This is a genomic window from Streptacidiphilus rugosus AM-16, assembly GCF_000744655.1.
In the GTDB taxonomy this organism is placed as follows: domain Bacteria; phylum Actinomycetota; class Actinomycetes; order Streptomycetales; family Streptomycetaceae; genus Streptacidiphilus; species Streptacidiphilus rugosus.
The window spans coordinates 168938-223879 of record NZ_JQMJ01000004.1; the positions used below are offsets into that span (position 1 = coordinate 168938).

Here is a 54942-nt window from a genome sequence, read left to right on the forward strand (position 1 = left end):
CGGACGGGCTCGGTGCGGGCAGGCTCGGTGCGGGCAGGCGGGTTCACGGGCTCTCTCATTTTCCGCCGACCCCCATCAGCCCCTGGATCAGGGCGCGGCGGGCGAACAGGTAGACGACGAGGACGGGCAGCATCGACAGGACCACGGCACTGAGCAGGCCGGGGGCGTCGACGCCGTGCTCGGTCTGGAAGTTGTACAGACCGAGGGTGATGACCTTGGTGGAGTCGGACTGGGTGAGCACGAGCGGGAAGAGGAAGCCGTTCCAGGCCTGGAGGGCGGAGAAGACGACGACGGTGGAGAGCCCGCTGCGGGAGAGCGGCAGCACCAGCTGCCAGAAGACCCGCCAGGGGCTCGCGCCGTCGACGGCCATCGCCTCGTACAGCTCGGGGGTGATGTCGCGCATCGCGCCGGTGAGCACGAGCGTGCAGATGGGCAGCGAGAAGGCGGCGGTGGGCAGGATCACGCCGAGCAGGTTGTCGTAGAGGCCGGCCTTGCTGATGACGTAGAACATCGGCACGATCACGGCCTGCGCCGGGACCGCGAGGCCCAGCAGGAAGGTACGGAACACCGTTCCCGTGGCGCGGCTGCGGCTTCTGACGATGGCGTAGGCGAGCGGCGGCACCAGCAGCAGCACCAGGGCGACCACGCTCGCGGTCACCACCAGCGTGTTGACGAAGTCCTGGCCGAAGCCGCCGGAGAAGGCGTCCAGGTAGTTCTGCAGGGTGAGGTGGGAGGGGAAGCTGAGCGGTCCTGCGTTCGCGTAGTCGGACTGGGTGCGCAGCGTCGTCAGCAGCAGGACGTAGAGCGGCACCCCGACCAGCAGCAGCCAGACCATCGAGCCGAGCCCGGCGAGGTAGTTGGGGCGTCGGGCGGTGGCGTGTCGGCGGATCACAGGCCCTCCACCGTGCTGCGCATCCGGTCGTAGCCGGAGAGCCGTACCACGGCCAGCGAGATGACCGTCGCGACGACGACCAGGACCAGGGCGACGGCCGAGGCGCCGCCGAAGTCGAAGCTCTTGAAGCCCTGTTGGTACATGTAGTAGGCGCTGATCGTGGTGTCGGTGCCGGGCCCGCCCTGGGTGAGGATGAGCACGGTGTCGAAGGTGGTGAGCCCGCCGACGACCATCAGCACCATCGAGGTGATGATCGTGTTGCGCAGCTGCGGCAGCGTGATGTGGAAGAACTGCCGCACCCGTCCGGCGCCGTCGATGGCGGCCGCCTGGTAGAGCACCTGCGGCACGGCCCGCGCGCCGCCCTGGTAGATGAGCGTGTGCAGCGGGGTCCACTGCCAGGCGCCGACGAAGGCGAGGACGCCGATCGAGCCGGCCTGGCTGCCGAGCAGGTTGCCGTCGCCGAAGAGCCAGCTCGCCTGGGCGGGGATGCCGAAGTTGGGGTCGAGCAGGGCGCGCCAGAGGACCGAGACGGCGGTGGCGGAGAGCAGCAGCGGTACGAAGTAGATCGCGGACAGGATCGCCCGGTTGCGCTGGTGTCCGGCCGCCCAGACCCCGAGCAGCAGGCTGATCGGGGTCTGGACGACGACGCCGAGCGTGGTGAGCAGGGCGCTGAGCCAGAGGCTCTTGATCATGACGGGGTCGTGCCAGAGGGCGGTCCAGTTCGCCAGTCCGGCCGGCTGCGGCGAGCCGATGCCGTTCCAGGTGGTGAAGGAGAGCACCGCGACGAGCACGAGCGGGACGATCGCGAAGAGGGCGAAGAAGGCGGTGGCCGGTGCCGCCCAGGCCAGGCCGGGGCGGGTGACCCCGGCCCCGCCCCGGGCCCGGCGGCGGCCCGCCGCCGCGGCGGGGGCGGGCGGCGCCGGAGCGGGGGCCGGGGCGGCGGAGATGCTGGTCATGGGTCCCACGGCTCCTTGTCTACGAGGTGGGCAGGGCCTGCATGGCCTTGACGAAGCCGTCGGTGTCGAGCTTCCCGTCGAAGAACTCCTGGACGGCCTGGTGGATCGGGGTGATCGCGGACGGCGGGTAGGCCTGGTCCCAGGAGAGCTGGAACGAGGGCGCCTGCTTGACCAGGTTGTACTGGTACTGCGAGTAGGCCGGGTCGGCGGAGCCGCTGAGGAACTGCGGGGTGTTCGTGGTGGTGGGCAGGTTGCCGATGCCGAGCTGCGCCTTCACGAACTCGTCGGAGTACATGAGCTTGAGGAACTGGGCGACGGCGTCCGGGTGCTTGGTGGTCTTCAGCACCGAGTAGAAGTTGTTGGTGTTGCCGACGACGTCGTTCGGGTCGCCCGCACCGCCGGTGACGGTCGGGAAGGCGCTGTAGCCGAGACCGTTCTTGGCGAAGTCCGGGTCGTTGGACTGCTGGGTGGAGTACTCCCAGGAGCCCATCAGCTCGAAGGCGGCCTTGCCCTTGGCGAGCAGCGCGGGGGAACCGCCGTCGGTGTACTTGACCGAGTCGTAGTTGCTGCCGAAGGCGCCCGCGTCGATGAGCTGCTTGAGCATCCCGAGGGCCTTGCGGCTCTCCGGGCTCGCCCAGGCGGTGGCGTCACCGCCGAGCGCCTTCTGGAAGAGGCCGGGTCCGGCGACGCGGTCGTAGGCGTACTCGAACCACATCAGGGTGGGCCACTGGTCGCCGCCGCCCAGGGCGATCGGCGTGACGCCCTTGGCCTTCAGGGCGTGCACGTCGGCGAGCAGGTCGTCCCAGGTGGCGGGCGGGGTGAGGCCGGCGTCGGCGAGGGTCTTCTTGTTGTCGAAGAGCAGCACCGGCTGGGTGCCGCGCATCGGGACGCCGTAGGACTTGCCGTCGATGACGGCGGTGTTGAAGACCGAGGGCAGGAAGTTCGCCTTCAGCCCGGGGTCCTTGGCGATCATGTCGTCCAGGGGCAGCAGCAGTCCGGCCTTGACGAAGGGGGCGATGCTGCCGCCGCCCCAGTTGAAGAAGACGTCCGGTGCCTGGGACGTGGTGATGACCGTCTGGAGCTTGGTCTGGTAGTCCGCGCCGGGGATGGTGTCGAGCACGGCCTTGACCTTGGAGGTCTTGTTGAAGGTGTCCACGAGCTGCTTCTCGACGGTGTTGCCGGCGTCGCCGTAGACCAGCACGTGGATCACGCCCGCTCCCCCGCCCGAGGCTCCGGCGGAGCTGCCGCCCGAGCCGCAGCCCGCGGTCAGACCGATCACGAGAGCGGAGGCCGCCGCGGTCATCGCGGCCCGGTTGAATCCTCTGGTCGTTCCGCCGCGGGTGGCGCCTCTGAAAGGTCCCATCGCCTGACCGTCCTTCGATTGTTTCGGAGTCATTGCCGAATGTTGTGGGGAAACCTAGGCCCGGCTTCCGGGGCCGTCAAGGGTCCGTACGCGCCCGCCTCGTTGCGCACCGGCCTCACCCAGGGGCTACCATCCGTGCCGTGAGCTCTTCCGTGGCACGGAATTCGCAGGCACGAACGACCGAGGAGGGGCCCGTGACGGGGACGGCGACATTGGCGGAGATCGCCCGGGAGGCGGGCGTCTCGGCTCCGACTGTTTCGAAAGTCCTCAACGGGCGCGCCGACGTGGCCCCGGCCACCCGCGAGCGCGTCGAGGAACTGCTGCGGGTGCACGGCTACCGGCGCCGCCGCAGTGCGACGCAGGCCGCGCCGCTGCTCGAACTCGTCTTCCACGAGCTGGAGAGCGCCTGGGCCATGGAGGTCATCAGGGGCGTGGAGAACGTGGTCCGCGAGGAGGGCCTCAGCGTCGTGCTGTCCGAGTCCTCCGGGCGGCTCAGCCTCGGGCAGTCCTGGGTGGACGGGGTGCTGGCCCGGCGTCCGACCGGCGTGGTGCTGGTGCTGTCCGGCCTGGACCGGGCCCTGCAGGAGCAGCTGACCAGCCGGGACATCCCCTTCGTGGTGATGGACCCGGCCGGCGACCCCGGCCAGGAGGTGCCCGCGGTGGGCGCGACCAACTGGCACGGCGGCCTGGCCGCCACCCGGCACCTGCTGGAGCTCGGCCACCGGCGGATCGGCGTCATCGGCGGGCCCACGGGAATGATGTGCAGCCGCGCCAGGATCGACGGCTACCGCGCGGCGCTGGAGACCGCGGGCGTCGCCTTCGATCCCGGCCTGGTCCGCGACGGCGACTTCCACCACGAGGCGGGCTACGCGGCGGGGCTCGACCTGCTCCGGCTCGCCGACCGGCCGACCGCCGTCTTCACCGGCAACGACCTGCAGGCGCTGGGCCTGTACGAGGCGGCGCGGGAGCTCGGCCTGCGGATTCCCGAGGACCTGAGCGTGGTCGGCTTCGACGACCTGCCGCTGGCCCGCTGGGTCGGGCCGCCGCTGACCACGGTCCGTCAGCCGCTGACCGAGATGGCGGAGGTGGCCACCCGGATGGTGCTGGACCTGGCCCGGGGCGTGCAGCCGAGCACGGTGCGCGTGGAACTTGCGACCAGTCTGGTGGAGCGCAGCAGCACCGCCGCGCCCGCCGGAGCAGCAGGAACCGCAGGCCGCCGCTGACGCGCACTGCCGCACGCCGCGCGGGGCGGCCTGCGTCGTGACGGGGGCCGCCCCGCGCACCGTTGACGGGTCGACGACCTGGCCCTAGGGTCTGCGCTTGCATTCGGCAATTCTGTCGAAAGTTTCGACGCGTCGAAAGGACCCGCCGTGTCCACCCGCACACGCACTCCTCAGCGCGACTTACCGCCGGACGACGGACGCCCGCACCCCCGCGGCCGGGGCCGACGTCCGTTCCTGGCCGTCGCGGTCGCCGGTCTCGCCGCCGGGGCGCTGCTGGTCACCGGACTCGCCGCCGAGGCCGGCTCCGCCAGCGCGGCCGGCAGCGCCGGACTGAAGACCCTGGCCGAGGCGAAGGGCCGCTACTTCGGGACCGCCCTGACCCAGTCCAACCTGTCCGTTCCCGCGCTCACCGCCGTCGCGGCCGCCCAGTTCGACATGGTGACCCCCGGCAACGAGATGAAGTGGGACACCACCGAACCCTCGAACGGCAGCTACAACTTCGCGCCCGGGGACCAGATCGTCTCCTACGCCCAGTCGATCGGCGCCAAGGTGCGCGGTCACAACCTGGTCTGGCACAGCCAGCTGCCCTCCTGGGTCAGCAGCCTGCCGACCGCCCAGGTGCAGGCCGCCATGGAGGCCCACATCACCACGGAGGCGACGCACTACAAGGGCAAGGTCTACTCCTGGGACGTCGTCAACGAGCCGTTCAACGAGGACGGCACGCTGCGGCAGGACGCCTTCTACGCCGCCATGGGCAGCGGCTACATCGCGGACGCGCTGCGCACCGCGCATGCGGCCGACCCCGGGGCCAAGCTCTACCTGAACGACTACAACATCGAGGGCGAGAACGCGAAGAGCGACGCGATGTACAACCTGGTCTCCTCGCTCAAGGCCCAGGGCGTGCCCATCGACGGCGTGGGCCTGGAGAGCCACTTCATCCTCGGCCAGGTCCCCTCCACGCTGCAGGCCAACATGCAGCGGTTCGCCGCGCTCGGCGTGAACGTCGCGGTCACCGAGCTCGACGACCGGATCCAGTTGCCCGCGAGCAGCGCCAACCTGTCCCAGCAGGCCTCCGACTACGCGGCCGTGGTCAACGCCTGCCTGACGGTGACCGGCTGCGTGGGCGTCTCGCAGTGGGGCGTGGGCGACGCGGACTCGTGGATCCCCGGCACCTTCTCCGGCTACGGCGCGGCGACCATGTACGACAACAACTACCAGCCGAAGCCCGCGTACTCGGCCGTGGTCACGGCCCTGGGCGGATCGACGTCGAGCCCGTCGGCGTCGGCCTCCGCGTCGGCCTCGCCCTCGCCGTCCGCGAGCGCGACGGGGTCGGCCGGCGCGTGCAAGGTGGCCGACGTCGTGAACGCGTGGAACACCGGACTGACCGAGAACATCACCCTCACCAACACGGGCAGCACCACGATCTCCGGCTGGTCGCTCGGCTTCACCCTGCCGGCCGGGCAGACGGTCACCTCCGCGTGGAACACCACGATCACCCCGGCGAGCGGAACCGTCACCGGGGTGAACCTGAGCTACAACGGGACCCTCGCTCCCGGCGCCGCCACCACGATCGGATTCCAGGCGACGCACACCGGGAACGCGGCCGCGCCCGCGGCCTTCACCCTCAACGGGAGGTCCTGCACCGCGGGCTGACCGGTCGGGCTTCCCCGTCCGTCTCCCTGTCCGTCCCCCACTCGTCCGGCGGCGGCCTCCGGGCCGCCGCCGCCCCCCACGACCTCGTCGAGGAGCACACGTGCCCGCCACCCCGCCCGCCACCACCGTGATGCTGACCTTCGACGACGGCCCCGATCCGCGTTCGACCGACGCCCTGCTCGACGCGCTGCTCGCCGCCGGGCAGCGGGCCACCTTCTTCGTCCTCGGCGAGCACGCCGCCCGCCATCCCGGACTGCTGCTGCGCCTGCACGCCGCCGGGATGTGGCTGGGCAACCACACCTACACCCACCCCCACCTCACCCGGCTTCCGCCCGAACGGGTGTGGGCCGAGATCGACCGCACCCAGCGGACGCTGCTGGCCCTGACCGGCGTCGCGCCCACGGTGTTCCGCCCGCCCTACGGCGAGACCAGCCCCCGGATCCGCACGATCGCGCGCTCCCTCGGCCTGACCGAGACGCTGTGGGCCACGGACACCCGCGACTGGGACGGCGCGGACGCGGACGTGATCGTGGGCCGGGCCGCCACGACGGTGGAGCCCGGTGCGATCGTGCTGATGCACGACGGCGGTTACCGGAGCACGGTGCAGGCGCTGCCGCGGGTGCTGCGCGAGCTCGCCGCGCGGGGCCTGGAGACCGGGCCGGTGCCGGGCGCGCTGCCCGGTCCGCCGACGGGGTCGCCGCGGGTGGCCTCGGTCGTGACCGACTGACGGCGCTCGCGGGCGAGGACCGTCAGTCGGACCGGTTCGGTGGCGCTCCGGCGGGCGTTCAGCGGCGGGATCGGGCCGTGCCCATGAGCATCCGGGTGGCGGCCAGGCCAAGGGCGCAGATCACCGCGCCCACGATCACGTTGTTCCAGATCATGCCCCTGCTGGCGGTATGGCCGATGGTGACCACCCAGGGCGAGATGATCATCCAGACGCCGATCGGGGCGCAGGTCCAGCTCAGCCGGGCGGCGCGCTCGTCGCCGAGGCTCAGGCCGAGACCGATCGCCGCGACGGCGAGGCCGATGATGAGGTTGTTCAGGGTCAGTTCGGTGCTGGCGGTGCGGAAGTGCACCACCCACGGGGAGATCGCCGCGTACAGGCCGGCCAGGACCATCAGCCCGTCGACGGCCATCGGGCGCCCGCCCTCCAACATCCGGGCGTAGCGTTCGCGCATCTCGGCAGCGTCGGGGTGCGCGTGTATGTCGTCAGTGCGACGTCCAAGATCAGACATCCGACTCACGTTCCTTCACGCGAGAGATCCGCGCCTCCCCCGCACGTCGCCGTGCGTGCGGAGGCGGGGCCCTGCGAGGGGGCTCGTCGATCTACTAGCCATCCCAGAGGTAGTCAAAACATCACATATCGGGTGTATGTCTCACGGGGCTTCCGGGCCGGACGGCGGCCGACGGCACGACCCGGCTCGGCGGGGCGCAGCGAGGCCGGGCCGGGCGCGCGTGAGCGCTACCGCGCCCGAACGGGTGGCCCCGGCCGCGCCTTGTTCGCCGTGGCGGGGTGCGGGCCTACCGTCAGGACACATGACCTCGGCTGTCGCGTACCAAGGGTTCCTGGGTCGGCTCGGCCGCTTCTGCCACCGGCGCCGCGGGCTGGTGGTCGCACTGTGGGCGGTCGGCACGGTGGTCGTGCTGGCGGTCGGCTTCGGGTTCGCCGCGCCCGCGGACAACGACTTCACCGGCGGGCGCTCGGAGTCGGCGCAGGCCCAGACGCTCATCAAACGCCACTTCCCCGAGGAGAAGGGCAGCTCGCTGACACTGGCGATCCGTGCCCCCGGGGGCGTCGCCGCGCCCGCCACCCGTGCCAGGGTGGAGCGCCTGCTGGCCGACCTGGCGGCGGCCCCGCACATCACCGGCGTCCGATCGCCCTACACCTCCCCCGGCCAGATCTCCCGCGACGGCACGGCGGCTTTCGCCCCGATCCAGAGCGACACCAACCCGCTCCCGGCCTCCGAGGTCAAGGACCTGATCCAGCAGACCCGGTCGGCGTCCGGCGGCGGCGTCGCCTTCGCCCTCGGCGGCGCGGACGTGGTGGGCGCGGAGACGCCGTACGGCGGCGTCGCCGACGGGATCGGCGCGCTCGCGGCGATGGTGGTGATCCTGATCGCCTTCGGTTCGCTGCTGGCGATGGGCCTGACCATGGTCACCGCCCTGGTCGGCATCGGCACGGGCCTGGCGCTGACCTTCCTGCTCGGCTACGTCTTCCCGGCCCCGTCCTTCAGCCCCATCGTGGCCACCCTGCTCGGGCTCGGCGTGGGCATCGACTACGCGCTGTTCATCGTCACCCGCTATCGCGAGGCACTGGCCGACGGGGAGGAGCCCGAGGAGGCGGTGGGCATCGCGATCGCGCGGGCCGGGCGTTCGGTGCTCTTCGCCGGGGCCACGGTCGTCATCGCGATGCTCGGCCTCTTCGTCGTGCAGCAGCGACTGCTGAACGCGACGGCGGTGGCCGCCTCCGTGACGGTGCTGATGACGATGGTGGCGGCGATCACCCTGCTGCCCGCGCTGCTCGGCTTCGCAGGGCGCGGCATCGACCGGTTCAAGCTGCCGTATCTGGGCCGCACCGGATCGCGCAGCCCGATGGCCGAACGCTGGGCCCGGGTGATCCAGCGGCATCCGGTCACCGGGCTGGTCGCCGGGGCGACGCTGATGATCGTGCTCGCCATTCCGTCCCTCTCGATGCGGCTGAGCTTCGAGGACAACAGCACCGAACCACGATCGAGCAGCGGCTACCAGGCGCACCAGATCCTCAGCGACGGTTTCGGTCCCGGCTTCGACGCGCCGTTCGTCATCGTCGCCGAGGTCCCGCCGGGCGACGCGGAGGCGGCCGCGGCGCTGTCGGCGCTGGAGGCCGCCGTGGCCCGCACTCCCGGCATCGTGCAGGTCACCCCGGCGCGGACCAGCCGCGACGGGCAGGCCGCGCTGTTCGTCGCCTACCCGAGCACGGCCCACCAGGACGCCGCCACCCCGAAGACGCTGAACCGCCTGAGAAACGAGGTGATCCCGGCCGCCGTCCGGAACTCCGGCCTGCGCGTGCACGTCGGCGGCCCGAGCGCGGGCGACGCCGACTTCGCGGCGGAGGTCGCGGCGCGGCTGCCGTGGCTGATCGTGACGGTGATCGGGCTGGCGCTGGTGCTGCTGCTGGTCCTGGTGCGGTCGGTGGCCATCGCCCTCAAGGCGGCGCTGATGACGCTGCTCTCGGTCGGCGCGGCGTTCGGCGTGCTCACCGCGATCGTCCAGTGGGGCTGGCTGGGCCCGGCCCTCGGCTTCCCGACCACGGCCCCGGTCACGGCGTGGGTCCCGCTGTTCATCTTCCCGATCCTGTTCGGGCTCTCCACGGACTACGAGGTCTTCCTGGTCTCCCGCATCCGCGAGGAATACGACGCGGGCGCCGACACCCGCGAGGCCGTCGCCCGCGGCCTCGGCCGCACGGCCCGCGTCATCACGGCCGCCGCGGCCATCATGGTCACCGTCTTCCTCTCCGTCCTGGCCACCCCGGACATCGCGGTCAAGGAGTTCGGCCTGGGCCTCGCGGTCGCGGTCGCCCTGGACGCGACCGTGGTCCGCATGGTCCTGGTGCCGGCCATCATGGAACTCCTCGGCGGCGTCAACTGGTGGCTCCCCCGCTGGCTCGACCGCTTCCTCCCCCAAATCGGCTGACCCCGCTCACGCCTCGCCCGGCCCGCGGCCCAGGCGTGCCTCCGGACCGCCCGCAGGCACGCGAGGGGCAGGCGGGAGGCAGCGGCTCCGTGGGAGGGTCCTCACCTGCACACGTCCCCCGGTGCTCCGCCCTGATGCACCGGCCAGGTCGCGCCGCAGACGTCCGTCTCTCCCTGGGCGAAGGCACCGAGAGCTCACGGCAGCGACACGGCGTCGCTCAGGACGGCGGCGGGCTGACGGTCACGGCGACGGACCGGTTGCGCAGCCCTTCGGCCAGGCGGGACATCTCGACGAGCGTGCCGACCAGGCCGGCCTCCGTGAGCTCGGCGGCCATCCGGCGTGCCTCGCCCGGAGACAGGTGCGGCAGCTGCTCGCGCAGAGCCCGCATCACGGGGACCGTGCTCGCCTCCCCGTCGGCCAGGAGCAGCCGAGTGGGACCGTGCGCCGTCAGCAAGGCCTCCCGGATCTCCTGGGGAGCCGGGCCCACGCCCGTCTCGCACCAGGCGTCGGCGCAGTCCCTGCACTGCGCTTCGACGCCCCATCGCAACCGACCTCGCTCGACGAACTGACCGACGTCGCGGACGAGTTGGCCGCCACAGCCGGCGCACGGGGAGGTGAGCTTCGCGCCCTGGGTGGTACTGATCACCGGTCTCTCCTTCTCGGGCGCCGCCGGTACGTTATCGCTGCGCGCGGAGGCCGTCGAGGAGCACGGCCGGCATAAGGCCCCGCCGCCGCGCCGCGCGGAGCGCGGCGAGTCCTGGGGCGGTGGAGGCCGGGGCCGTCGTAGGGTCGGAGCCGTCACCGAGGAGGAGTGCGGATGCGCAGCGTGACCTATTCGATGGGCATGTCGCTGGACGGCTACATCGTCGGGCCGGACGGCGGCTTCAACTGGACGGAGCCGGACGAGGAGATCTTCCGCTACTTCACGGACGAGATCCGAGGGGTCTCCACCCATCTGATGGGCCGCCGGCTGTACGAGACGATGCTGTACTGGGAGACCGCCGACCAGGATCCGACGCTCCCCGCCCACCTGCTGGAGTGGGCCCGGCTGTGGAAGCCGCTGCCCAAGGTGGTCTTCTCCACGACCCTCTCCGAGGTCCAGGGCAACGCCCGCCTGGCCTCCGGCGGGCTGGCCGAGGAGATCGCGCGCCTGCGCGCGGAGCCGACGGAGGGTGAGATCGCCATCGGCGGTGCGACGCTCGCGGCGGAGGCGGCCGCGCTGGACCTGATCGACGAGTACCGGCCCCGGCTCTACCCGGTGCTGGTCGGCGGCGGCATCCCGTTCTTCCCCCAGCGCGAGCGCCGGGTCGATCTCGAACTCCTGGAGACCCGGACGTTCGGCTCCCGTGTCGTCTGCCTCCGCTACCGCGTCGTGCGCGACGAGGCGGCGGCCTGACGGCTACGGGGGCCGGCACCGAGCGGATCACCGCACGTGGCAGCATGGGTGATCCATCGTCGGGCCGCCGACTTTCGTGGTGAGGGAGCAAGATGCAGGCTCTGAGACTCGGCCCTGCGAACCATGAGCGCGTCGTGCTCTTCGCCACTGGGGCGGGTGGTGATCCGGAGCGGTACCGGCCCCTCCTGGAACACCTGGCCGCCCATGACTGCCAGGTCATCGCGCCCCGCTTCGAGCGCTTCGTCGCACGGGAGGCGACCACGGCGGAGCTGCTCGCGCGGCCGGCCGGTCTGGTCGAGGCGCTCGGGCGGTGGGCCTCGCCGGACGCGGAGATGGTGGCGGTCGGCCACTCGATCGGTGGTTGGGCTGCCCTCTGCCTGGCCGGTGCGACGCCCTGGGGCCGGGACGGCGAGCCGATGGACGTGCCACGGGAACCGCGCGTCGGTCGTCTCGCCCTGTACGCGCCCGCGGCCGGCTGGTTCGCCGCACCGGGAGCCCTGGACGCGGTGACAGCGCCGATGCTCGTCTTCGCGGGGGAACTGGACACCATCACGCCCGTCCAGCAGGTCGCCCATCTGAGCAGCGCGCCCGCCGAGGTCGACCTGCGCGTCGTGCCGAAGGCCGGTCACTTCAGCTTCATGGACGCGCCCCCGCCGGGCACGGTCGACGATCCCGCGTTCGACGGTGACCGCTTCCGCCGGGACCTCGCCGAGGCGACACTGGAGTTCGCCACGGCTCCCTGAGGCACGTCGCTCTGCGCTCCCGACTCCGCGGCCGAACCGGGCGACAGGCCCTGGGAACTGCTTCCCGGGACCGACGACCCGACCGAGCTGCGAACCCCGCTGAACCACCTCGTGGACGACGGGGGAGTCGATCCTCGGTCGGCGGGTCCGGAAGCAGTTGCTCCCCCGACCGGCCGGGACGAGCGCTCAGGCGGGCTGCCAGAGCTCGATGCGGTTGCCGGCCGGGTCGGTGACCCAGCCGAAGCGGCCGACGCCCGCCATGTCCTGGGTGTCGGCGGCCACGTCCGCGCCGCTCTCGCGGAGCTGCGCGAGCATCGCGTCCAGGTCGCGGACACGGAAGTTGAGCATGGTCTGCTGGGTGCGGGAGCCGAAGTAGTCGGTGTCGGCCTCGAAGGTCGCGAAGACCGTCGGGCCGGCGTCCGGCTGCCACAGGCCGTGCTCGTCGATGTCCAGACCCAGGCAGTCGCGGTACCACGCGGCCAGCGCCGTCGGGTCGGTGGTGCGGAGGAAGTATCCGCCGATGCCGAGCACACGTTCCATGCCGCCATCCTGCCAGCACGGGACGCCGACCGGCGGCCGCGCCACGCGCTCACTGCCCGGCGGTGCGCGGGCTCCCGGCGAGCCACCGTCCGACGGCGGCGACGTCGCCGCCACCCCCGAGCTGCCGACCGGGCCCGGCGCAGCGGAGCGACAGACCGAGTCCGGTGTCGACACCCAGCCAGTACCCAAGCTCTGACGGATACTCATATATCAGTGCAGCACGCTCTCCCCGCGGCCCGACCCGGTGCGATCCCCCCTCGCAGGCCCCTTACGCACGCCTGCGACGAGGGTCACACTCGAAGGCATGTCCGACTCAAGCGCCGACTCGAGATCCGACTCCCTTCTCACCCCGCCCGCCGCATCCCCCGAGCGGGCACTGCGCCGCACGCTCAACGTCTGGCAGGCGATCGGCCTGTCCATGGCGCTGATGGCGCCCAGCATGGCCGTCAACATCAACCCGCAGGCCGCCGCCCCGAGCGTCGGCCGGGCCGTGCCGCTCGCGTTCCTGATCGCCACCATCGGCGTGCTGCTGGTGGCCTATGTGTTCGTGCGACTGTGCCAGTACTTCCACCACTCCGGTTCGGTCTACGCCTTCGTGGGCGCCACGCTCGGGCCGCGCAGCGGGGTGGTGGCCGGCTGGGGGCTGATCGGCACCTACCTCTTCTACGGCGTCACCACCTCGTCCGTGGTCGGCATCTTCGGCACCTCGTTCCTGCAGCGCACCGGGCTCTGGTCCAGGCCGCCGGTCGACGCGCCGTTCCTGCTGACCGGCTGCGTCCTGCTCCTCGCCTGCTGGCTGACGGTGGCCTCGGTGCGGCGCGGCACGAACGTGCTGCTCACCGTGGAGGGCGCCACCGTCGCCCTGATCCTGGTCATCACCGCGGTGGTGCTGGTCCGGCTGCTGGCCGGGAACGCCCCGGCCGGACACCGCTTCACCCTCTCGGTGTTCTCGGTTCCCCCCGGCACCGCGCCTTCGGCGCTCTTCCTCGGTGTGGTGTTCGGCTTCCTCTCGTTCGCCGGCTTCGAGGCGGCGTCCACCCTCGGGGAGGAGGCGGTGAATCCGCGTCGGGACATCCCGCGCGCGATCCTGGGCACGACCCTGTTCGGCGGCGCGTTCTTCGTCGTGGTCACGGCCGTCGAGATGATGGGCTTCGGCACGAACGCGGCCGGCGTCGGCGCGTTCGGCGGCTCCGCGTCGCTGGTCGGCGATCTGGGCGGCGCGTATCTCAGCCCCTGGGTCGGGAACGTGGTCACGCTGGGCGCCACGGTCAGCGCCTTCGGCTGCTGCCTGGCCTGCACGGTCGGCTCGGCCCGACTGCTGTTCGCGCTGACGCGCGACGGCCTGGGCGACCGGGGCCTCGGACGGGTCTCCCGTCGCGGCACGCCCGCCCACGCGGCCGGCGTCGTCACGGTGGCGATGGCACTGGTGCTCGGCGTGTGCATCGTGGCGTTCTCGGCCGTCCCCGAGGACACCTTCGTGTGGGGCGGCACCATCGGGACGTTGATCCTGTTGGTCGTCTACGGGCTCACCACGATCGGCGCGATCCGGCTGATCTTCGTGCAGCGCCGGATGCCCGTGCCGATGTGGCAGGTCCTGATCCCGCTCGCGGCGCTGGGCCTGCTGGGCTACACCCTCTACCGGAACGTGATTCCCTACCCGGCGTCAGGCCCGGGGCACTGGTTCCCGATCGTGGCCGGGGGCTGGCTGGCGGCGGCCGTCGTGGCGGTGCTCTCGGCACCGGGCGCGGCGCGCAGGCTCGGCCGTCAGCTGACCGAGGCGGAGGGCCTCCACCCGGACGAGGCAGCCCGCTGAGCCGAGGGCCTGGGCCTCCTGACGGCAGGAGGCCCAGGCCCGCCAGGGTGGGCCGCGAGGGGGCGGGGCGCCCGAGCATCCCCGCCGCCTCCGCCCGGTCGTGCCGGGCGGCGCGGGGATCCCTGCGGTGGCAATATCGGCAGGCACATGCCGAATTGGGCGACATCGCCGTCGGTTGATGACAGGTTGCGTGCCCGCCGCGCAGGATGGGAACGCACACTTCCGCTCCCGCCTGCGAGGACGCGCATGAACGCCGCCGCCCTTTCCCCCGCTTGGATCGCCGTCGCCCTTTCCCCCGCTTGGATCGCCGTCGCCCTCGAACGGTGCTGCCCGAGCTGCGGCCGCATCAGGGGCCAGAACTGCGTCACCGCCGGCGGCCACGCGGCCCGCCCGCACGTGCGCCGCCTGCGGCTCGCCGGATGGACCGATCCTGAGCGCCCACGCCGGGTCCCGTCGCCGACTGCCCAGTCGCCCGCCGCCGCGGCCTCATAAAGTCATGCTCATGACATCCGAAACTCCTCGTCCGGGCGTTCCCGCGCGGGTCGGCCACGGCGACCGCGCACGTCGGCGCGGAGCGCCTGCGGGCCGCCTGCGGCGAACCGGCCGCGCCAGGCGGTGACGATCGCCTCGGACTGCCCGACGTCCCTGGCCACCTCGGCCACCGTCGCGCTCTGACAGGCGAGCACGATCCTCGACCGGAGCGCCAGCGCGCCGTCCACCGTGTCGAGCAGCGCCCAGGCCTCGAGCCAGGCGCGCTCCCTGGCGTCCAGGGCGGGGCCGCAGCCGCCCGGATGCGCGCGCCGGCGCGCCGCGGCGTGGAGCCGGTAGGCGGTCCGGACGCAGACCCGGCCGTGCTGGTCCCGCAGTTCGCGCCAGGTCGTGCCGGTCGGGTTCGGCTGCGGGTCGCCCGGCTCGGCGGGGCCGGCGCTGAGGTCGATGCCGGCCCGGCGCGCCCATTCGAGCAGACTGGTCAGCACCGCCCCGATCCGCGGCTCGGGGCCCGACTGCAGCGCCGCCTGAAGGCGGAACAGCTGAGGAACGCGGTCCAGCAGCTCCGGAGCGAAACTGGACCGCGTCCACTGCGCGACCCGGCCCTCCGGGCCGAGCAGGGTCTGCTCGTAGACCAGCCCGGTCCGGCCCGGCGCGACCCCCAGCGCCTCCGCCTCCGCGCGCACCAGCGGCGCCCTGCGCAGCCAGGCTGTGGGCACGCTGGCCTCGTCGATCTCGACGAGCGGCTGCGGAAAGACGTTCTCGTACGCGTCCTCGGACGCGGGCGCGCCGCCGCGCTCGCCGAGCGCGTAGGTGCCGAGCTTGTCGCCGCGCACCAGTCCACGCTCGGTGAGGAGTTCGAGCGCCTCCCGGACGGTCTGCCGGGTCACGCCGTGATGCTCCGCCAGATCCCTTTGCGAGGGCAGGTTGTGACCCGGCGGCACTCCCCCTGCCCTGATCCCACTTTCGATGTCGCGCGCGACCTTCTCGAAGGCGCGCAGCTCGGTTCCCGCAAGCACGGTAGGCATGGCGAAAGAGACCCCCACGATCGCTTCCACGGACGGCCGGTCGGCCGCACGGACCACCCTAGATGATTGGTCTACACCAATCCAACCGTGCGGCGCGCCGGGATCGCCGGGCCGCGCGCGCACCGCTCTGCGAGAATCGCGTCATGCTCGAGTTCCTGCCGGTCAGCCCCGAACGCGGGGGCGATCTGGAGCGCTTCTCCTCCCGGCACGGGAAGTTCCGCTACTGCTCCTGCATGCGGTGGCGGATGACCAGTGCCGAGTTCAAGGCCTCGGACAAGGAGGCCAGGGTCGCCGCGCTCGCGGCCCTGGCCGAGGACGGCGAGCCCGTCGGCGTGCTGGCCTACGACGACGGGGAGCCGGTCGGGTGGTGCGCGGTCGCACCGCGCGAGGGGTTCCGGGGACTGGAGCGCTACCGCGCGCTGGCGAGAGTCGACGAGACGCCGGTCTGGTCCGTGGTCTGCCTCTTCGTGGACGCCTCCGCACGTCGTCAGGGCCTGACCACGGGGCTGCTGCGGGCCGCCGCGCGCTACGCGGTCGCGGCGGGAGCCGGGGTCGTCGAGGGCTACCCCGTCGAGCCCGACGCCCGGCTCTACACGTACATGGGCTCACCGGCCGCGTTCGCCGCTGCCGGGTTCCACGACGTCACGCCGCCCGGGCGGGAGCGCCGGGTCTTCCGCTACGTCCCCTGAGCGATGGCGGCGTGTCGGTCGATGCGGTTCAGGCGGCCAGCGGGCGATCCGTGGCGGTGACCGGTGCGGGCAGGGTCGTCGCCCCGGTCAGGTAGCGGTCCACGGCGGCCGCGGCGGCGCGGCCCTCCGCGACGGCCCAGACGATCAGGGACTGCCCGCGACCCGCGTCACCCGCCACGAAGACGCCGGGCGCACCGCCGGCGAAGTCCGCGGCGCGGGCGAAGGCGCCGCTCGGTGCGAGCCCCAGGCCGAGCTGCTCGGCCAGACCGCTGTCCGGCTCAGGTCCGGTGAAGCCGAGGGCGAGCAGCACCAGGTCGGCACGGACCTCGTACTCCGTGCCCGGCAGGGGACGCCGGGTGCCGGGTTCGGCCTCCATCAGCTCCAGGCAGCGCACCCGGCCCCGGTCGTCGCCCTCGAAGCGCACGGTCGCCGCGGCGAAGACCCGCACGTCGCGCTCGAACTCCGGCACCTGCCGCAGTCGCTCGGGCGCGCCGCCGGCGATCCCACCGTCGGCCACCAGCTCGCGTCCCTCCTCGTGGGCCGGCGAGACGCGGTGGATGCGCGGGTGGACCGGCCAGGGCTCGGCGTCGGTGCGGTCGGGGCCGGGCAGCGGTTTGATGTCCATCTGCACCACCGAGGCCGCCCCCTGCCGCAGCACCGTGCCCAGACAGTCGGCGCCGGTGTCGCCACCGCCGACGATCGCGACGTGCCGCCCCTCGGCGCTCACCGCCGGGGCCGGGAGGTCGTCGCCTTGCTGGACCCGGTTGGCCTGGGTCAGGTACTCCATCGCCTGATGGATGCCGGCCAGCTCGCGCCCCGGCACCGGCAGCTCGCGCGGCAGGGTCGCGCCGACCGCGACGACCAGGGCGTCGTGGCGGCGCAGCAGGTCCCCCGCGTCGACCTGCCGGCCGACGGCCACGCCCGTCCGGAAGACGGTGCCCTCGGCGCGCAGCTGGGCCAGGCGCCGGTCCAGCAGCTGCTTCTCCATCTTGAAGCTGGGGATCCCGTAGCGGAGCAGGCCGCCGGGGCGGTCGTCGCGCTCGTAGACGGCGACCTGGTGACCGGCCCTGGTCAGCTGCTGGGCGGCGGCGAGCCCGGCCGGCCCCGAGCCCACCACGCCGACGCTGAAGCCGCTCAGCCGCGCGGGCGGCAGCGGGCGGATCCAGCCGTTCTCCCAGGCGCGTTCGACGATCGCCAGCTCGATGTTCTTGATCGTCACGGGGTCCGCGTCGATCGACAGCACGCAGCCGCTCTCGCACGGGGCCGGGCACAGGAAGCCGGTGAACTCGGGGAAGTTGTTCGTGGCGTGCAGCAGCTCGCTCGCCGCGGCCCAGTCGCCGAGCGCGACCCTGGCGTTCCAGTCCGGGATGAGGTTCCCCAGCGGACAGGCATGGTGGCAGAACGGGATGCCGCAGTCCATGCAGCGGCCGGCCTGCGGTTCGACGATCGGCAGCAGCGCGCCGGGCCGGTGCACCTCCCGCCAGTCCCCCAGGCGCTCGGCGACGGAGCGCAGCGGCCAGCTGCGGCGCGGGGTGGTGAGAAAGCCCCATGGGTCGGCCATGGCGGGCTCCGTCGGATCGTCCGGGGGTTCGGTGGGGTCGGCTCGGGCCGTTGCCCCTGCGTCCACCATCCGCGCAGGCCACAGGGGTGTCAAACGCGCCACGCCGCGGCGCCGCGGACGGGCGGTGCAGCACGGACGGGGGCGCGACCGGCCTGTCGGGGCGGGGCGACTGCTCCGGTGGGGTGGACCGGGCGGCGACGCGCGGGTGGGCGGCGGGCCGGCGGCTGCGCCCGTGTTGACCTGGAGCCATGCGCTTCTTGACGACTTCGGTGCTCGCGCTCGGACTCGCGGTCGGGTTGGGCCTGGCCGCCCCGGCGGGTGGCGCGGGGCGGCAGGTCGACGCCACCGCGACGCGACCGCTTCCGCTCGCCGGGCGGACCGTGGTGCTGGACCCCGGCCACAACCCGGGCAACGCCGGCCACCGGGCGGAGATCAACGCGTTCGTCGACGTCGGCAACGGCCGCAAGCCGTGCAACACGACCGGCACCGCGACCGCCGACGGCTACCGCGAGGCCGATTTCACCCTGGACCTGGCCAGGCGGGTGCGGACGCTGCTGCTCGCCGAGGGGGCGCGCGTCGTGCTCACCCACGACGGCGACCGGCCGTGGGGCCCGTGCGTGACCGAGCGGGCCGCCATCGGCAACCGGGCCGGCGCCGACGCCCTGGTCGCGCTGCACGCCGACGGCGCGGCGGCGGCCGGGTACGGCTTCCACGTGATCCTTCCCGCCCTGGTCGTCGCGGGCGCGGCCGACACCCGGCCGATCGTGGGGCCCTCGCGCCGTCTCGGGCTGGCCCTGCGCGCCTCCTTCGCGGCGGCGACCGGTGAGCCGTACGCCACCTACCTCGGCGGCGGCAGCGGCCTGATGGTCAGGTCCGACCTGGGCGGTCTCAACCTGTCGAAGGTGCCCGCGGTCTTCGTCGAGTGCGGCAACATGCACAACACCGCCGACGCGGCCCGCCTCTCCGCCGCCGTCTGGCGCGAGGACGCGGCGCACGGCGTGGCGCTCGGCATCACCGCCTTCCTGACCGCAGGGACATGACGCGCCCGGCCGGGCCGCCACGCGGCGGCCCGGCCCCGGATCGTGGAGACTGGACCCATGCGTTCGGCACGGTCACCCCGGCGCCGCGCCGCAGCGGCGGCAGCGGCCGTGGTCGCGGGCGCGCTGATGGCCGTGGGCGGATGCTCCTCCGGCGGCAGCGCCGAGCCCTCGGCCGTGAGCAGCGCACTCAACGTGCAGCCGGGCAGCACGGCCGGAACGGGCGGTCCGGCGGGAACGGGCGGAACCGCAGGCGGCCTGCCGCGGCCCGCCCACGTGGTGGTCGTGGTCGAGGAGAACCACTCCTACGCCGACATCATCGGCAGCGGCGACGCGCCCTACCTCAACGAGCTGGCCCACAGCGGCGCGTCCTTCACCGCCTCGTACGCGGTCACGCACCCCAGCCAGCCGAACTACCTGGCGCTCTTCTCCGGTTCGACGCAGGGCATCACCGACGACTCCTGCCCGCACACCTTCACCGGGCCCTCGCTCGCCTCCGAACTCGTGGCGGCCGGGCACTCCTTCGCGGGTTACTCCGAGTCGCTGCCGTCCCCTCTCTTCCTCGGCTGCACGGCGGGCGACTACGCCCGCAGGCACAACCCCTGGGTGAACTTCTCCAACCTGCCCACCGCCGACAACCGCGCGTTCTCCGACTTCCCCACCGACCCGAGCGGCTACGCCTCGCTGCCGACCCTCTCGTTCGTGATCCCGAACGTGCAGCACGACATGCACGACGGATCGGTGCGTGAGGGCGACGACTGGCTCCGCACCCACCTCGACGCGTACGCCTCATGGGCGCGGACGCACAACAGCCTGCTGGTGGTCACCTGGGACGAGGACGACAACTCCGCCTCGAACCAGATCCCGACCCTGGTCACCGGCGCGAACGTGCGCCCCGGCAGCTACGCCGAACCCGTGGACCACTACCGGCTTCTGCGCACGCTGCTGGCCCTGTACGCGCTGCCGCCGATCGGCCAGAGCGCCGACCGGGCCCCGATCACGGACGTCTGGCAGCACTGACGATACGGCCGGGAGTGATCACGGGGTTCCGGGTCCCGCGGGGGCCCGCTCCCCGCGCGAGGCCGCGCCCGCCGCGAAACGCTCGGTGTCCGCGTTCAGTTCGGCCCTCGTCGACGTGACGACCCGCACCTCACCGCCGTCGCGGGCGTCGAGCGCGGCGCGGATCCGCTCCGCCCGCAGCGGGCCCATGAGCGGGAGCAGGTCCGCCGGCTGCGCCCACACCGCCTCGACGACCTCCTCCGGCTGCAGGGTCACGCCGGTGCCCGCGGGCACGGTGCCCATGTCGAAGACCAGTTGGCTGCCGGGCATCTGCGTCGGCGTCGTACCGTCGCCGGTGATCCAGGAGACCACGAGCAGACGGCCTGCGGGCAGGACCAGACCGACCTCCTCCTGGAGTTCGCGCTCCGCGGCCCGTGCCGGGCTCTCGTCGGCCTCCACGACGCCGCCGGGCGGCCCGTAGTGGGCCCGGTTGTGGCATCTCACCAGCAGGACCCGCCCGGCCGTGTCCGTCACCAGGGCACTCGCGGCGGAGAAGGCGCGGGGCAGGCCGGCCAGGAACGCGGCGTGCTCGTCCGGGGTGTGCTGCTGCATCAGGACTCCTGTCGGGTCGGTACCGGACCTGCTGCGAGTGTGACCGCGGCGGAGCCCCGATGGGGCGGTGATGTCACCGCCGTGCGACCCTGACCCGCATGAGAAGACTGCCGCGCTGGGCGGCCGTGAGCGCGTGGTGGGTGCCGACCTGGTGCGCGGCGGTGGCCGTGGGCCACTTCTGCATACCCCAGACCTGGGGAGACTCCCTCGCCACCGGCATGGCGGAAATCCCGCTCTGGGTGGGCCTCGGGATCGCCGGCCACCGCCGGGCCGAGCGCCGGGCATCGACCCGTTCCGCTCCCGCGGTGGACCCACAGCCGGGCAGCTAGTGGCTTGTCCATGCGTTGCCGAAAGGGCCGGGCCAGGGACGCTCGCCGGCCTCGCAGTGGTAGCAACGCGCCACAGTGCCGTCGTGGTTGTACCACTCGTGGGCTCCACAGTCCTTGCCCCCCTTCTTGGCGAGCCCTCGCTCGACGAGGACCCACGGCAGGTGCCTGCGCAGACGGGTACGCCACCGATACCTACCGGTCCGAGTCATCCCGAGAGGCTAACGCGATCCGGCCCACCCCGGAGATCATTTACCGGGGCAAAGATCTGGACCGAGCCACCGGTGCGCTGTCGACCACATCGCCAGGAAGACGAGTTCAGCGACCACGCCGCACTCGTCTGCCGGAAGTCGTCGCCGATTGAACCGCGGGGTGTCCTGGGTGACGACCTCCGACTTGCCCCATGTGAGCTCCTGGAGCACCAGCGCCTCATCGCCGGGGAGGCCACGGGCAAGGGGGCGGACCCCGTTTCTCCGGGGTTAGCGTGGAGGCATGAGCATCGACCTGTTCGCGGGGATTCGCGTCCGTGACTACGTCGCGGCGAGGACCTGGTACACCCGCGTGCTGGGCGCGGAGCCCGACTTCTGCCCGAACGACACCGAGGCCGTCTGGAGGCTGGACGACCACCGGTTCCTCTACATCCAGGAGGACGTCGAGCATCCCGGCCACGCCCTCCACACCGTCCTCGTGGACGACCTCGACGCCCGCGTCGCCGCGATCGCGGCACAGGGTCCGACGCCGGTGCTGCGCGAGGAGTACCCGAACGGCGCGCGCAAGGTCGTCTACCGCGACGCCGACGGGAACGAGCTGGGCTTCGGCGAGGTCCCGGCGTAGCCGACCGGACGCCCTTTCGCCTGTGCGGGTGAACACGGCGGACGCCGTCGAGGAGGGGACAGGTCCGAGGTCCGGGGCCGGACAGACTGTCCTCACCGTCCCCGCACCCCCCGAGGTCCCGCACCATGCGCAAGCGCACCCCACGCCCGGCCCGTACCGCCCGGACCGCCCTGGCAGCCGCCGTCCTGTGCGCGGCGGGTCTGACGGTCGCCGCCGGGTCCGCCACCGCGCGGGCCCAGGCGCCCGGGATGGTCTGCATGTTCGACGCGCCCTCCGGTGCGGGCAACCTCGGGCACGTCGGCTGGGGCTTCCGCGGGGGCGACGGCGTCGCCTGGACCTTCGGCGCCACCGAAAACCCCGGCGGCGCCTGGACCGTCCCGCCGAGCAGCGACCCGGCCGCCACCGGCAGTTGGATCGGGCACGGCGGCTGGGACCAGATGCTGGCCGCCTTCCGCGCAGGCCGGTCCGACCACGGCCCCGGCTACTACACGCGCTACCGCTGCGACGCGACCGCGGACAGCTCTCCGGACGCCGCCACCCGCCAGGCGGCCACCGAGGCGACCAACGGCTACGTCCTGACCGACAACAACTGCCTCACCAAGTCGGTCGACATCTTCAAGGCCTACAGCACCGCCTTCGCCTCCTACTCCAATGGCGCGTGGCAGGTCCCCAACCGCTACTTCGCCGACCTTCCCTCCACCTGGACCCCCTCCGCCGGCCTGTGAAGCTCGTCGACGCGAAGCGGATACGGGGTCTGCCTGCTCCGGGTCTGGAACGCGCGGTTGAACTCGGACATCGCGGCGGCGACGGGCGCGTTCCGCGCGAGTACGGCGGCCACTCCGTCGGGGACGCGCTCGGGGCGTCTGCCGTCGGCGTAGGAGCGCACCAGCGCGGCGCGGCCCTCGCGGTCCGCCCTCCGGAACCCGAACAGCGCGGTGACCAGCCAGTTCACCAGGTAGGTGGCGGTGTAGCACCGGTCGTACGTCTGGTTCAGTTCGAAGAACTCGGCGTCCTGCGGCGACAGGTCGAACCGCCGGGAGAGGGCGAGGCCGAAGTCGCCGAAGTAGAGGCGGCGGCCGTCGGTCAGGATGTTCTCGAAGTGCGCGTCGAAGTGCAGCAGTCCGCGGCTGTTCATGAATGAGGTGCCGGCGGCCAGTTCCCGCTCGACCATGGCGCAGGCCAGGTCGATGGCTTGGTCGCCCGCCTCGACCTGGGTGCCCAGCCACTGGTGCAGGTTCTGCGGGATGTACTCCAGGAACAGCGCGATACTCGCGGAGGACGAGCCGAGGGCCTCGATCCGGCGGCGCACCGACGGGCTGCCCTCCCAGTAGGCGACGGCCCGGTCGATGTCGGCCAGCTCCTCGGGCAGGGGCGCCGAGTCCGGCAGCACCCGCCAGTGGTACATCAGGGGAAAGCCCTCGTACTCGGCCGAGAGCACCCAGTTCGTCGTCATGGAGTGGGCGGCGAGCTCTCGCCAGGCCCCGAAGCCAGGTCCGCCGAGCAGGCCGACGCCGTACTGGCAGAACAGCGGCACGTCGAACAGGTTCGCCGTGGACCGGACGTGCTCGGGCCGCCGCTCGAGATCGGTGAGCGGCACCCGCTTCACGAAGACCGGCGTGCCGGCCACCTCCAGCAGGGCCGACGTGCCGCCGAGGCCGGATCCGATCGGCGCGGCCGCGTCCAGCAGTTCACCGAGGGCGCGATCGCTGTGCAGGTCGAGGGCGGTGGAGACGGCGGCATGAGCGGCGAGCCGTGAACGGTGTGACATGTCCGGGTAGGTCACTGCGGGCTCCACGGCGGCACAGACCTCTGTTCCTCGACGGCCGTCCAGCGACGGAGTTCCTGAGCATCCCCTGACACGGCACCCTACGTGACGATCACCGCCGCCGCTCCGGTGCGCCGTCCGAGCGGGACGGCGGTGCGCCGCCGTCGCCGGGGACGACCAGGCCGTGCTCGTAGGCCAGCACCACGGCCTGGGCACGGTCGCGCAGGGAGAGCTTGGTGAAGATGCGGGTCACATGGGTCTTGACCGTGGCTTCGCTCAGGGTCAGGGCCGTGGCGAGCTCGGCGTTGGACAGCCCGCGCCCGACCAGGGTCAGGACCTCGACCTCACGCGGCGTCAGTGCGCCGAGCTCCCTCGGGGTCGAGGAGATGGAGTTCCGCGTGCGGTCCTGGGCGGTGAAGCGTTCGACCAGACGGCGGGTGATGGACGGGGCGAGCAACGCGTCGCCGGTGTCGACCAGGCGGACCGCGGCGGCGAGGTGGTCCGCCGTCACGTCCTTGAGCAGGAAGCCGCTGGCGCCGGCGGCGAGGGCGGCGTAGACGTAGCGGTCCAGGTCGAAGGTGGTGAGCATCAGCACCCGGCAGGACGGGTCCGCGGCCAGCACCTGACGGGCGGCCTCCAGGCCGTCCAGGTTGGGCATCCGGATGTCCATCAGGACCACGTCGGGCCTCAGTCGGCGTGCCAGGGCGACGGCTTCGACGCCGTCGGACGCCTCGCCGACCACGTCGATGCCGCGGCTGGTGAGGATGAGCCGGAAGCCGGTGCGGATCAGTTCCTGGTCGTCGGCGATGACCACACGCGGCGCGGCGGGGGCGGCGGAGCTCACGGGCGCTCCAGGGGGATCCGGGCGCGGACCCGGTAACCGCCGCCGAGCCTGCGCCGGGCGTCCAGGTCGCCGCCGTAGACGGCGACCCGTTCGCGCAGGCCGATCAGTCCACGGCCGGCGCCTCGCGTCGGCCGCGGAGGCGGTGCGCCGCCGGACAGCACGCTGGAACCGGTGTTGAGCACCTCCACCCTGAGCGAGTGGTCCGCGTAGCGCACGGTCACCTCCGCCTTGCCGCCGTCGCCGTGGCGCAGGGCGTTGGTCAGCGCTTCCTGGACGATGCGATAGGCGGTCACGTCGACCCCGGCCGGGAGCGGGCGTGGCTCTCCCAGGACGCGGACCTCCACCGGGAGCCCGGCGAAGGAGATCCGGTCGACGAGCGATCCGAGCCGGTCCATCCCCGGCTGTGGTTCGAGCCCCGCCGACGACGCTCCGGCCCCTGAGCCGATCTGCGAGCCGGGCCCGAAGCCGGTCGCGGCCTCGGGCTCGGCGTCGGCTTCCGAGCCGTCCTGGGCCGGGGCCAGCAGGCCCAGCAGGTGGCGCAGTTCGGTCATCGTGGTGCGTCCCGCGCCCTCCACCGCCTGCAGCGCCGTGGCCGCCTCGTCCGGCATCGTGGTCAGCACCTCGCGGGCCGCGGTCGCCGAGACGACCATCAGGCTGACGTTGTGGCTGACGATGTCGTGCAGCTCGCGGGCGATCCTGGCGCGCTCGGCCTCGACGGCGGACTGCGCGGCGATCGCGCGTTCGCGCTCCAGCAGCCAGCCCCGCTCCCCCAGGGTGGCACGGTGCGACCGCCGTTGCCTGCGCAGCGCCAGCGCCAGCCACCCCGCCACGGCGACCGTCGCCGCCAGCGCCGCCGTCAGCGCGGCGTCCTCCGTTCCCCACACCGCTCCACCCTCGCAGAGGAGACCCGCGCGGCGCATCATCCGGCGGGTCTACCCGCTACCTCCCCGGTATGACGCGACCGCGTGGCCGGGGCCGCGTGCTCCGAAGGCGTGGCGTCAGCGTGCGAACTTCGCGAGGGCCTCCGGGGTGACGGGGGTGAAGAAGTTGACGAGGTTGCCGTCGGGGTCGCGGAACAACAGCGACCGGTTGCCCCACGGCATCGTGGTGGGCTCGTTGACGAAATCGGTGACGAAGCCGGTCAGGTTCTGGTGAACGCGGTCGACGTCGTCCACGAGGAACTCGGTGATCACGCTGTGGTTGTCCGCCGGTCGGGCGGAGCCGGCGGCGAACAGCGGGACGGTGCGGGCGCCGGCGATCGCGAGGGTCGCGCCCGCGGTCCTGAGTTCGGCGAAGTCCTCGGTGATCCTGGTCGCCGCCACCCCCGTGGCCCGCTCGTAGAACTCGACGAGGCGTGCGACGTCGCCGGTGATGATGCGGATCGAGACGAACTCCATGGGAATCTCCGTAAGGTTTTAGGCGGCCCAGGAGGGCCGGGTGTGGCTGATGGGGACTTGCCTTCTGTGGCTTCCAAGGAGCGGCCGCTCGGCCCTTCGGGGCACCCTGGCTGCTTATTGAGGTCTGCGATCTTGTCGCTGTTTACGGAGTTGACGGCGGGGTGTTCCTTGGGCCTGACCAGTGGGTTCGGCGTGAGGAGGACACCGTGGAAGCCGCCAAACGGGACGAGTTATGGGTCGGCTTCGATGCCGGCAAGGGCCACCACTGGGGTGCGGCGGTCGACGCGACCGGTGCCACGCGGTGGTCGAGGAAGGTGGTCAACGACGAGGCAGAGATCCTGACCGCGATCGGAGAGATCGTCGAGCTGGCCGACCGGGTCCACTGGGCCGTGGACATCAACGGAACCGCCTCGGCGCTGTTGCTGGCCCTGCTCGCCGCCCACGGCCAGCAGGTCGTCTACGTGCCCGGACGCACCGTCAACCGCATGTCCGGCGCCTACCGGGGCGAGGCCAAGACCGACGCCCGCGACGCCTACGTGATCGCCGAGACGGTCCGCCACCGGCGCGATTTCACCACCATCGACGTCCCGGCCCAGCTGGCCGCCGACCTCGCGCTCCTGACCGCCCACCGCTCCGACCTCGTTGCCGACCGGGTCCGCATGATCAATCGGCTGCGTGACCTGCTCACCGGCATCTGCCCCGCTTTGGAGCGTGCCTTCGACTACAGCGCGAGCAAGGGCGCCCTGGTCCTGCTGACCGGCTACCAGGCCCCGGCCGTGATCCGCCGCCGCGGCCAGGCCCGACTGACCAGCTGGCTGACCACCCGGAAGGTCCGCAGTGCGGCCGTGGTGGCCGCCACCGCACTCGAGGCCGCCCAGACCCAGCAGACCGTACTTCCCGGTGAGAGCGTCGCCGCCCAGCTCGTGGCCGACCTCGCCGCCCAGATCCTGGCCCTGGACGACCGGATCAAGCGGCTGGACCAGCAGATCGGCACGACGTTCCGCACCCACCCGCAAGCCCAGATCATCGAGTCGATGCCCGGCATCGGTCCCATCCTCGGCGCCGAACTGCTGGTTGCCGCAGGTGACCTGGCCAACTACGCCGACAGCGGTCACCTTGCCTCGGCGGCCGGCCTGGTCCCGGTGCCACGTGATTCCGGGCGCCGCACCGGCAACCTGCACCGGCCCAAGCGCTACAGCCGCCGCCTGCGGCGCGTCTTCTACATGTCCGCCCAGACCAGCGTCATCAACGACGGACCCAACCGGGACTTCTACCTCAAGAAGCGCAGCGAGGGCTGCAAGCACGTCCAAGCGCTCATCGCCCTGGCCCGACGCCGCGTCGACGTCCTGTGGGCTCTCCTGCGCGACAACCGGAAATTCACCCCCGACCCGCCGCTCGCGCAGGCAGCTTGACTCAATCATTGAGGCTCCTTGGCTCTGCTGAAGGCGTGCACCACGCAGGCTAGGAGAGATAGTGGACAGAATCGGTCCGGTATTCACGTTAGGCTGCGAACATGTCCCGACCCACCGGCCGCGTCCTCACCCTCCTGGAACTGCTGCAGTCGGGCGGGACCCGGACCGTGGCCGAGCTCGCCGACCGTCTCGGCGTCGAGGGGCGCACCGTGCGGCGGTACGTGGACCAGTTGATCGACCTGGACGTGCCCGTGGAGTCGGTGCGCGGCCGCTACGGCGGGTACAAGTTGGCTCCCGGCTACCGCCTGCCTCCGCTCATGCTCAGCGACGACGAGGCGCTGGCCGTGCTGCTCGGTCTGGTGGCCGGGCGCCGGGCGGGACTGACGCCGACGGAGCGCACAGCCAACGAAACGGCCTCGGCGAAGATCCGGCGGGTGCTGCCCAAGCACATCGCCCGTCGGCTCGACGCGCTCCTGGAGGCCCTCTCCTTCACCGACCGGCCCGGCGAGGCGGACCACCCGGACGCCGGGCTCCTGCTCACCGTCGCCGATGCGGTGCGCCACCGCCGCCCGGTCTCGATCCGCTACACCGACCGCGAGGGACGGCGCAGCCAACGCACCCTGCACGCGTACGGGATCGTCGCCCATGCGGGCCGGTGGTACGTGACGGGCAAGGACGCACAGGTCGGCGAGGACCGAACCTTCCGGCTCGACCGGATCGCGGACGCGCGGGCCCTGCCCGGCTCGTTCGAATCGCCGGAGGGTCCCGATCCGGCCCAGCGCGTGCTGTCGGGTTTCGCCGCGGCCGAGTACCGGCACGAGGTGACCGTGCGGATCCACGGGACCGTGGAGCAGATCCGGGCGCACCTGCCCGCCACCGTCGCACGTGTCGAGGACGACGAGCCCGCCACCGGCCGGGACCCGGCCGCCGAGCGCTGGCTGCGCGTGGAGCTTCGGGTGCAGCGGCTCGACTGGCTGCCGGGGACGCTCGCCGCGCTCGACCGGCCGTTCGTCGTCGAGCGCCCCGACGAACTGCGCGAACTCGTCGTCGCGCTCGCCGACCGCCTCACGGCCTCCGCCCGACGAGCCTGACGGCGTGGCCGGGCGGGCGGTCAGGCGTAGAAGCGGGAGACGCTCCGGAGGACGGCCGCGGGCTTGGGGGCGCCGTCGATCTCCACGGTGCCGTCGACGGTGATCTGCAGGCCGCCGGGGACCTCCTCGACCTCGGCGAGCCGCGCGGACAGGCGGACACGGGAGCCGACGGTGACCGGGGCGGGGAAACGGACCTTGTCGAGGCCGTAGTTGATCTTCGTGGCGACGCCCTCCACCTCCAGCAGCTCGGTGAAGAACGGGATGAACAGGGACAGGGTCAGGTAGCCGTGGGCGATCGGCGCGCCGAACGGGCCTGCGGCGGCACGCTCGGGGTCGGTGTGGATCCACTGGTGGTCGTCGGTTGCGTCGGCGAAGAGGTCCACCCGGTCCTGGGTGATCTCCAGCCAGGAGCTGGTGCCGAGGTCGGCGCCGGCCAGTGCCTTGAGCTCGTCGAGGCCGTTGACGGTGAGGGCCATGGGGTGGTGCTGCCTTTCGGTCGGTCAGCTGTCGTGCTGGGCACGGAGCCGGTGCTTGATGATCTTTCCCGAGGCCGTACGGGGCAACGCTGCGGTCACCACCACGGTCCTGGGGAGCTTGTATCTGGCGAGGGAGCCGGCCAGGTCGGCGAGCAGCCGCTCGGGGTCGAGGTCCGCACCGGGTTCGGGGACGACGTGGGCACGGCCGACCTCGCCCCACTTCTCGTCGGGCACGCCGACGACGGCGCACTCCGCGACGCCGGGCAGGGCCAGCAGCGCGTTCTCGACCTCGGCCGGATAGACGTTCTCGCCGCCGGAGATGTACATGTCCTTGATCCGGTCGGCGACGGTGACGTAGCCGTCCGCGTCGACCCTGGCGGCGTCGCCGCTGCGGAACCAGCCGTCGGTGAAAGCGGCGGCGGACTCCTCGGGCAGGCCCCAGTAGCCGGGGCCGACGTTCGGGCCGCGGACCAGGATCTCCCCCACCTCGCCGACGTCCGCGGCGTGTCCGTCCGGGCGCTGGACCCGCACGTCGGTGAAGAAGTGCGGCACGCCGGCCGAGCCGGCCTTGCTGACGGCGTGTTCGGCGTCGAGGAACAGCGTGCCGGGCGCCGCCTCGGTCATCCCGTAGCCCTGGAGGAAGACCAGGCCGCGGCGCAGGTAGGCGTCGATGAGCGCGGTGGGGACCGGCGCGCCGCCGCAGGTGAGCAGCCGCAGGCTGCTGAGGTCCGCCTCGCCCCACTCGGGCCGGCGGGCCATCAGGTCGAACATGGTGGGGACGCCGAACATGAAGCTGATCCGCTCGCGGGCGATCAGCTCCAGCGTTCCCGCCGGGTCGAAGGACTCGACCAGGACGCAGCTGCCGCCCTTGAGCAGCACCGGCAGCGCGAGCATGTTCAGTCCGGCCGTGTGGAACAGCGGCGCGGAGACCAGGGCGACGTCGTCGGCGAGCAGGTCGACGTCGACGAGGACGTTGAGCGCGTTCCAGGTCAGGTTGCCGTGGGTGAGCACGGCGCCCTTGGGGCGGCCGGTGGTTCCCGAGGTGTACATGATGAGGCAGGTGTCGTCCTGCCTGACCGGTTCGTCGATCACAGTGCTCGGCGCGGCGGCCAGCAACCGCCGGCAGTCCGGACCCACTTCGACGGTGAACGGCGGCGCGGCCGGTCCGACGAGGTCGGCGCAGCCCGGGGCGTGGAGCAGCGCCCTGGCCCCGCTGTCGTGCAGTTGGTGGTCGATCTCCGGTGCGGCGAGCCGGGTGTTCAGCGGGACGAAGACGGCGCCCAGCATGCCGGTGGCGAACAGGGCCTCCAGGAACGCGGGGTGGTTGGGCCCGAGGTAGGCGACGCGGTCGCCGCACCGGACGCCGGCCGCGCGCAGCGCGTGCGCGAGGCGGGTGGCACGCTCGTTCAGCTCCGCGTAGCTGATGCGGCGTCCGTCGTGGACGAGTGCGGTGCGGTGCGGGGTCTTCCTGGCCCGGCGGGCGGGCCAGGAGCCGATTCCCTCGTTGCGCATCGGCGGATGCCCTCTCAGCTGAGCCCGAGCAGCCGGGCGGCGTTGTCCTTGAGGATCTTGGGCCGGACGGTGTCCTTGATCGGCAGCTGGTCGAAGTCGGCGAGCCAGCGGTCCGGGGTCAGTACCGGGTAGTCCGAGCCGAAGAGGACCTTGTCCTGGAGCAGCGAGTTGGCGTACCGCACCAGCTGCGGCGGGAAGTACTTCGGCGACCAGCCGGACAGGTCGATGTGCACGCCGGGCTTGTGCGTGGCGACCGCGAGCGCCTCGTCCTGCCAGGGGAACGAGGGGTGCGCGAGGATGATCTTCAGATGCGGGAAGTCGGCGGCGACGTCGTCGACGTGCATCGGGTTGGAGTACTTGAGCCGGATGCCGCCGCCTCCCGGGACGCCCGCGCCGATGCCGGTCTGCCCGGTGTGGAAGAGCGCGACGGCGCCGGTCTCCTCGATCAACTCGTAGAGCGGGTAGGCGAGCCGGTCGTCGGGGAAGAAGCCCTGGATGCTGGGGTGGAACTTGAAGCCCTTGACTCCGTACTCCTCGACCAGCCGCCGGGCCCGACGGACGCCGGCCCGGCCGCGGAAGGGGTCGACGGAGGCGAAGGGGATCAGCACGTCGGGGTGGGCGGCGGCGGCCTCGGCGACCTCCTCGTTCGGGACGGGCGCGGTGCCGGTGGCGTGCTCGGCGTCGACGGTGAAGACGACGGCGGCCATCCGGCGCTGCCGGTAGTAGGCGGCCATCTCGGGCAGGGTCGGCTTTCGGGCGCCCTCGACCTTGAAGTACCCGCTGGACGCCTCGTGCAGCTCGCCAGGGAGGGAGGCGTGGCCGTGCGCGGAGACCTCGGCGTGCGTGTGCACGTCGATGGCGGTCAGCGCGCCCAGGTCGAAGCGCGGCCGGTCGGTCGGCGACGCCTGGGCGCTCCGCTCCGCCCGCTGCGTCTGCTGCGTCTGCTGGTCCGTCACCGTGCGGCGCCTTCGGGAACGACCGGGGCCGGGATGCCGACGGTCTGCGGTTCACGGCCCACGGACGTGGCCCAGGCCGCGGCGATCGACTGCGGGGTCCAGCCGCCGTCCGCGTAGGCGACGGCGGTCTCCTGCGGGTGGGACCACAGGGCGAGCTTGTCGCCGCCGATGCCGATGCACTGGCCGGTGAGGCCCCGGGCGGCGTCGGAGGCGAGGAAGGGGACGAGGGCGGCGCAGTCCTCGACCGTGCCGAAGCCCTCGCCCTTGCGCAGGAAGTCGGGCAGCGGCCGGCCCTGCTTCATCGCCTCGACGTACGGCGCGAAGGCGGGGACGGTCTCGGTCATCGCGGTCGCGGCGACCGGCACGACGGCGTTCACGGTGATCCCGTCGCGGGCCAGTTCCATCGACCAGGTGCGCACCATGGCGGCGATGCCGGCCTTCGCGGCGGCGTAGTTGGTCTGCCCGAAGTTGCCACGCTGCCCCGCCGGGGAGCCGATCATGACGAGGCTGCCGCCCTCCCCCTGCTCGCGCATCCGGACCGCGGCGGCCCTGGCGCAGGTGAAGGTGCCGCGCAGGTGGGTGGCGACGACGGCGTCGAACTCCTCGTCGGTCATCTTCCACAGCACCCTGTCACGCAGGATGCCCGCGTTGGTGACCATCACGTCCAGCCGTCCGAACGCGGCGACGGCCCGGTCGACCAGCGCCTGCGCGGCCTCGCTCGTGCCGACGGCGACGGCTTCGGCCACGGCGCGACCACCGGCCTCGGTGAGGGACTTCGCGGCCCGCGCGGCGACCTCGGCGTCGAGGTCGTTGACCACGACGGCCGCTCCGGCGCGGGCGAGGGCGGTCGCGTAGGCGAGTCCGAGACCGCGTCCGCTGCCGGTCACGACGGCGACCTTGCCGGTGAGGTCGAGGGAGTCGGGGTGGGGTTCATGGCTCATGGCAATGGAAGGTAGAAGCAATCATTGTTCTCGTCAATGGTTGTTGCCAGCCGTGATTGTGCGGCATGATCTCGCCATGGACGACGAGCCCTGGATGCGCGGGTTGCACACGGACACCGGCTACCTGCTGTACCGACTCGGCCTGCGGTCGGGGAGCCTCTTCAACGAGGGCCTGGAACAGCACGGTCTCCGCCTCCGCCACTACGCCGTGCTGCGCTACCTCGCGACCGTCGAGGGCGCCCGCCAGCGCGAGCTCGCCGACCGGCTCGGCTACGACCCGAGCGCGATCGTCTCCCTCCTGGACGACCTCCAGCGACTCGGACTCGCCGAACGCCGGCCCGACCCGAACGACCGCCGCAATCGCATCGTCGTCCTCACGGAGGCCGGTCGCGCGCTGCTGCGCGACAGCGAACAGGACAGCGCCCGCGTGACGGACGCCCTGCTCGCTCCCCTCGCCCCCGCCGACCGGGCCACCCTCCACGCGCTGCTGCTGCGCATCGCCGAACCGGGCGGCGACTGAACCGGCTGCCGCCGCGTCAGGAGACCTGCCGGATGGACGCGCCGACCAGGACGCCGCCGCTGACCGTGTACGTGCCTTCGTAGACCTTGACCGTGCCGTCGGTCTGCGTCGCGTAGAGCACCGCCTGCACCTGCGATCCGCCGAACTGGCTCACCGTGCCGAGGCTGATGGACGCCGTGGTCGCGTAGCCGGCGACCCACTGGTCGTAGCTCGCCCCGGCGATGTTGGAGCCGCCGAGCGCCCAGGCCGCGGCGTAGTTGTGGTCGGTGATGTCCTGGTAGTACTGGGTGACCACGGCCTCGGCGTTCGTCAGGTTCGCCGGAGGCGGCGGCTGGGCCGGCGCGGGTCTCACGCTCGGGGCCGGCGCTGCGGCCGGCGGCGGCGCGGCGACCGACCTGGTGACCGTCACCGTCGGCGCGGGCGCGGCGGTCCTGGTGCGGGGCGGCGGGGTGGTCGGCGCGGCGGGCGACGAGGTGACGGTCACGGTGTGAACCTGAGGGTTCACCGACTGCGAAGCGCCCCCCGTCCCGCACGCCGCGACCGCAGCCAGCGCGGCTGCCGCCGTGACTGCCCCGATGACGGCCCTCACACCATCAACCCTAGGCGGACGGCGGGCGACCCGCACCGGCAGGCGGCCCCGACCCGGCCGGGCACCGCCTCAGGCCGGGCGGGCGCCGGGGCGGGTCACCGCTTCCGAGCCGGCGGCACAGCCGGCTTTCGCGGCGGAGAGGGGGTCCGCGCCGGAGAGGCGGGCGGCGAGGAAGGCGCCGGTGAAGGCGTCGCCCGCGCCGGTGGTGTCGACCGGCGTCGCGGGCGGCGCCGGGACCCGGCCGAGCACCTGGCCGTCCGCCGCGAGGACGACGCCGCGGGGGCCGTCCTTGACGACCACCAGGCCGCCCGAGCGTTCGGCGAGGAGCAGCGCGGCGCGATCGGCCGCCACCGCGCCGCTGAGCAGCCGTGCCTCGTCCAGGTTGGGCAGCAGCAGGGCGGACCCCGCGGCCAGGGCGAGGAAGCGCTCGCGTCCGAGGCGGGCCAGGGGGCCGGCCGAGGCCGGGTCGACGCTCACGCCGATCCCCGCCGTGCGGCAGCGGTCCAGGACGGCGACACCCAGTGCGCGTCCCGCCTCGGCGAAGAACAGATACCCGGAGAGGTGGACCCAGTCGACGCCCTCCAGCAGCCGGTCGTCCCAGTCGGCGACGCCCAGCGCGGCGCCCGCGCCCCGGTCGTTGAGCATGGTCCGCTCCCCGGTGGCGTCGACGAGGCAGACCACCACGGCCGTGGCCCGCTCCTCGTCGACGCGCAGCACCGCGGTGACGCCCGTCCGCTCCAGCTCGCGGCGGTGCCAGTCGACGGACTCGGTGCCGATCCTGGCCAGCAGCGTGGTGGGCGCACCCGCCGCGGCCGCCCAGGCGGCGACGTTGGCGGCGGCTCCCCCCGGACGGAAGGCGATCCGGGCGGCGGTGTCCGTGGCCGGGGTGAGCGGGCGGTCGTGGACCGCGACGATGTCGGTGGCCAGGTCGCCGACGACCAGCAGCCGTCCGGCGGTCATGGGCGTGCCGCACGGGTGGCGGCGAAAGCGGCGGCGATCGCGGCGGCCAGCCGCACGTTGCCGCGCACGGCGGCGAGGTTGGCCTCCAGCGAGGCGCCCGCCGTGTGTTCGACCAGATGGGCCAGCAGGAACGGGGTGACGGCCTGCCCGCGCACGCCCGCCGCCCGCGCGGCCTCCAGCGCCTCGGCGAGCACCCGGTCGTGCAGGGCAGGGTCCAGTTGCTGGCTCCTGGGAACCGGATTGGCGACCACGAGCGCCGACGCGTCCCTCCCCAGGGCGTCCTGAGCCCGCATCACCTCGGCGACCTGCTCCGGGCTCTGCACGGTCCAGTCGAGCGGGAGCCCGGAGCTGTGCAGGTAGAACCCGGGGAAGGCGTCGGTGCGGTAGCCGACCACAGGAACGCTCAGCGTCTCCAGACGCTGCAGCGTCGCGGGCACGTCGAGGATGGACTTGACGCCCGCGCAGACCACGGTGACCCGGGTCCGTGCGAGCAGCCCGAGGTCGGCGGACTCGTCCTGGTCGGCGACCCAGTCGCGGTGCACGCCGCCGAGACCGCCGGTCGCGAAGACCCGGATCCCCACCCGCGCGGCGAGGAACGCGGTACCGGAGACCGTCGTCGCACCGCTCGTCCCCAGGGCGAGCGCGGGCGCGAGATCGCGGACGCCGAGTTTGCGCAGGCCGTCCTGGAGCGCGACCCGTTCCAGCTCGCCCTTGCCCAGGCCGATCCTGGCCTTCCCGTCGAGCACGGCGATGGTGGCGGGCACCGCTCCCCCGGAACGCACCAGTTCCTCCAGCTCGCCCGCGAGCTCCAGGTTCCGCGGTCGGGGCAGACCGTGGGCGATGATCGTCGACTCGAGCGCGACCACCGGCCTCCCCCGCTCGAACGCGTCCCGTACCTCGGCGGAGAGCTGCAGCGGGGTCGTCATCATGATGGTCATCCTGGCCCGGTGCGCGGACCGCGAAACACGGCGACCGCCGACCACAAGTCAGCCGCACGGTAGCAGCCGCCCCGCGCTCACGCGCGGGCAACCGCCGACTCCGTTCCTTACGGTCCGAGGTCCGCCGCAGAAGCGGCAGTTCGGGGCGTGGGACCGGGCGCGCGCGCCGGGCCGTGCTCCCGTCGCGGAATAGTTGCCGTGTACCGACCATAGGATTTGGTGTCGCTGAGCCGGGATAATGTTCGCTGTGGAAGCGATCGGGCCCCTCGCAGGGCAGGCGGACGAGGATCTGGCCGCGCTGCTGCGCTCTGTCCTGTCCGAGACACCGGGACTGACCCAGAAGAAGATCGCTGAGACCTCGGGCATCCCCTACGCGACGCTCAACGCCTGGGTCACGGGCCGGCGCGGCGCCGGCGGCCGGATCGCCGCGGACGATCTTCGCGCGCTGGCCGACGCGCTTCCCGCCGCCTACCCGGTCGCCCGGGTGTTCGCCGCCGCGGGACGGCGCACGCCGGCCGATCTGGACGCCGAGCGCGAGGCGCGACTGCTGGAGATCTTCCACGACCTGGACACCGACCAGCAGCGGGTTCTGGTGGAAATGGCCAGGGCACTGGCCAAGTTGCCCAGGACCGTTCACGCGGAGTAGTCGTCGTACCGCAGCGTGACGGGGCGCGCGGTGCACGTGTTCGCTTCGTGAATTCCTGATTCTTCCTTCACGGGGTCCTCACAGGCCACTCTCGTCGGAGTAGCGTCTTTCCCCCAGAGTGCGGCAACAGGCATCACCGCGTACCGGCCGCGCGCTTCCTTGCCGAGGGGGCCGCCCATGTGTGTTCACATTCGCATGGCAGACGTCGCACGCCATGCCGTCGCGTGGGAGCCGGTCGAAGTCTCCATCGTCGTCAGGAGCGGTACGCCCGCCGGTATCGCCCTCGACGGGGTCGCCGCGGTGCTCCAGGACCTGGGCGCCGCGCGGACCTGGGAGGGTTACCGCTGCTTCTGCGGAGATCCGGTGGTGCTGCCCGCCGTCCTTCGCGGACGCTGAGGCCGGGGAGGAGGACGCGGACGCGGACGACGCGGCGGCGGCCGCGAGCGCGGCGTCGCGCTCGACGGCGGCCTGCAGCTGCATCAGGCACTCCTGGAACCACTCGCGTTCGTAGTCGCGGGAGCCCGGCTGGACCAGATCGACCCGCTCCGCGAAGCGGCGGGCCCGCAGCCGGGAGAGCCGCCACTCGGAGGCGGCCCAGGCGACCGTCCCGAGGCCCGCGACGCCGGTGAGCCCCAGCAGGATCAGCAGCAGGACGGTGGTCACTTCGACTTCCCCCCTTGGGCGGGAAGGCCGGCCTTCGCGGCTTTGGCGGCGGGGGCCGCGGGAGCGGCGGGGGCAGGGCTCTCGCCGGGCTCGCCGGCGGGTCCGGGGTCGGCCTCCGGCTCGGGATCGGGTTCCGCCTTCGTGTCCGCCTTCGCTTCCGACTCCGCCACCGTCTCCGTCTCTGTCTCCAGGTCCACGTCGGCCTCGGTCCCGGTCTCGGCCTTGGTCCCCCTCTCGGTCTCGGTCTCGGCCACAGGATCCGGCTCGGCCGCGGTCTCCACCTCAGCCCCAGCCTCCGCCGCGGGCTCCTGCGGCGCGGAGGCTTCGGGTGGCTCGTCGGGGACGGCGGGCGGATCGGGAACGGTCGTCGGCTCGGGGACCGCCTGGCGCAGCGCCGCCTGCACGTCGTTGACGTTCCAGACCTGGACCCTGACCCGTTCGACCACGGTCGCCAGCTCGCTGTAGACGACGCCGGCCTGGTCGCCGTCGGGGTCAGGCTCCGTGCCGTCGCGCCAGCGGCGGGTCACCTCGCCCCCGAAGACGCGCTGGTACTCGGCCATCTGGGCGTCGTCGGGGTCCGGGTGCAGATGCACCTGGAGCCATGGGGAGGACCAGTGCGGCGCCGTGAACAACTGCACGCTCTCGGGACGTGGCAGGCGCATCAGCAGGCCGGCCAGCACCTGGCAGGCGTGCAGGGCCTGCACCCGGTAGTGGTCGGGAGGCGTGCCGAGCGGGTAGGGGGCGCGGGCGAGGGGCACCACCGGGGTGCTGCGCTGGGTGGGCTGGGACATCTGACGGTCACTCCAGTCGGGCGGCGACGTCGGGCAGGGGCTCCGACGGCTCGTCAATCTACGCGTAGATGTAGATGCTCTTTGCCATTCCTGGAATCTCCCGGCGCGCGGCGACACCCGCGCGCCCCGGTCTCACCCGCTCACGCCCCGGGCTCGGCTTCCTTCCGTGCGCGAAGGGTCAGGAAGACACCGCCGCCCACCAGCGCCGCACCGACCAGGCCCACGATGATCGGGAGGGTCGTGCCGTACAGCGTGAGGGCGTTGCGGCCCTTGTTGGCGTCGTGCACGGCGGCGTTCGTGCCCGCCGCGGTCTGCCCGTAGGAGTAGTCGGCGACCGGGAACAGCGGGACCAGCGTGCTGGTGCCGGGAACAGGGACGCCCACCGTGCGGACCTGGTGCCGCTGGACGTCGATCACCACGCCGGTCTCCGGCTCGACCCAGAAGGTGTCCGTGCCCTGCAGCGTGTAGGCCAGCGGCACCGGGTCGCTCAGCTTCGGCAGCAGCGCGGCCAGCTGCGCCTTCTGCGCCGCCGTCGCGGTGCCGAAGTTCACCGCGAGCGCCAGGGTCGCCTTCGGGATGGCCGGGGGCAGCCCCGCCAGGACCTGACGATCGGTGATCCGCGAGGGCCCGTAGGCGGAGGTGTAGACGTAGGTCGAGAAGCCCGCCTTCGACGCCGTGCGCACGTACGTCACCGGGGTGGTCGAGGTGGTCTCCGGCACCCAGCCGGTGTAGTTCTTCTTCTCCGCGCCGAAGGGGAAACTGACCGTCAGACCCTGGGCGTCGACGACGACCCAGTCCTTCGGGTGGTTCGTGACGGGCTCGAGGCTCTTCCGGTCCAGGGCGTACTGCCAGGTCGTCTGCTCCACCGCCTGGCCGGCCGCGGAGGTCGTCCGCTTGTCGGCGACCAGTGCGCTGCCGCCCGAGGTGGCCTTGACGGTCACCGTGCGGTCGACGGTCATCGGGACGTTGCTGGTGAACGCGGCGGCGAGGTTGCCCCGGGCGACCGCGCGCGAGTCGAGCAGGACCTTGAAGGTGCCGGAGTAGCTGCGCTGGGCGTTGGTGTCCGAGGGCAACCGTGCGACGAGGTTCGGCGTGATGACGAAGGCGAGCACGAAGGCGCCCGCGATCAGGACGACGCCCAACACGAGGGCGACGATGCGGACCCACTTTTTGGCCAGCATGGACTGCTCCCTGCCTCGGCGCGGGAACGTGCCGTGCCCGCCGTCTTGGGCCAGGATCGGTCCGCGCCGGGCATCCCGCCACCGGAGCCCGGCGCGCGGGAGCGGGATGACCGGCAGCAGGCCCTACGGCGCGAACGGGCTCCGTCCGTCGGCGACGGCGCGAAGCGCGGCCTCGGTCGCCGCCTGCGCGATCCGGAACATGCCGGGCCCGAAGCTGATCCGGGCCACACCCAGCCCGGCCAGCTCACCGACCGTGGGAACGCCGGGCCTGGCGAGGATGTTGACCGGCGCGTCCAGCCCCTCCACCAGGGCTTCGATGGTCGGGGCGTCGGCGACCAGGATCGGGTAGAGCGAGTCGGCGCCCGCCTCCCGGTAGAGACGGCCCCGGCGCAGTGCCTCGGCCAGCCGCTCGGCGTCCGAGCCGCCGTCGTGGAGGTAGACGTCCACCCTGGCGTTGAGCACCAGGTCGTACCCGGCGGCGTCGGCCGCGGCCCTGATCCCCGCGAGGTACTCCGCCTGCCGCTCGGCGGGGCGGAGCCCGCCGCTGTGCGCGTCGGTGTCCTCGATGTTCGCCCCGACCGCGCCGGTGGCGGCCAGCCGCTCGACGAACTCGGCCGGTTCGAGACCGTACCCGCCCTCCAGATCGGCCGTCACCGGCACGGAGACGGCCCGGCGGATCCTGGCCACCGCGGCGAACATCTCCTCCGGCGGGGTCTGCTCGTGGTCGTCGTACCCGAGGGTGGGCGCGATCGCGGCACTCGCGGTGGCGACGGCGGGAAACCCCGCCCCTTCCACCAGCCGCGCGGACGCGACGTCCCAGGCGTTCGCGAGCACCAGCGGCTTACCGGGCACGTGCAGCGCACGCAGGATGGCGGCGGCGTCGTTCGATGTGGTCATGGATCCGACTCTAGGATGACCCCGGCCCAGTGGGGAGAGCCGCTTTTCCGCCATCGGAGTGGTCCACTTGCCGGGACACCCGTGCAGCCGGTCACCCCCGCTGTCCGGGTCGAGGTCGGGGACGCGACGGAACCCTCGGGGGGTTCCGTCGCACGTCGGCGAGGTGCGCTGCGGTCAGTGGGCGCGCACCGAGATCGGCGTCAGCGGCCCGGCAGGGGCCGGGTTGGGCTCCTTCACGTCGAAGCCGCACTGCCCGGAGGCCGAGCCCGAGACCCTGTTCGGCCGGCCGTTGGCCGCGTCGCCGTACTGGACGGCGGGGGTGTTCGCGAAGCAGGAGATGTTTCCCCTGACGGTGTTGGAGGTGGCTTCCTCGGCATCGGGGTCGGCGAAGGTGTTGCCGTCGTTCACGAGGTTCCCGTGCACGGTGTTGCGCAGCGCTCCCATCCAGCAGCTCTTGAGCGAGGTGATGGAGAGGTTCCCCCGGACGGTGTTGTCCTCGTAGTCGCTGAAGACCGGGGACCCGAGCAGCGAGAAGATCCCGGTGGTCGGCACGTCGCAGCTGAGACCGCCACCGCCGCCGTCCTGGGTGACGTTCCCGTCGACTCGACTCGCGTGCATGATGACCGCGAGGGCGTCCCGGCCGGTCACGTTGCCCCGGACGTGGTTCTTGCCCGTGAGCGTCCCGCCGGTCCCGGCGTTCGGGTCGTCCGAACAGGGGGACGCGTTCGGCTCGCACCCCATCCCGAGGACCGCGCCCTTCAGCACAGTCACGTTCCCGTTCACCGTCAGGCTGGAGGCGCCCTTGCCGCTGACGTCGTTGCGGGCGAAGGTGGCGTTGAGCGCGGCGCCGGGCGCGAGGGTGAGGTTGCCCCGAACCAGCGCCGGTCCACCGTTCACCACGCAGAAGCCGGTGACCACGACGTTTCCCTGATAGGTGCCGGCCAGCACACCCGGGCTCGTGAGCGTGCCCGTGCAGCCGGCGCCGCCGGCCCTCACGGCCCCGCTCGCACTCGCGGCACTCGCACAGGTGACCGCGCCTGCCACGGCCAATGACGTCACCGCAGCAATCGTGAGCCTCTTGATCACAGTCCACACCTTCCGTAGCCGAGACCCCCGCTCACCCAGTATGTGATGATTTGTCAGTATTTTCGTTGAGCGATGCGGGTGATGTCGGGTCGGCAGGGTCCCGGCCGTCCGGAGGCCGGGGACCTGGCGCACGACGGCGAACAGGTCCTCCGGCCTCCGGCGGGTCCGGACGAGGCTCAGGCCTGGCTGAAGGAGCCCAGGTAGGCGCCCGCGGCTTCCGGGGTGAAGAACCAGTTGGGGAAGTCCGACGGGTTGTCGAAGCCGTTCGCGAAGCGGTCCGCCACCGGCTGGATCTCGCCGGCCGCGCCGATCAGCTGGAGGACGTGCTCCGGCGGCGGGGCCAGCATCGCGTTGGTCCAGGCCGTGACGTCACTGGCCGTGCCGGTCCAGAAGGCGTCGAACGCCGACTCCATGAAGGCGCGGTCGAAGGGGCCGTCCACGTGGGCGCGGATCGAGGCCAGGTAGCTCGCCGCGCACTTGGACGCGGTGTTGGAGCCCTGGCCGGTGATCGGGTCGTTGGCCACGACCACGTCCGCGACACCGAGCACCACGCCGCCGCCCGGCAGCTCGCCCACGGGCCGGCGCACGGTCGGGGCGTAGCGGCCGGCCAGTGTGGCCCGCTCGTCGGTGAGTTCGACGCCGCCGCGGGTGCGATCGTACTCCCACGGGGTGTAGGCACGCATCAGGTCGAGCGTGCGACGCAGCTGCTCCTCCGGCTCCAGCGCGGGCTCGAAGACGTCGAGCGGACCGCCGGGGATGCCCTCCCAGAAGAGGATGTCGCACGGTCCCGACAGGGTCAGCGCCGGGATCACGAACAGCTCGCCGACGCCCGGCACCAGGTTGCACCGCACGGCGGGGTAGTCGTGCTCGGGACGCGGCGCGAGCCCGTGCACGTAGGAGACGGCCAGGGCGCGCTGCGGGGCCGTGTACGGCGAACGCTCGGCGTCGCGCGCGAACATCGAGACCAGCTCGCCCTTGCCCGCCGCGACGACGGTGAGGTCGTAGCCGCGCACCAGGACGTCGAGGTCGGAGACGGTGACGCCGTTGACGACCACCTTGCCGCCGCGCTCGGCGAAGAGCTCCAGCCAGCCGGGCATCTTCAGGCGCTGGTCGACCGACTGCGCGGCGCCGTCCAGACGGCCGACCCAGTCGATCACCCGGGCCGCCTCGGGGCCGCTCACCGAGACGCCCAGGCCCTGGATCCTGGGGGCCTCCGCGTCCCACAGGTTCAGGCCGAGGTCACGCTCGTGCTGCAGCGCGGTGTCGAACATGCACTGGGTGGACAGCACGCGGCCGCCACGGACCTCGTCCGGGGTCCGGTCCGTCATCACCGTGACGTCGTGGCCGTCGCTCTGCAGGCCGAGGGCCAGCTGCAGACCGGCCTGGCCGGCGCCAACGATGAGTATCCTGGCCAACTTGCGCTCCTGTGGGTCGTGGTGCGGGATTCCTGCGGGTGTATATCAGACCGTCAGAACGCCTCGGTGGCGAGGGTGTGCTGGACCAGGGCGGCGAGCGTGAGCGCCGAGGAGGGCCGCGACCTGGCGTCGCACCGCAGCAGCGGGACGGCAGGGTCCAGGCTCAGCGCGTCCCTGATGTCGTCGTCCTCGTGGTCGGGGGCGCCGTCGAACTGGTTCACCGCGACGATGAAGGGCAGCCCGCTGCTCTCGAAGTAGTCGACGGCGGGGAAGGCGTCCGCCAGCTGCCGGGTGTCGACGAGCACGACGGCGCCGACCGCGCCGCGGGCCAGGTCGTCCCACATGAACCAGAAGCGGCGCTGGCCGGGCGCCCCGAAGAGGTAGAGCACCAGGTCGTCGGCGAGGTGCAGGCGGCCGAAGTCCATGGCCACGGTGGTGGTGGTCTTGCCGCTGCCGAAGGCGAGCGGGTCGGTGTCGCTGCCCGCGTCCGTCATCACGGCCTCGGTGCGCAGCGGGGTGATCTCCGAGACCGAGCCGACCATGGTGGTCTTGCCGACGCCGAAGCCGCCCGCGATCACGATCTTCGCGGAGGTGACGGGCAGTTCCGTCAGCGGGATGCCGGGAGTGAGCTCGCCCGTGGTTCTGACGTCAGGCGAGATCACGCAGGCCTCCGAGGATTCGCTCCAGCACGACGCGGTTGGGGCGCGCGGGCACGCCGATCGGCGAGCCGCCGGCGCGGACCGAGACGGACGCGCCGTGCACCCGGATCCGGCCGGCGTCGATCAGGTCGCTGACCCAGACCCTGACGACCCCGAGGGGCAGCTTGAGCAGGGCCGACACCTCGGCGATGGACCGCATCTGACCCTGGCACAGGGCGCAGATCCGCTCCAGCTCGGGCAGCACCGGCGAGAGCGGGCTGCCGAGGCCCGGCCGCACGTCGACCGCGGAGATCAGCGTCTCGACGAGCAGGACCTGGCCGAACCTGGTCCGGCCGCCGGTGAGGGCGTACGGGCGCACCCGCAGCGATCGCGTCGCAGGGATCACCGGGTCGCCTCCTGTCGGACGTGCGGGGTCAGGACGTGACCGGCCTGTTCGACCAGCCGGGCCATCTGGAAGGCCGCCACGCTGAGGTCGCAGTCGGCGCTGGTGTAGGCGGCCAGGCAGGCGGTCGCGTCCACGGACATGAGCACCAGCGTGCCCTCGTCCAGGGTGACCACCGTCCGCTTGAGCCCGCCGAGTTCGAGCAGCGCGGTGAGGCCGCCGGCCAGGCCGTTGATGCCGGCCACGAGGGTGGCCAGCTCCTCGACGGGGCAGTGCTCGTCGACGGCGACCAGGGGCAGGCCGTCCGTCGAGACGAGTGCGAGCGCGCGCAGCCCGGGTGTGCCCATCAGCACGTCGCCGAGCAGCCAGCGGAGCCGCTGCTGCGGGTTCGCCTCGGTCATGCCTTGCCCTCCTCGCCGCGCGGGGGGCGGCCGCGCGCAGTCCGTTCTGGAAGCCGCCGAGGCGGCGGCGCAGTTCGTCGGCGGCGGAGGCGGCTCCGCCGTTGCTGTCGGTGGAACCGTTCGGAGCGGCCTGCTCGGCCTCGTGGGTCGCGGCGCCGGGGTCGCCCCCGGCCGGGTGGGCCGGGCGGGCCAACTGGCCGCTCTCGCCGGGTACGCGCTTGGGCAGCCCGGTCGTGGCCGAACGGGCTCCCGTCAGCCCCGCCGCCGAGCGCGCGCCGGGGACGGCGGTCAGCATCGGGCCGGTGCGCGGCCGTTCCGCCCTCGGCCCGACGTGGGCGCGGGCCGCGGGCCTGCGGACCTGGTCGGGCTGGGGTTCGGCCGGCGCCGCGGAGAGGACGGAGGCGGGCAGCGCGACGAGCGCGGTGACACCGTCGGCGTTGGGGCTCTGCCGCAGCTGGACGCGCAGGCCGTGACGGTGCGCCAGCAGGCTGACCACCCGCAGGCCGAGGGAGCGTCCGCTGCCCGCGCCGACGCCGTCCTGCGCCTCGGCGGCGTGTCCGGCCGCGAGGTGCGCGTTGGCCTCCCGCAGTACCTGGTCGGTCATGCCGATGCCGCGGTCCGCCACCGAGACCATCAGTTCGCCGCTGTCCAGGTGCCAGGCCGTCACCGTGACCGCCTCGGTGGGCGGCGAGAACGCGGTGCCGTTGTCCAGCAGTTCGGCGAAGAGGTGGCTGAGGTCGTCGGCGAGCTCGGGGCGCACCCACAGCGGGGGCAGCGCGGTCAGGTGCACCCGCTCGTAGCGCTCGATCTCGGAGAGGGCGGCGCGCAGCACGTCCAGCAGCGGCGCGGGCTCGACGGGACGCGCCTGGCGGTGGTGGTCACCGCCGGCCAGCAGCAGCATGTTCTCGCTGTTGCGTCGCATCCGGGTGGCCAGGTGGTCGAGCTGGTAGAGCTCGTCGAGCCGGAGCGAGTCCTGCTCGACCGCCTCCATGCCCTCCAGGCCGCCGAGTTGGCGTTCGACCAGGACGAGGGACCGCAGCGCGAGGTTGGCCAGCACCTCCGCACCCTGGGTGCGGCTGTGGCGCAGTGCGTCGGCCAGCTCGTCGCGCTCCTTGACCAGCCGCACGTTGTGGTCCTGCGTCTGCCAGTGGGCCCGTTCGAGCTCGGCGAGGGCTCTCCGCAGCTCATCGTGGCCGGCCTGAAGCGTCGTCCGCTGTCGCGCGAGGGCTCTTCGGCCACGGAGCACCAGGACGAGCAGTGCCAGAGCAACCGTCAGAGCCACAGCCGCCAGGGCGTTGGATGTGGACACGAAACCCCACAGTTCGCGCAGCAGCAGGCGCATTGGAATCTTCTGTCACATCCATCACATCATATGGATGATTCGGGATTCCACCCCCAGTTGACGACTCGTCGTCAGATCGCAGGCGGAGCAGGGGTTGCTGACGGGTCGCCGAACGGCCGCCGACCCGGTCGCCTCACTGGTCGGAGTAGCTCAGGTCGCCGACGGTCCAGCTGCTGATCTGGTCGATCGTGATGCGGTACATGCCGCCGGTGTGCGGCAGGCCGTAGCTGCCCTGCAGGATGCGGGCCAGGTGCAGGTGCAGGTGGGTGGGCGACTCCCGGCGGTCGGCCGGCTCCGGGCCGGTCGGGTCGTCGGGGGGCAGGAAGAGGGCGGCGAAGGGGCCGAGGTGCTCGGAGGTCTCCAGGACCTCCGCGACCCGCTTCCGCCAGACCGACTCGGCGGCCAGCCGGCCGGTGATCACCGCTCCGGGAACGACCACCGTGAGGGGCATCTGGTTGCTGCCTTCGGTCTCCACCAGGGCAGCGATCGCGACGAGGAGCTCATCGGGGTGAGACATGGGGACAGGCTATCGCCGCCACCGATCACCAGCCGAGCGGCGGGACCGAAGAACCTCGGTGCGGGCGGGCTCCCCGAGGTCGCAGACACCGCCCCCGGTCGTCCGCGGACGCGGCGCGCCGACCCGCGATGATCGTCCTGCCCGCCGCTTCGGGGGCCGACGTGCTAGCGTTGATCTCAGTTGCAGTTGTGGTTCCCAAGAAGACTTCAGCGCTCCTGCCGGGAGATTTCCCGGCGAGCGCGCTTTATGTGTGACCGGTGTCATTCCGGACGGGTTAATCATCGCGGCGACACGGCGACCGCACAGTGCGGACGCCGGGCACTGCCCCGAAGGAGATATGACATGGCTACCGGTACCGTGAAGTGGTTCAACGCGGAAAAGGGCTTCGGCTTCATCGAGCAGGACGGCGGCGGCCCCGACGTCTTCGCCCACTACTCGAACATCAACGCTCAGGGCTTCCGCGAGCTCCTCGAGGGCCAGAAGGTCAGCTTCGACGTCACGCAGGGCCAGAAGGGCCCGCAGGCCGAGAACATCGTTCCCGCCTGACGCCGAGCGTCCGACGTCGCTGGGGCCCGCACCTTGGGTGCGGGCCCCGGCTCGTTTGTTTTCTCGCACCTCTCGCACCACCTGTTCTTCCCTGGGGCCGGACCGAGTCCGACGCAGGAGTGATGTCGCCCTCCGACCGAGTGCGATCCCCGTCCCGCCCCCACTGAAATCAACGCGCCCGGCTCGTTCCTGCCTGCCCTGGGCTCGTGTTTCCGGACGCCTGTGCGGTTCCACCGCCGGAAAGCGTCCCGACGTGCCCGAAAAGGAAGGTTCGCGATGAACCGCACGCCCAACAGGAATGAGCGCTCGTTCAGGTCCCGCCCCCGCACCGGGGTCGGCGCCGGAGCGGGCAAGGCCGCCGGAGCCGGTCGCCCCGGCGCACGCCGCAGCGGCCCCGCCCGGACCGCCCCGGCCAAGCCGGCCGAGTTCACCGTGCCGGAGCCGGTCAACCCCGGCCTGCCGCCCGTCTCCGAGTTCGCCGAGCTCGAGCTGCCCGCCGCGCTGCTGCAGGCGCTGGCCGCCGAGGGCGTCACCACCCCCTTCCCGATCCAGGCCGCGACCCTGCCGAACTCGCTCGCGGGCCGCGACGTGCTCGGCCGCGGCCGTACCGGCTCCGGCAAGACACTCGCCTTCGGCCTGGCCCTGCTGGCGAGGACCGCCGGCCGGCGCGCCGAGCCGAAGCAGCCGCTCGGCCTGGTCCTGGTCCCGACCCGGGAACTGGCCCAGCAGGTCACCGACGCGCTGACCCCCTACGCGAAGCCGCTGCGGCTGCGCCTGGCCACCGTCGTCGGCGGCCTGTCGATCGGCCGCCAGGCCGCCGCGCTGCGCGGCGGCGCGGAGATCGTCATCGCGACGCCGGGCCGGCTGAAGGACCTCATCCAGCGCGGCGACTGCCGCCTGGACCGGGTCGGCATCACCGTCCTGGACGAGGCCGACCAGATGGCGGACATGGGCTTCATGCCGCAGATCACCCAGCTGCTGGACCAGGTCCGCCCCGGCGGTCAGCGGATGCTGTTCTCCGCCACGCTCGACCGCAACGTCGACCTGCTGGTCCGCAGCTACCTGGAGGACCCGATCGTGCACTCGGTCGACCCTTCGGCCGGCGCGGTGACCACCATGGAGCACCACGTCCTGCACGTGCACGGCCCCGACAAGTTCGTCACCGCGACCGAGATCGCCGCCCGCGACGGCCAGGTGATCATGTTCCTTGACACCAAGCGGGCCGTGGACAGGTTCACCAAGGACCTCCTGGCCAGCGGCGTCCGCGCCGGCGCGCTGCACGGCGGCAAGTCCCAGCCGCAGCGCACCCGGACCCTGGAGCAGTTCAAGTCCGGGCACGTCACCACGCTGGTGGCCACCAACGTGGCGGCCCGCGGCATCCACGTGGACGACCTCGACCTGGTCGTGAACGTCGACCCGCCGACCGACCACAAGGACTACCTGCACCGCGGCGGCCGCACCGCCCGCGCGGGCGCGTCCGGCATAGTCGTGACCCTGGTCCTGCCGGAGCAGCGGCGCGACATGGTGCAGCTGATGCGCCACGCCGGCATCACGCCGCAGACCACCCAGGTCCGCTCCGGCGAGGCCGAGCTGACCCGGATCACGGGCGCGCAGCGCCCCTCGGGCATCCCGGTGACCATCACCGCGCCGGCCGCGGAGCCGGCGCAGCGCGCGGCGGGCTCGGGCTCCGGCCGTCCGCGCCGCAAGCCGTCCAGTGTGGCCCGGGGCCAGCAGAGCCAGGCCCAGCAGGGCCAGCGCCAGGGCGGCGGCTTCGGCCGCGGGCAGGGCGGCGGCCGTGGTGCGGGGCAGGGTTCCGGCCGCAGCGCCGGCCAGGGCGGCCGGGCCGGCGGTGCGGGTCGCCGCTTCGGCACGCGCGGTCAGGCCTGACCGGCCGGGGCGCAGTAGCAGACGCCTGACAACGGAGGGAGGCCCCGCGAGCGGGGCCTCCCTCTTCGGCGTCCTGGCTAGCGGACCACGCTCACGGCAGGGTCCAGTGCTGGTTGGCGGTGCCGGCGCAGTCCCAGATCTGGACCTGGGTGCCGGACCCGCCGTAACCCGTGTCGTCCAGGCACTTGTTGGACTGCGGGTTGTAGAGCGACCCGTTCGACTGCGGGATCCACACCTGGGCCGCAGTGTTGTTGCAGTCGTAGAGGTCGACGGTGGTGCCGTTCGCCGTCCCACCACCGTTGATGTCGAGGCACTTCCCGAGCACGTGCAGGGTCGTCCCGGCCTGGACGAAGGTCCACTGCTGCGCCGGGGTGCCGTTGCAGGTGTAGACCTGGACCGGGTTGAAGTTGGCCGTGCTCGCCGCGCGGTCGTCCAGGCAGAGCCCGTTGTAGCCGACCACCGCTCCGCCACCGCCTCCACCGCCGCCCCCGCCCCCGCCGCCACCACCGCTGCCGGTGGTGGTGTACGCGGCGACGTAGCCGACGCTCATCGTCGCACCGGAGCTGGTGGCGGAGGTCGGCGTGGTGCAGCCGCACACGCCGTTGGGGAAGCCGCCGCCCATGGCCAGGTCGAAGATGATGGACAGGTTGTGGTCGAAGGCCTGCTGCCAGGTGGCGGTGCCGACCTGTGCCTCCGTCACCGAGAAGTACTGCGCGCCGTCGAGGTAGAAGGTGACCGACTCGGCGGAGGCGTTGGTCCGGTCGAGGATCATCGAGTAGGTGTGGAAACCGGTCTGGCAGCCCGAGCAGTTCTGCAGGCCGCTGCCGATCCCGTTGCCCTCGTTGCAGGGCCCGCCGGGGTAGGTGCCGCAGTGGATCGTCCCCGCCACCTGGGAGCGGGCGTTGACGTCCTCCATGATGTCGATCTCGCCGTTCTCGGGCCACTGCCCCGGGCCGAGCATCCAGAACGCGGGCCAGTAGCCGAGTCCCGAGCCCGGGTTCGGCTGCTGGATCGACGCGGTGACCTGCAGTTTGCCGCCGGCCGGGGCTCCGACGTTGGCGCTGGTGGTCTGGATCCTTCCCGAGGTCCAGTTCCCGCCGTTGTTGAGGGCGGTGATGTCCAGGTGGCCGCTGCCGTCCAGGTGGACGTTGGCGGAGGAGTTCGTCATGGTCTCGATCTCGCCGGTGCCGAAGTTGGATCCGGGGCCGGTGTCGAACATCCACTTCGACGCGTTGGGCGCGCTGCCCGACCCGCCGGAGAAGTCGTCGCTGAACACCGTGGTCCAACCGGCGGGCGCGCCCGGCACGCTCACCGCCCCGACGTCGGCGGGGAAGGCGAGCAGCAGCCCGAAGACGGCGAGGACCGCCGTCGTCAGCCTGACCATGAGCCGGGCGCGCCACCGGGCGCGCGGGCGTGGGGGTGCACAGATCATCTACGGCTCCCTGTTCGTGGGGGGTGGGAGGACAGCCGTGATCACGCGCGCAGTGACGCCGTGGAGCGTGCCGCCACTGAGGGATGCGCCGCGTCTCCGCGGTTCACCGAAGACTGTCCCGTGCTGACCCGCTCACGTCAACACCTGTGGTCAAACCAGGTCGCCGCTGCGACGCGCCGTGAACTCTTGAACACAGTCCGCCCTTTCCCCTGAACGGGAAGTGGCGGACCGTCACCGAGGCGCGACGGGTTCGAGGCCTCGGGTCAGACCAGGATGACGGGGTTGGTCAACGCGACGACGTGCCCGTCGGCACGGCGAACCTCAAGGCGGACGAACGCCGAGTCCCGCACCGACGTGTGCCACTCCACCACGCCTGCCCCGCCGGCGGGAACGGACCCGCCGTGGACCATGCCGCGATCGGTGTGGAAGCTCACCGCCCCCGACGGGACGCCACGGATCTCCGCCCGCACCCCGACCTGCCTGCCATGCGTCGAGAGCCGTTCCCCGACCCCGGCGCCGCGGCCGTCGACGGCGGCGGTGAACGACACGTCCACCTCGCGCGACCCTGCGATCCAGCAGCGGCCGGCCCGCAGTCCCGCCAGGATCGCCCGTGTGCTCAGCTCCTCGGCGAAGACCACGGTGTGGGGAACGCCGATCTGCCCTTCCAGATGGGTGTCGCTGTTGCCCACCGCGGACCTCCACGCGCCCGCCCGGATGTCCGCCGCGAGGCTCCGCCCCCACTCCGCCAGGGTGGCCTCGTTGTCGGCGTTCCACGGCCGGTCCGAGTTCCACAGACCGTTCCACACCTCGACCGCGTCGAAGCTCTGGAGGGGGAACATGAAGTCCCCGGAGGGGTAGGGCGCATGCGGGTGCGCGGCCACGCACAGGCCTCCCACTCCGTGGACCTGATCGGTGCACTCGTCGATCAGCCCGTCGTCGGCCTGGTGGTTCCAGTCGACGACCTGTCCGGGTTCGATTCCGAGGGCGAGCCAGTGCCCGGTCTTCGTCGTCACTTCCTCACCGAGGACGATCAAGAGGTCGTCCCCCGCCGGTTGCTCCCACACCCCAGGGGCTGCGGCGGCGTTGTGCTCGGTGGTCGCGATGAAGTCGAGCCCGGCGGTGCGCGCCCGATGTGCCAGCTCGCCGGGTGTGAGCTCTCCGTCCGAGTGCACCGAGTGAACATGGCAGTCCCCGCGGTACCAGCCCGCCCCACGCCCTCGTGCCCGCACGGGCGGGAATCCCGGGATCGACAAGGTGCTCCCCCTCATTCGCCTTTCGAGCGAACGCACCGGCGGATCACGCGGTTCCATGCCGCCTCGTCGCATCAGTCCGGGGACGGAAGCGGCTCACGGTCGGCGAAGGCCCGCAGCAGTTGTCGTTCGGCGTCGGCGAGGTAGACCGAGAGCAGGAGTTCTGACTGCTGGGCGTCCCGGGCCTCCAGGGCGGTCAGGAGTTCGCGGTTGCGGGTGAGGTAGGGCGCGTGGAAGCGCCAGGGGTCGCCCATGGCGTGGAAGGCCAGGCGCAGTTCGGCGTGGACGCGGAGCATGAAGTCCGCCAGGCGCGGTGATCCGGACAGCCGGACGATGCCGTGGTGGAAGTGCAGATCGGCGGTGGCGACATCGGGCCAGCGCTGCTCGGCTGCCGCCTGCTCGCCCTCCTCCACGGCTGCGCGGATCTCCTCGATCGTCCGGTCGGGGGCGCCGGCCACCTCCCGTACGGCCGCGCCCTCCACCAGTCGCCGCAGCCGGTACAGCTCTGCCACGTCCTCGCCGTTCAAGGTCCGCACGAAGACGCCCCGGTTCAACTCGTGTTCCAGCAGCCGCTCATGGGTGAGCAGCCGGAAGGCCTCGCGCAGGGTGTTGCGGGACACGCCAAGGGCCGTCCCGACGGCTTCCTCGGACAGCCGTGTTCCGGGCGGGATGTCACCCTCGGTCACTCGCCGGCGAAGCACGCCGGCCACCCGCTCGGCGGTGCTGCCGCGACCGAGCAGGTCTTTGTCCCTCTCCAGTCCGGCAACCCACGGGCTGGGTGCGCTGGCGCTCATCCGTCCTCCTCGACTTTCGTTGAACAAAAGCTACCCCCATCTGCCCGGCAGGGGAATCAAGGGGATCAGAATGCCCGGACTCATGGGGATGACCTCTTGATGGATCGTTGAACAATCTCTACCTTGTGGAGCCAGAACCTCGTGGAGGACGGAGACCGGCATGGGCACGGACGAAGCGAACGCCGTACGGAGCCGATCGGGCCCACGGCGCCCCACGGCAGGGACGCTCGTCCGACGGCTGGGTACCGCCGCGGCGAGCGCCGCGGGCGCGTGCGGATTATGGGCGGTCGTGCGCCTGGTCGCACGGACCTCCTTCTTCCGGCATGCCGAGTGGATCGATCTCCTGGGCGTGCTGGTGCTCCTCGGCGCCTGCTGCCTTCCCGGTCGCTTCTTCTCCGTGCGGTGGATCCTGGGCGTGCTGTGTCTGCTGGCGGTGCTGGTCCTCCAGAGGTCCGAGCTGGACCAGCAGGCGTTGCACACGCACGGTCGCGTCGAACACGTCACGGTGCTGGGGATCGGGGAGATCTCGGACGGCATGAGCGGCGGGTCCACCGAGGTCTACACCGTCTCCGTCCTCGACGGCCCACCGTTGGACCCGGTCCGGGGCGGCGCTCCCGGCGCCTGGCACTGGGCGGTGGGTGGCACCTACGAGGTGACCGTCGACCCGCGTGGGCTGGCTTCGGCCGAGCGCGGCGGCGTCCCCGGCCCTCCGGTGCTGCAGCAGGCCTGCCAGGTCCCGCTCGTGCTCGCCCTGGCCGGGGCCCTGTGGCGACCGGCGCAGCGTCGCCTTCACCGCTGCCGCTCCGCCGAGCGGGGCCTTGAGGGACTGATGCGCTGATGACGGGTGAGAGCGTGCACGGCCGGTCCGACAACCCGGGCGTCGAGGGTTCCGACCCTGAAGCCGGCGCCGTGGACGCGAACCTCCTTGATCCGGCGTTCCTGGTGCACGCCGACCCCGAGGCGGTGCTCGACCGCCTGGATGCCGCCACCGGGCCGACCGAGCGGCTGGCGTCAGCGGTGTACCGGGCGTCGGCGCACCTGCACCGGGAGGCGGACCCAGGGGTGCGTCGGCAGCTGCTGGCGCTGGACGCCGCCCGCTACGGGGCACCGGAGCTGTCGGCGCGGATCACCGCCGTGCCGGTCGACGACGGTGCGGACGGACGATGGGAGGTGGCCTGGGCCACCGGCAGCACGGTCGACCACCGCTTCCTCCGGGCGCTGATCGGCCACACCGAGCGCGTACGGCAGGTGGCGACGGGGATGCTCGGGGGCCGCACGGTCGCCGTCACCTGCAGCAGCGACGACCGCACGGTGCGGGTGTGGGACCTGGCCGCCGGGCGTCCCATCGGCGAACTCCTGATCGGCCAGGACGGCCAGGACGGCGAGGTCTGCGCGATCGCGACAGCCGCGGTGCGGGGCTGCCCGGTCGTCTTCGGCGGCAGCCGGGACGGAGCCGTACAGATCTGGGACCTGACCACCGGACGCCCCGTCAGCGCACCCCTCACGGGCCACACCGAAGTCGTCACAGCGGTGGCGACCATGGTGTCGGACGGGCGCCCGCTCGGCGTCAGCGGCAGCCGGGACGGGACCGTGAGGGTCTGGGACCTGAACACAGGCCGCCCGGCCGGCGAGCCCCTCTCCCGCGGCCACGGCCCGGTGGAGGCGCTGGCGACGGGGATCGTGGACGGCCGCCCGGTCGCCGTCGCCGGCAACTGGGACGGGACCTTGCAGGTGTGGGACCCGGTCACCGGTCTCCCGGTGGGCGAACCGCTGACCGGTCACAGCGCCGGGGTGTGGGCTTTGGCCACTGCGGTGGTGGACGGTTGTCCGGTGGCTGTCAGCGGGGGCCGGGACGGGACGGTGCGGACGTGGGGTCTCACCACCGGGCGCCCGTTCAGCGAACCCCTCACCGGCGACCCCGACGGGGCGCAGGCCTTGGCCACCGGGTCGGTGCGAGGTCGTCCTGTCGTGGTCGGTGGTGGCCGGGACGGGAGGGTGCGGGTGTGGGACCTCGCCACCGGGCGCCCCGTCGGCGGACCGATGGCCGGCCATGTCGACGGGGTGTGGGCGGCGGCCACCGCGGAGGTGAACGGTCGTCAGGTCGTGGTCACCGGCGGCAACGAGGACGGAGAAGTGCGCGTCTGGGACCTGACGCCCGGTCGCCCCGTCGGCGCCCCGCGCATCGGTCACACCGACGTCGGGCGAGCCGTCGCCGACGCGGTGGTCGGCGGCCGCACCGTCGCGGTCACCAGCAGCCGGGACGGGGTGGTGCGGGTGTGGGACCTGGCCACCGGCCGGCCCGTCGGCGAGCCCGTCCGCCACCCCCAGGTCGTGCAGGCGCTGGCCACCGCCGAGGTGGACGGCCGCACGGTCGTCCTCACCAGCCGCTGGGAGGGAACCGTCCTGGTGTGGGACCTGGCCACCGGCGCACCCTTCGGGGAGCCCCTCGACGGCCACACCGGACCGGTCCGGTCACTGGCGACGACGCTGCCGGCGGGAACGCCGGTGGCCCTCGCCGGTGGTAGGGACGGGACGGTACGGGTGTGGGACCTGACCACCGGACGCCCGGCCTCTCCGCCCTTCACCGGCCACTACGGCGCGGTGGGGTCGGTGGCGACCGCAGTGGTGCGCGGTCGCCCCGTCGCGGTCACCGGGAGCTGGGACACGACGGTCCGGGTCTGGGACCTGGCCACCGGACGCCAGGTCGGCGAACCGCTCACCGGCGTCATCGGCTTGGTCAGGGCGACGCCGATGGTGGTGGCGACCGCGGTGGTGGACGGCGGCCCGGTCGCCGTGACCGGGGGCCCGGACGGGACGGTGCGCATGTGGGACCTCGGCGCCGGCCGCCCCCTCCGCACCCTCCTCACCAGCGAGACCGACGAGATACTCGCGGTGACGACGGGAGCGGCGCACGGCCGTCCGGTCGCCGTCGCAGGCAGCCGGAACGGGACCGTGCGGGTCTGGGACCTGACCACCGGTCACCCCGTCGGGCATCCCCAGGCCTTTCCTGGCCCCGTCCACGCGCTGAAACTCACCCCGCATGGCCGGCTGGTGGTGGCCTTCGGTTGGGAGGTCGCCGTCCTGACCCCGATGACGCGGCCCGGCCTCCGGCCCACGCCCTCGCCACCCGCACCCGCCTCGTCCTGAACCGGCTCGTCCTCACCGTGGCGGGGTTCTCCCGGGGCGGCCGGGCTCACGGCCTGAACCGTGCGATCGGCGTGCCGGCCCGGGACGAACCCCGCTGGCGCCGTGTCGGCTCGAGGTGACGTCAGCCGCGCGGCAACTGCTCCGCGAGGACGGACGGGAGGCCGGTCCAGTCGGAGGAGACGAAGGAGGCGTGGTCGGCGGCCAGCTTGGCGACGCGGGCGGCGGCGTCCGCGGCGGAGGGGGTGGTGTCGGAGATGGCCGGGTTGACGTTCTGGGCGTCGGTCATGACCAGGAGGTAGTGGTTGGTGTCGTACCAGGAGGTGTCGATGCCGCCGTCGACGAAGGCGTGGGCGTCGCCGTCGAAGACGACGAACCACGGGCGGAGCGTGCTGTCGCCGTAGCGGGTGCGGGGGTCGCCGGAGGCGGCGCCGAGGACGGAGGGGAAGATCTCCGCCTGGCCCAGCTGGCCGGCCGACTTGAGGGCGGAGAGGTGCTGGGCGTACTCGGTGTCGGTCCAGAGGTGGTCGAAGGGGTTGTTCATCTCGACGGTGCCGGGGATCGCCTCGATGACCACCTTGCCCGCCAGGGAGGCGCGGCTCGGCCAGTTGCCGGCGCGGGCGGCGGCGTCGAGCGAGGCGTAGCCGCCGAGGAGGTCGGCCGGGCGGTAGACGTCGCTGCC

The 54942-nt window shown here is 72.6% G+C and carries 57 protein-coding genes and 1 pseudogene (1 of these 58 running past the window's edge); 23 read left to right on the forward strand and 35 right to left on the reverse strand.

Annotated features, from left to right (window positions below; all coding sequences use genetic code 11):
- Positions 1 to 55: 55 nt before the first annotated feature.
- From BS83_RS09530 to BS83_RS09540, 3 genes are read right to left on the reverse strand one after another with little or no spacing between them, the layout of a single operon-like run.
- Positions 56 to 835, reverse strand: coding sequence for a carbohydrate ABC transporter permease (locus BS83_RS09530; RefSeq protein ID WP_051945302.1), 780 nt, complete (start codon positions 833 to 835; stop codon positions 56 to 58).
- Positions 836 to 888: 53 nt separating this feature from the next.
- Positions 889 to 1848, reverse strand: a complete 960-nt coding sequence (locus BS83_RS09535) for a carbohydrate ABC transporter permease (RefSeq protein ID WP_037603404.1) — start codon at positions 1846 to 1848, stop codon at positions 889 to 891.
- Positions 1849 to 1867: 19 nt separating this feature from the next.
- Positions 1868 to 3151 (reverse strand): extracellular solute-binding protein, encoded by a 1284-nt coding sequence (locus BS83_RS09540; RefSeq protein WP_037603405.1) that lies wholly within the window; start codon positions 3149 to 3151, stop codon positions 1868 to 1870.
- A 254-nt stretch (positions 3152 to 3405) separates the two neighbouring features.
- On the opposite strand from BS83_RS09540, the gene BS83_RS09545 reads away from it, so the two are divergent.
- From BS83_RS09545 to BS83_RS09555, 3 genes are all read left to right on the forward strand, one after another.
- Complete coding sequence (locus BS83_RS09545) at positions 3406 to 4434, forward strand: LacI family DNA-binding transcriptional regulator (RefSeq protein ID WP_232248194.1); 1029 nt, start codon at positions 3406 to 3408, stop codon at positions 4432 to 4434.
- Between the two features lie 234 nt (positions 4435 to 4668).
- Complete coding sequence (locus tag BS83_RS09550) at positions 4669 to 6087, forward strand: endo-1,4-beta-xylanase (protein ID WP_037608559.1); 1419 nt, start codon at positions 4669 to 4671, stop codon at positions 6085 to 6087.
- A 100-nt stretch (positions 6088 to 6187) separates the two neighbouring features.
- Positions 6188 to 6814 (forward strand): polysaccharide deacetylase family protein, encoded by a 627-nt coding sequence (locus tag BS83_RS09555; protein ID WP_198035198.1) that lies wholly within the window; start codon positions 6188 to 6190, stop codon positions 6812 to 6814.
- 58 nt (positions 6815 to 6872) lie between these two features.
- Here BS83_RS09555 and BS83_RS09560 read toward each other — a convergent pair whose 3' ends face one another.
- Complete coding sequence (locus BS83_RS09560) at positions 6873 to 7265, reverse strand: SPW repeat protein (RefSeq protein ID WP_232248196.1); 393 nt, start codon at positions 7263 to 7265, stop codon at positions 6873 to 6875.
- Between the two features lie 358 nt (positions 7266 to 7623).
- On the opposite strand from BS83_RS09560, the gene BS83_RS09565 reads away from it, so the two are divergent.
- Complete coding sequence (locus BS83_RS09565) at positions 7624 to 9759, forward strand: MMPL family transporter (protein WP_037603408.1); 2136 nt, start codon at positions 7624 to 7626, stop codon at positions 9757 to 9759.
- Between the two features lie 217 nt (positions 9760 to 9976).
- Here the strand turns inward: BS83_RS09565 and BS83_RS09570 are convergent, their stop codons facing one another.
- Complete coding sequence (locus BS83_RS09570) at positions 9977 to 10405, reverse strand: hypothetical protein (RefSeq protein WP_232248198.1); 429 nt, start codon at positions 10403 to 10405, stop codon at positions 9977 to 9979.
- 171 nt (positions 10406 to 10576) lie between these two features.
- Between BS83_RS09570 and BS83_RS09575 the strand changes: the two genes are divergently transcribed.
- Both BS83_RS09575 and BS83_RS09580 read left to right on the forward strand, forming a co-directional pair.
- Positions 10577 to 11155, forward strand: a complete 579-nt coding sequence (locus tag BS83_RS09575; protein WP_037603409.1) for a dihydrofolate reductase family protein — start codon at positions 10577 to 10579, stop codon at positions 11153 to 11155.
- A gap of 134 nt (positions 11156 to 11289) precedes the next feature.
- The gene (locus BS83_RS09580; protein WP_051942878.1) at positions 11290 to 11898 is read left to right on the forward strand and encodes an alpha/beta hydrolase family protein; all 609 of its coding nucleotides are present in this window, start codon (positions 11290 to 11292) and stop codon (positions 11896 to 11898) included.
- A gap of 186 nt (positions 11899 to 12084) precedes the next feature.
- Here the strand turns inward: BS83_RS09580 and BS83_RS09585 are convergent, their stop codons facing one another.
- Positions 12085 to 12438: a VOC family protein gene (locus BS83_RS09585; RefSeq protein WP_037603410.1), complete on the reverse strand. Its 354-nt coding sequence runs from the start codon at positions 12436 to 12438 to the stop codon at positions 12085 to 12087.
- On the opposite strand from BS83_RS09585, the gene BS83_RS09590 reads away from it, so the two are divergent.
- Together BS83_RS09590 and BS83_RS09595 are read left to right on the forward strand one after the other, a co-directional pair.
- Positions 12437 to 12634: a hypothetical protein gene (locus BS83_RS09590; RefSeq protein WP_037603411.1), complete on the forward strand. Its 198-nt coding sequence runs from the start codon at positions 12437 to 12439 to the stop codon at positions 12632 to 12634. The two genes, BS83_RS09585 and BS83_RS09590, sit on opposite strands and share 2 nt — an antisense overlap.
- A 108-nt stretch (positions 12635 to 12742) precedes the next feature.
- Positions 12743 to 14251 carry an APC family permease gene (locus tag BS83_RS09595; RefSeq protein ID WP_084713280.1) on the forward strand — a complete coding sequence of 503 codons (1509 nt, stop codon included), beginning with the start codon at positions 12743 to 12745 and terminating at the stop codon, positions 14249 to 14251.
- Between the two features lie 500 nt (positions 14252 to 14751).
- Here BS83_RS09595 and BS83_RS09600 read toward each other — a convergent pair whose 3' ends face one another.
- Positions 14752 to 15768 carry a GntR family transcriptional regulator gene (locus BS83_RS09600; protein WP_157597101.1) on the reverse strand — a complete coding sequence of 339 codons (1017 nt, stop codon included), beginning with the start codon at positions 15766 to 15768 and terminating at the stop codon, positions 14752 to 14754.
- A gap of 143 nt (positions 15769 to 15911) precedes the next feature.
- Here BS83_RS09600 and BS83_RS09605 point away from each other — a divergent pair, with 143 nt between their 5' ends.
- Positions 15912 to 16457: a GNAT family N-acetyltransferase gene (locus tag BS83_RS09605; RefSeq protein ID WP_037603413.1), complete on the forward strand. Its 546-nt coding sequence runs from the start codon at positions 15912 to 15914 to the stop codon at positions 16455 to 16457.
- Positions 16458 to 16485: 28 nt separating this feature from the next.
- Here BS83_RS09605 and BS83_RS09610 read toward each other — a convergent pair whose 3' ends face one another.
- The gene (locus BS83_RS09610) at positions 16486 to 18018 is read right to left on the reverse strand and encodes a glutamate synthase subunit beta (protein ID WP_037603414.1); all 1533 of its coding nucleotides are present in this window, start codon (positions 18016 to 18018) and stop codon (positions 16486 to 16488) included.
- Positions 18019 to 18266: 248 nt separating this feature from the next.
- Here BS83_RS09610 and BS83_RS09615 point away from each other — a divergent pair, with 248 nt between their 5' ends.
- Positions 18267 to 19058, forward strand: coding sequence for an N-acetylmuramoyl-L-alanine amidase (locus BS83_RS09615; RefSeq protein WP_051942879.1), 792 nt, complete (start codon positions 18267 to 18269; stop codon positions 19056 to 19058).
- A 57-nt stretch (positions 19059 to 19115) separates the two neighbouring features.
- Positions 19116 to 20075 (forward strand): alkaline phosphatase family protein, encoded by a 960-nt coding sequence (locus tag BS83_RS09620; protein WP_157597102.1) that lies wholly within the window; start codon positions 19116 to 19118, stop codon positions 20073 to 20075.
- A gap of 18 nt (positions 20076 to 20093) precedes the next feature.
- On the opposite strand, the gene BS83_RS09625 is transcribed toward BS83_RS09620, so the two are convergent.
- Positions 20094 to 20666 carry an NUDIX domain-containing protein gene (locus BS83_RS09625; protein WP_051942880.1) on the reverse strand — a complete coding sequence of 191 codons (573 nt, stop codon included), beginning with the start codon at positions 20664 to 20666 and terminating at the stop codon, positions 20094 to 20096.
- A gap of 98 nt (positions 20667 to 20764) precedes the next feature.
- On the opposite strand from BS83_RS09625, the gene BS83_RS46360 reads away from it, so the two are divergent.
- The 3 genes from BS83_RS46360 (at position 20765) to BS83_RS09635 (ending at position 22551) form a co-directional block, all read left to right on the forward strand.
- Positions 20765 to 20995, forward strand: a complete 231-nt coding sequence (locus tag BS83_RS46360; protein WP_198035199.1) for a hypothetical protein — start codon at positions 20765 to 20767, stop codon at positions 20993 to 20995.
- 489 nt (positions 20996 to 21484) lie between these two features.
- Positions 21485 to 21826: a VOC family protein gene (locus tag BS83_RS09630; RefSeq protein WP_037603415.1), complete on the forward strand. Its 342-nt coding sequence runs from the start codon at positions 21485 to 21487 to the stop codon at positions 21824 to 21826.
- Positions 21827 to 21951: 125 nt separating this feature from the next.
- On the forward strand, positions 21952 to 22551 hold the full coding sequence (locus tag BS83_RS09635; RefSeq protein WP_051942881.1) for a hypothetical protein: 600 nt from the start codon (positions 21952 to 21954) through the stop codon (positions 22549 to 22551).
- Here the strand turns inward: BS83_RS09635 and BS83_RS09640 are convergent.
- The 4 genes from BS83_RS09640 to BS83_RS09655 all read right to left on the reverse strand — a co-directional run bounded on the left by BS83_RS09640 (position 22503) and on the right by BS83_RS09655 (position 25832).
- Positions 22503 to 23609 (reverse strand): protein kinase family protein, encoded by a 1107-nt coding sequence (locus BS83_RS09640; RefSeq protein WP_408640984.1) that lies wholly within the window; start codon positions 23607 to 23609, stop codon positions 22503 to 22505. The genes BS83_RS09635 and BS83_RS09640 overlap by 49 nt on opposite strands.
- Positions 23610 to 23703: 94 nt before the next feature.
- A complete protein-coding gene (locus BS83_RS09645) occupies positions 23704 to 24435 on the reverse strand; it encodes a response regulator (protein WP_037603416.1) in 732 nt (243 codons plus the stop codon).
- Complete coding sequence (locus BS83_RS09650; protein ID WP_232248200.1) at positions 24432 to 25319, reverse strand: sensor histidine kinase; 888 nt, start codon at positions 25317 to 25319, stop codon at positions 24432 to 24434. Before BS83_RS09650 ends, BS83_RS09645 begins: the two co-directional genes overlap by 4 nt.
- 114 nt (positions 25320 to 25433) lie before the next feature.
- Positions 25434 to 25832 carry a VOC family protein gene (locus tag BS83_RS09655; RefSeq protein ID WP_037603417.1) on the reverse strand — a complete coding sequence of 133 codons (399 nt, stop codon included), beginning with the start codon at positions 25830 to 25832 and terminating at the stop codon, positions 25434 to 25436.
- A gap of 206 nt (positions 25833 to 26038) precedes the next feature.
- Here BS83_RS09655 and BS83_RS09660 point away from each other — a divergent pair, with 206 nt between their 5' ends.
- Positions 26039 to 27244, forward strand: coding sequence for an IS110 family RNA-guided transposase (locus BS83_RS09660; RefSeq protein ID WP_037603418.1), 1206 nt, complete (start codon positions 26039 to 26041; stop codon positions 27242 to 27244).
- Between the two features lie 101 nt (positions 27245 to 27345).
- Positions 27346 to 28335, forward strand: coding sequence for a helix-turn-helix transcriptional regulator (locus BS83_RS09665; RefSeq protein WP_037603419.1), 990 nt, complete (start codon positions 27346 to 27348; stop codon positions 28333 to 28335).
- A 20-nt stretch (positions 28336 to 28355) separates the two neighbouring features.
- Here the strand turns inward: BS83_RS09665 and BS83_RS09670 are convergent, their stop codons facing one another.
- The 4 genes from BS83_RS09670 to BS83_RS09685 all read right to left on the reverse strand — a co-directional run bounded on the left by BS83_RS09670 (position 28356) and on the right by BS83_RS09685 (position 32220).
- A complete protein-coding gene (locus BS83_RS09670) occupies positions 28356 to 28811 on the reverse strand; it encodes a MaoC family dehydratase (protein ID WP_037603420.1) in 456 nt (151 codons plus the stop codon).
- A gap of 24 nt (positions 28812 to 28835) precedes the next feature.
- Positions 28836 to 30323, reverse strand: a complete 1488-nt coding sequence (locus BS83_RS09675) for an acyl-CoA synthetase (RefSeq protein ID WP_037603421.1) — start codon at positions 30321 to 30323, stop codon at positions 28836 to 28838.
- A 14-nt stretch (positions 30324 to 30337) separates the two neighbouring features.
- Positions 30338 to 31198: an amidohydrolase family protein gene (locus BS83_RS09680; protein ID WP_037608570.1), complete on the reverse strand. Its 861-nt coding sequence runs from the start codon at positions 31196 to 31198 to the stop codon at positions 30338 to 30340.
- 77 nt (positions 31199 to 31275) lie between these two features.
- A complete protein-coding gene (locus tag BS83_RS09685) occupies positions 31276 to 32220 on the reverse strand; it encodes an SDR family NAD(P)-dependent oxidoreductase (protein WP_037603422.1) in 945 nt (314 codons plus the stop codon).
- A gap of 76 nt (positions 32221 to 32296) precedes the next feature.
- Here BS83_RS09685 and BS83_RS09690 point away from each other — a divergent pair, with 76 nt between their 5' ends.
- A complete protein-coding gene (locus BS83_RS09690) occupies positions 32297 to 32740 on the forward strand; it encodes a MarR family winged helix-turn-helix transcriptional regulator (RefSeq protein WP_037603423.1) in 444 nt (147 codons plus the stop codon).
- A 16-nt stretch (positions 32741 to 32756) separates the two neighbouring features.
- Here BS83_RS09690 and BS83_RS09695 read toward each other — a convergent pair whose 3' ends face one another.
- On the reverse strand, positions 32757 to 33035 hold the full coding sequence (locus BS83_RS09695) for a hypothetical protein (protein WP_051942882.1): 279 nt from the start codon (positions 33033 to 33035) through the stop codon (positions 32757 to 32759).
- On the opposite strand from BS83_RS09695, the gene BS83_RS41620 reads away from it, so the two are divergent.
- A complete protein-coding gene (locus BS83_RS41620) occupies positions 33028 to 33231 on the forward strand; it encodes a hypothetical protein (protein WP_051942883.1) in 204 nt (67 codons plus the stop codon). The two genes, BS83_RS09695 and BS83_RS41620, sit on opposite strands and share 8 nt — an antisense overlap.
- A 167-nt stretch (positions 33232 to 33398) precedes the next feature.
- Here the strand turns inward: BS83_RS41620 and BS83_RS09700 are convergent, their stop codons facing one another.
- Complete coding sequence (locus BS83_RS09700; protein ID WP_037603424.1) at positions 33399 to 34289, reverse strand: carbohydrate kinase family protein; 891 nt, start codon at positions 34287 to 34289, stop codon at positions 33399 to 33401.
- Entirely contained in the window at positions 34286 to 35218 is a 933-nt protein-coding gene (locus BS83_RS09705; RefSeq protein WP_037603425.1) for a pseudouridine-5'-phosphate glycosidase, read from the reverse strand. Before BS83_RS09705 ends, BS83_RS09700 begins: the two co-directional genes overlap by 4 nt.
- A 256-nt stretch (positions 35219 to 35474) precedes the next feature.
- Here BS83_RS09705 and BS83_RS09710 point away from each other — a divergent pair, with 256 nt between their 5' ends.
- The gene (locus BS83_RS09710) at positions 35475 to 35873 is read left to right on the forward strand and encodes a helix-turn-helix domain-containing protein (protein WP_037608572.1); all 399 of its coding nucleotides are present in this window, start codon (positions 35475 to 35477) and stop codon (positions 35871 to 35873) included.
- Positions 35874 to 35951: 78 nt separating this feature from the next.
- Here the strand turns inward: BS83_RS09710 and BS83_RS09715 are convergent, their stop codons facing one another.
- The 11 genes and pseudogenes from BS83_RS09715 to BS83_RS09765 form a co-directional block, all read right to left on the reverse strand.
- The gene (locus tag BS83_RS09715) at positions 35952 to 36536 is read right to left on the reverse strand and encodes a hypothetical protein (RefSeq protein ID WP_037603426.1); all 585 of its coding nucleotides are present in this window, start codon (positions 36534 to 36536) and stop codon (positions 35952 to 35954) included.
- Positions 36533 to 37327 (reverse strand): hypothetical protein, encoded by a 795-nt coding sequence (locus BS83_RS09720; RefSeq protein WP_037603427.1) that lies wholly within the window; start codon positions 37325 to 37327, stop codon positions 36533 to 36535. The genes BS83_RS09715 and BS83_RS09720 overlap by 4 nt, the downstream gene beginning before the upstream one ends.
- 140 nt (positions 37328 to 37467) lie before the next feature.
- Positions 37468 to 38508: a porin PorA family protein gene (locus BS83_RS09725; RefSeq protein WP_037603428.1), complete on the reverse strand. Its 1041-nt coding sequence runs from the start codon at positions 38506 to 38508 to the stop codon at positions 37468 to 37470.
- Between the two features lie 123 nt (positions 38509 to 38631).
- Positions 38632 to 39405 carry an isocitrate lyase/PEP mutase family protein gene (locus tag BS83_RS09730; RefSeq protein ID WP_037603429.1) on the reverse strand — a complete coding sequence of 258 codons (774 nt, stop codon included), beginning with the start codon at positions 39403 to 39405 and terminating at the stop codon, positions 38632 to 38634.
- Between the two features lie 174 nt (positions 39406 to 39579).
- Positions 39580 to 40464 carry a hypothetical protein gene (locus BS83_RS09735; RefSeq protein WP_157597103.1) on the reverse strand — a complete coding sequence of 295 codons (885 nt, stop codon included), beginning with the start codon at positions 40462 to 40464 and terminating at the stop codon, positions 39580 to 39582.
- A 203-nt stretch (positions 40465 to 40667) separates the two neighbouring features.
- Positions 40668 to 41906 carry a styrene monooxygenase/indole monooxygenase family protein gene (locus BS83_RS09740; protein ID WP_037603431.1) on the reverse strand — a complete coding sequence of 413 codons (1239 nt, stop codon included), beginning with the start codon at positions 41904 to 41906 and terminating at the stop codon, positions 40668 to 40670.
- A 53-nt stretch (positions 41907 to 41959) separates the two neighbouring features.
- Positions 41960 to 42523, reverse strand: a complete 564-nt coding sequence (locus BS83_RS09745) for a GTP-binding protein (protein ID WP_037608573.1) — start codon at positions 42521 to 42523, stop codon at positions 41960 to 41962.
- 31 nt (positions 42524 to 42554) lie between these two features.
- Positions 42555 to 42950: a DUF742 domain-containing protein gene (locus tag BS83_RS48850; protein ID WP_037603432.1), complete on the reverse strand. Its 396-nt coding sequence runs from the start codon at positions 42948 to 42950 to the stop codon at positions 42555 to 42557.
- Entirely contained in the window at positions 42947 to 43348 is a 402-nt protein-coding gene (locus BS83_RS48855; protein ID WP_037603433.1) for a roadblock/LC7 domain-containing protein, read from the reverse strand. Before BS83_RS48855 ends, BS83_RS48850 begins: the two co-directional genes overlap by 4 nt.
- 415 nt (positions 43349 to 43763) lie before the next feature.
- A pseudogene (locus BS83_RS48860) lies at positions 43764 to 44690 on the reverse strand (sensor histidine kinase); the annotation flags it as partial.
- A 133-nt stretch (positions 44691 to 44823) separates the two neighbouring features.
- Positions 44824 to 45207, reverse strand: coding sequence for a hypothetical protein (locus tag BS83_RS09765; RefSeq protein ID WP_037603435.1), 384 nt, complete (start codon positions 45205 to 45207; stop codon positions 44824 to 44826).
- A 342-nt stretch (positions 45208 to 45549) separates the two neighbouring features.
- Between BS83_RS09765 and BS83_RS09770 the strand changes: the two genes are divergently transcribed.
- A complete protein-coding gene (locus tag BS83_RS09770) occupies positions 45550 to 45753 on the forward strand; it encodes a cold-shock protein (RefSeq protein WP_037603436.1) in 204 nt (67 codons plus the stop codon).
- A 276-nt stretch (positions 45754 to 46029) separates the two neighbouring features.
- Positions 46030 to 47640, forward strand: a complete 1611-nt coding sequence (locus BS83_RS09775; protein ID WP_084713288.1) for a DEAD/DEAH box helicase — start codon at positions 46030 to 46032, stop codon at positions 47638 to 47640.
- A gap of 91 nt (positions 47641 to 47731) precedes the next feature.
- Here the strand turns inward: BS83_RS09775 and BS83_RS09780 are convergent, their stop codons facing one another.
- The 3 genes from BS83_RS09780 to BS83_RS09790 all read right to left on the reverse strand — a co-directional run bounded on the left by BS83_RS09780 (position 47732) and on the right by BS83_RS09790 (position 51116).
- The gene (locus BS83_RS09780) at positions 47732 to 49072 is read right to left on the reverse strand and encodes a ricin-type beta-trefoil lectin domain protein (protein WP_084713290.1); all 1341 of its coding nucleotides are present in this window, start codon (positions 49070 to 49072) and stop codon (positions 47732 to 47734) included.
- A gap of 263 nt (positions 49073 to 49335) precedes the next feature.
- Positions 49336 to 50340 carry a CehA/McbA family metallohydrolase gene (locus tag BS83_RS09785; RefSeq protein ID WP_198035200.1) on the reverse strand — a complete coding sequence of 335 codons (1005 nt, stop codon included), beginning with the start codon at positions 50338 to 50340 and terminating at the stop codon, positions 49336 to 49338.
- A 56-nt stretch (positions 50341 to 50396) separates the two neighbouring features.
- Entirely contained in the window at positions 50397 to 51116 is a 720-nt protein-coding gene (locus tag BS83_RS09790; protein WP_037603438.1) for a GntR family transcriptional regulator, read from the reverse strand.
- A 289-nt stretch (positions 51117 to 51405) separates the two neighbouring features.
- Between BS83_RS09790 and BS83_RS09795 the strand changes: the two genes are divergently transcribed.
- Complete coding sequence (locus BS83_RS09795; protein ID WP_037603439.1) at positions 51406 to 51954, forward strand: hypothetical protein; 549 nt, start codon at positions 51406 to 51408, stop codon at positions 51952 to 51954.
- The gene (locus tag BS83_RS09800; RefSeq protein ID WP_051942886.1) at positions 51954 to 54263 is read left to right on the forward strand and encodes a WD40 repeat domain-containing protein; all 2310 of its coding nucleotides are present in this window, start codon (positions 51954 to 51956) and stop codon (positions 54261 to 54263) included. Before BS83_RS09795 ends, BS83_RS09800 begins: the two co-directional genes overlap by 1 nt.
- Before the next feature lie 121 nt (positions 54264 to 54384).
- Here BS83_RS09800 and BS83_RS09805 read toward each other — a convergent pair whose 3' ends face one another.
- On the reverse strand, positions 54385 to 54942 hold the 3' portion of the coding sequence (locus BS83_RS09805) for a phosphatidylinositol-specific phospholipase C domain-containing protein (RefSeq protein WP_037603440.1). The gene runs 492 nt beyond the window's last position; 558 of the gene's 1050 nt are visible here — the last part of the coding sequence; the start codon falls outside the window, past its right edge — the gene reads right to left on this strand; it ends in the stop codon at positions 54385 to 54387.

What these genes read in the sequence shown, in the direction of transcription:
- BS83_RS09730 (WP_037603429.1), bottom strand. Translation starts at nt 39,405, where the DNA reads ATGACCACATCGAACGACGCCGCCGCCATCCTGCGTGCGCTGCACGTG.
- BS83_RS09685 (WP_037603422.1), bottom strand. Translation starts at nt 32,220, where the DNA reads ATGAGCCATGAACCCCACCCCGACTCCCTCGACCTCACCGGCAAGGTC.
- BS83_RS09780 (WP_084713290.1), bottom strand. Translation starts at nt 49,072, where the DNA reads ATGATCTGTGCACCCCCACGCCCGCGCGCCCGGTGGCGCGCCCGGCTC.
- BS83_RS09625 (WP_051942880.1), bottom strand. Translation starts at nt 20,666, where the DNA reads ATGCAGCAGCACACCCCGGACGAGCACGCCGCGTTCCTGGCCGGCCTG.
- BS83_RS09665 (WP_037603419.1), top strand. Translation starts at nt 27,346, where the DNA reads ATGTCCCGACCCACCGGCCGCGTCCTCACCCTCCTGGAACTGCTGCAG.
- BS83_RS09605 (WP_037603413.1), top strand. Translation starts at nt 15,912, where the DNA reads ATGCTCGAGTTCCTGCCGGTCAGCCCCGAACGCGGGGGCGATCTGGAG.
- BS83_RS09620 (WP_157597102.1), top strand. Translation starts at nt 19,116, where the DNA reads ATGCGTTCGGCACGGTCACCCCGGCGCCGCGCCGCAGCGGCGGCAGCG.
- BS83_RS09800 (WP_051942886.1), top strand. Translation starts at nt 51,954, where the DNA reads ATGACGGGTGAGAGCGTGCACGGCCGGTCCGACAACCCGGGCGTCGAG.
- BS83_RS09720 (WP_037603427.1), bottom strand. Translation starts at nt 37,327, where the DNA reads ATGTCCCAGCCCACCCAGCGCAGCACCCCGGTGGTGCCCCTCGCCCGC.
- BS83_RS09585 (WP_037603410.1), bottom strand. Translation starts at nt 12,438, where the DNA reads ATGGAACGTGTGCTCGGCATCGGCGGATACTTCCTCCGCACCACCGAC.
- BS83_RS09635 (WP_051942881.1), top strand. Translation starts at nt 21,952, where the DNA reads ATGCGCAAGCGCACCCCACGCCCGGCCCGTACCGCCCGGACCGCCCTG.
- BS83_RS09725 (WP_037603428.1), bottom strand. Translation starts at nt 38,508, where the DNA reads ATGCTGGCCAAAAAGTGGGTCCGCATCGTCGCCCTCGTGTTGGGCGTC.
- BS83_RS09565 (WP_037603408.1), top strand. Translation starts at nt 7,624, where the DNA reads ATGACCTCGGCTGTCGCGTACCAAGGGTTCCTGGGTCGGCTCGGCCGC.
- BS83_RS09610 (WP_037603414.1), bottom strand. Translation starts at nt 18,018, where the DNA reads ATGGCCGACCCATGGGGCTTTCTCACCACCCCGCGCCGCAGCTGGCCG.
- BS83_RS09785 (WP_198035200.1), bottom strand. Translation starts at nt 50,340, where the DNA reads ATGAGGGGGAGCACCTTGTCGATCCCGGGATTCCCGCCCGTGCGGGCA.
- BS83_RS09765 (WP_037603435.1), bottom strand. Translation starts at nt 45,207, where the DNA reads ATGTCTCACCCCGATGAGCTCCTCGTCGCGATCGCTGCCCTGGTGGAG.
- BS83_RS09790 (WP_037603438.1), bottom strand. Translation starts at nt 51,116, where the DNA reads ATGAGCGCCAGCGCACCCAGCCCGTGGGTTGCCGGACTGGAGAGGGAC.
- BS83_RS09590 (WP_037603411.1), top strand. Translation starts at nt 12,437, where the DNA reads ATGCCGCCATCCTGCCAGCACGGGACGCCGACCGGCGGCCGCGCCACG.
- BS83_RS09700 (WP_037603424.1), bottom strand. Translation starts at nt 34,289, where the DNA reads ATGACCGCCGGACGGCTGCTGGTCGTCGGCGACCTGGCCACCGACATC.
- BS83_RS09690 (WP_037603423.1), top strand. Translation starts at nt 32,297, where the DNA reads ATGGACGACGAGCCCTGGATGCGCGGGTTGCACACGGACACCGGCTAC.
- BS83_RS09560 (WP_232248196.1), bottom strand. Translation starts at nt 7,265, where the DNA reads ATGCGCGAACGCTACGCCCGGATGTTGGAGGGCGGGCGCCCGATGGCC.
- BS83_RS09670 (WP_037603420.1), bottom strand. Translation starts at nt 28,811, where the DNA reads ATGGCCCTCACCGTCAACGGCCTCGACGAGCTCAAGGCACTGGCCGGC.
- BS83_RS09655 (WP_037603417.1), bottom strand. Translation starts at nt 25,832, where the DNA reads ATGGAGTTCGTCTCGATCCGCATCATCACCGGCGACGTCGCACGCCTC.
- BS83_RS09575 (WP_037603409.1), top strand. Translation starts at nt 10,577, where the DNA reads ATGCGCAGCGTGACCTATTCGATGGGCATGTCGCTGGACGGCTACATC.
- BS83_RS46360 (WP_198035199.1), top strand. Translation starts at nt 20,765, where the DNA reads ATGAGAAGACTGCCGCGCTGGGCGGCCGTGAGCGCGTGGTGGGTGCCG.
- BS83_RS09530 (WP_051945302.1), bottom strand. Translation starts at nt 835, where the DNA reads ATGGTCTGGCTGCTGCTGGTCGGGGTGCCGCTCTACGTCCTGCTGCTG.
- BS83_RS09630 (WP_037603415.1), top strand. Translation starts at nt 21,485, where the DNA reads ATGAGCATCGACCTGTTCGCGGGGATTCGCGTCCGTGACTACGTCGCG.
- BS83_RS09535 (WP_037603404.1), bottom strand. Translation starts at nt 1,848, where the DNA reads ATGACCAGCATCTCCGCCGCCCCGGCCCCCGCTCCGGCGCCGCCCGCC.
- BS83_RS48855 (WP_037603433.1), bottom strand. Translation starts at nt 43,348, where the DNA reads ATGACCGAGGCGAACCCGCAGCAGCGGCTCCGCTGGCTGCTCGGCGAC.
- BS83_RS09600 (WP_157597101.1), bottom strand. Translation starts at nt 15,768, where the DNA reads ATGCCTACCGTGCTTGCGGGAACCGAGCTGCGCGCCTTCGAGAAGGTC.
- BS83_RS09775 (WP_084713288.1), top strand. Translation starts at nt 46,030, where the DNA reads ATGAACCGCACGCCCAACAGGAATGAGCGCTCGTTCAGGTCCCGCCCC.
- BS83_RS09675 (WP_037603421.1), bottom strand. Translation starts at nt 30,323, where the DNA reads ATGCGCAACGAGGGAATCGGCTCCTGGCCCGCCCGCCGGGCCAGGAAG.
- BS83_RS09705 (WP_037603425.1), bottom strand. Translation starts at nt 35,218, where the DNA reads ATGATGACGACCCCGCTGCAGCTCTCCGCCGAGGTACGGGACGCGTTC.
- BS83_RS09540 (WP_037603405.1), bottom strand. Translation starts at nt 3,151, where the DNA reads ATGACCGCGGCGGCCTCCGCTCTCGTGATCGGTCTGACCGCGGGCTGC.
- BS83_RS09770 (WP_037603436.1), top strand. Translation starts at nt 45,550, where the DNA reads ATGGCTACCGGTACCGTGAAGTGGTTCAACGCGGAAAAGGGCTTCGGC.
- BS83_RS09595 (WP_084713280.1), top strand. Translation starts at nt 12,743, where the DNA reads ATGTCCGACTCAAGCGCCGACTCGAGATCCGACTCCCTTCTCACCCCG.
- BS83_RS09615 (WP_051942879.1), top strand. Translation starts at nt 18,267, where the DNA reads ATGCGCTTCTTGACGACTTCGGTGCTCGCGCTCGGACTCGCGGTCGGG.